Source organism: Streptomyces sp. NPDC048275, assembly GCF_040652275.1.
GTDB lineage: Bacteria > Actinomycetota > Actinomycetes > Streptomycetales > Streptomycetaceae > Streptomyces.
Genome location: NZ_JBEZLR010000007.1, coordinates 93,971 through 149,303 on the forward strand (window position 1 = coordinate 93,971; position 55,333 = coordinate 149,303).

Here is a 55,333-nt window from a genome sequence, read left to right on the forward strand (position 1 = left end):
GTGCGGCTGCTTCCGCGACGGCCTCGGCTTCGGGCTCGGCCTCAGCTGCGACCTCGGCTCCAGCCTCGGGCTCGTCCGTAACTTCGGGCTTCGGTTCGGGTGCGGGTGCCTCCGCGACAGCCTCGACTTCGGGCTCAGCCTCAGCCGCGATCTCAACCTCAACCTCGGGCTCGGGCTCGGGGACAATCTCCGGCTCGGCTGCAAGCTCCGGCTTCGGTTCGGGTGCGGGCGTCTCTGCGACGGCCTCGGCTTCGGGCTCGGTCGTAACCTCGGTCTCCGCCTCAGCCTCAGCCTTTACCTCGGTCTTGATATCCGGGGCCGCGGTCGGCTCTGGCTGGGTGGGCTTGGGGACCGTCACGTTGTCGAAGGCTGCTGACACCAGATCGTCCACTACGGACGGCTTGGGCGCGGCACTGGATGCCGTCGGCGTCGGCTCGGACGAAGGTGCGGGAATCTTCGGCTCGGGCTCCGCAGGAACCCGCTCGGCCTCAGGCTCCGCAGGAACCCGTGCAGGAGCCGGGTGGGTCTCCTGGGCCGGAATCGTCGTGGTCGAGGTCTCCGCGTCGGCGTCGCGCTCCTCGCGTGAGCGGCCGAACACGTTCCGCAGGAGAGTGAGAATGCCCATGTGCGCAACCCTTCGCATGAGTTGTAGCCCGTCAATCCCTGGCCAGGACGGACACGTAAGGTTAGCCGCCGCCGGTGGTGATCTTGGGCAGGGTCGAGTATCGACGGATCGTGGTGTCAAGGGCCCCACGGATTCGGCAGGTTCACCCCTCGTTCACCCGGCCGCCGCGTTCCTGCACACCGTCCCCCCTAGCGTCACGCTGACACCAAGGGCTTTTATGGGGAGAGTAAAGTGCGCAGACTCCTGCCGTTGATAGGAACGCCCAGTTCACACCCCGGTGGGCGGTCCGCCCTGACCTGCCGGTTCCGTTGTGGTAACGCCTGCTTCCACGAGGTGCCCAACACCAGCGACAACGAGTACGTCGGTGACGTCATCGCCGGCGCGCTGAGCCGCCGTTCGATGATGCGGGCCGCGGCCGTCGTGACCGTCGCCACCGCCGCGGGCACCGCCGTCGTCGGCACCGGCGCCCCGCAGGCCCAGGCGGCCACGGCGAGCGGCAGCGACACCGGGTACAAGACCCAGAAGGGTGCACGCGGGCTGCGCTTCACCCCCGTCGCCCCCAACACCACCGACGCCGTGGTGATACCCGACGGCTACCGCCAGAACGTCGTCATCCGCTGGGGCGAGCCCATCCTCCGCGGCGCCCCCGCCTTCGACCCGGAGAACCAGACGGCGAAGGCGCAGGCGGCGCAGTTCGGCTACAACAACGACTTCATCGCGCTGCTGCCGCTGCCCGGCGAGCGCGGCCGGCAGATCCTCGTCGCCAACCACGAGTACACCGACGAGGTCCTGATGTTCCGCGGGTACGACGCCGCGAACCCGACCCGTGAGCAGGTCGAGATCGCCTGGGCGGCGCACGGCCTGTCCGCCGTGGTCGTCGAGGAGGACCGGAAGACCGGCAAGCTCACCGCCGTCCCGCGCCACCAGCTCAACCGGCGCGTCACCGCCACCACCGAGTTCCGGATCACCGGCCCGGCAGCGGGGTCGGACCTCCTCAAGACCTCCGCCGACCCCACCGGCACCAAGGCCCTCGGCACCCTCAACAACTGTGCCGGCGGCACGACTCCGTGGGGCACGACCCTGCACGGCGAGGAGAACTTCAACCAGTACTTCGCCAACAGCAGCCGGGCGACGGACACGCGCTACGGAATCGGCACCGGCGCCAGCGAGCGCAAGTGGGAGCGTTTCGACAAGCGATTCGATGTCGCCCAGGAGCCGAACGAGGTCCACCGCTTCGGCTACGTCGTCGAGCTCGACCCGTACGACCCCAGCTCCGCGCCCCGCAAGCACACCGCGCTGGGCCGCTTCAAGCACGAGGGCGCGACCGTGCGGCTGACGCACGACGGCCGGCCGGTCATCTACACCGGCGACGACGAGCGCTTCGACTACTTCTACAAGTTCGTCGGCAGCAAGAAGATGAAGCGCGGGAGCGGGCGGGCCGTCCGCGAGCACAATCTCTCGCTGCTCGACGAAGGGACGCTGTACGTCGCGAAGCTGACCGGCGACTCCCCGGTGATCGAGATCGACGGCACCGGAAAGCTCCCGAACGACGGTGAGTTCGACGGCAGCGGTGAGTGGATCCCGCTGGCCACCGCGACCGCGAAGGGCGCCGTCTCGCACGTCGAGGGCATGACCGCCGACGAGGTGTTCGTCTTCACCCGGCTGGCCGGTGACAAGGTGGGCGCCACGAAGATGGACCGGCCCGAGGACATCGAGCCCTCCCCGGTGACCGGCAAGGTCTACGTCGCGCTGACCAACAACACCAACCGCGGTGTCGGCAGCAACGCCAAGGCGGACGAGGCCAACCCGCGCAACGCCAACAAGCACGGCCACATCCTGGAGCTCACCGAGCGCTGGAACCGGCCGGAGAGCACCAGGTTCGCCTGGTCGCTGTTCCTCGTCGCGGGCGACCCGACCGACCCGGCCACGTACTTCGCGGGTTTCCCGAAGGAAAAGGTCAGCCCCATCTCCTGCCCGGACAACGTGGCCTTCGACGACCACGGCAACCTGTGGATCTCCACCGACGGCAACCAGCTCGGCTCGCACGACGGACTGTTCGGCGTCGCGACCAAGGGCGACCGGCGCGGTGAGCTCAAACAGTTCCTGACCGTGCCGAACGGTGCCGAGACCTGCGGCCCGCTTGTCCAGGACCGGCGCGTACTCGTCTCTGTCCAGCACCCGGGCGAGATCTCCGGCGCGACGGTCGAGAAGCCGGCGAGCATCTGGCCCGACGGGGCCGGGAAGATCGTCCGCCCGGCGGTCGTCGCGGTGTGGCGCGCGGACGGCTGCGACATCGGCGTCTAGGGCCTGTCCGGCGGATCATGCCGCAGACGCGGGGTCTGGCACGCCCATCTGCGGCGTTGTCGTCGGTTGCCGACTCCCCCACTCTCGGCTTCGCTCGAGCGGGGGGACCCCCATCGCGTCGACGCCCTCCTCCGCCTTGCAGTTGGACGCACCAGACGCCGCTCATCAGCGCTTATAGGGCGCCGCCGATTTCCCGCGACTTGATCCGCCGGACAGGCCCTAGTCAGCTGGCTGGCACTGTGCGGGCTGTCCCTTCGTTCAGGGGGGCGGCCCGCACGTCGTTGTGCCGAGAACCTCAGTGCGGTGAGGTGATCGACCGGGCCGCCGCGACCTCCTGTCGGAGCGGCTCCAGCACGCTGCCCGCGGGCCCCGTGAGATCCGTACGGACCGCGAAGAGTACGTCCGTCTCGCGCAGCCCCTGCGACAACTCCCGTAGCTGAAACACGATGTGGGACACCTCGAGCGCCGACGGGGGCTGGGCTCCGTGCCGGACGCGCACCCCGGCCGCGGTCGTCGCGTCCACGATCCGCTCGACGGCGACGACGAGCGGCATCCAGGCGGCGGCGCGGCGTCCATTGGGCGGGGGTTCGCTGAGGGCGCGCTGGAACTCCGTACGGATGGCGGACAGGTCGCGGTAGAGGTGCCGCCGCTTCCGGGCGCGGGCGACGGGGTCGACGTCGTCGCCGAACGCGTACTCCACATAGCGGGCGGTGTCGGCGACCGCGTTCGCGAGCCGGTCGCCGACCCGGGTGTGCCAGCTCTCCGGCCACAGCAGATAACCGGCGACGATCGCGATCGCGCATCCCATGAGGGAGTCGACGAGCCGGGGCACCAGCAGGGCGGTGCCCTGGCGGTTGAGGACGTCGGAGAGGAGGAGGATCACGGGGGTGACGGCGGCGGTCTGGTGGCCGTATCCCCGTGGGGTGAGGACCGGGATGAGCGGGGCGAGGACGAACAGCACCGGCACGTCCCACCAGCCGAGCGGCACCAAGGCCAGGACCCCGGCCGCGACGACCAGCCCGGCGACCGTGCCCACCGCGCGCAACAGCGCCCGGGAGAAGACCGACCCGAAGTCGGGCTTCATGACGAAGGTGATGGTCAGGGCGACCCAGTACGAGCGCGGCACCGGCACGAGCGAGACCAGGGCCTGCGCGAGGCCGATGCACAGGGCGAGGCGCAGGCCGTAGCGCCAGGAGGCGGCGGACATGACGACGTTGCGCGCGGCGCGCGCGCCGCGGATGCGCAGGGCGGCGGGCCGGCCGAGCCGGTCGTCGAGGTTGCGTGGGTCCCTGGTTCCGGCGGACTGGTCGGTGACGACATCGGCGGCGTGCCGCAGGGCGTGATTGACGGCGCGCGAGGTCTCGTTGGTCGCGACCGGGAGCCGGAGCCCTATCGGCCCGGTGTAGCCGGTCTCGACGGCGTCGGCGAGATGGCGTACGGCGTCGGGGACCTCGGGGGGCATTGGTTCGCCGAACTGGTGGGCGGCCGGAGCGGCTTCGACGACGGGCGAGATGGCGTTCAGCTGGGCCAGCAGCCGTACGAGGTCGTGGCTGCGGCCGTGGTGGAAGGCGCGCCGGGCGAGGGCGAGGTCGTACGACTTGTTGAGGGACCGGGTGACGGCGATGCGCAGGTCGTCGTAGGCGTCGGTGCCGCTCGCGGCGAGCAGGTCCGCCACCGTCCGGTACGTCTGTGCGACGGCCGCCCGCTCCGGTACGCCCGAGCGCAGCGGCCACGCGAGCAGCGCCAGCGCGAGGACGAGGAGGCCGCCGCCGGACATCAGCAGGGGCGCCAGCCACCACGCGCCCGGCAGCGGCAGCCCGGCGCCGATGACGCAGTTGAGGAGCAGCAACAGCCCGGACACGGAGGCCACGGAGCCGATCGTCGAGATCATCCCGGAGATGAGCGCGACGCCGGTGAGCGCGCCGACGGCGACCCAGCCGTGGCCGTGGACGAGCGCGCCGATGGTGACGCCGATCGCGCCGAAGAGCTGGGGCACGGCGATGTTGAGGATGCGCATGCGATAGGCGTCCGCGGTGTCGCCGATGACGCCCGACAGGGCGCCCATGGAGGCGAGGGCGCCGTAGGCGGGGTTGCCCACCGCGAGGCCGATGGCGAGCGGCAGCGCCATCGCGATCGCGGCGCGGGCGGCGGCGGCCCAGGGGACGGGGGCCGGCTCCGGCCGGAGGTTCCTGGCCAGCCAGTCGGGAGGGCTGAGGCCGATGGGCAACTGGCGGGACATGGCCCCATTATGGTCGCACCGCGCGACCGCTACCGGGTTCATTTTCGCTGGTGGAGGACGACATCGACGACGAGCGCGCGATGGTCGCTGCCGGTGATGCCGAAGAAGGTGGCCTTGTCCGCGGAGAAGTCCTCGGAGACGAGGACGTGGTCGATCTGGGCGCCGAGGGTGGGAGTGGTCGGGGCGGGCCAGCTCGGGGTGCGCGGGGAGCCCGCCAGCCGGGAGGCGTCGCGCAGGCCGGTGTCGAGGATGCGGCGGAACGCGGCGTGGTCCTGGGAGGCGTTGAAGTCCCCGGCGAGGATGGTGGGGGTGTTCCTGTCCCCGGCGGCGTAGTCGCGCAGTTCGCCGAGTTCGTCGCGCCACACGTCGAGCTGTCCGGGCAGCGGGGGCATGGGATGCGCGAGCTGGAGCCGTACGGCATGCCCGTCGACGTCGGCCACGGCTCCCGGCATCCCCATCGTCCCGCGCACGCCGTCCGCTCTGGTGAGCGGGAACCGGCTGATGATCAAGGATCCGTCGGACCCGGCGCCCTCGACGGAGGCGCGGTAGGGATACGCGCCCCCTTGGAAGGTGTTCCGGAGTGCGGTGGAGCAGGTGGTCTCGCACTCCTGGACGAACACGATGTCGGGCCGCTGCCGTTCGACGGCGGCGATCAGTGACTCCGTTCCCGCCCCGAACTGCACGTTGGAGGTCATCACCCGCAGCTCGGCGAGGGAAGCCCCACTCGGCTGACCGGTCTTGCCGTACGGCTCGATGAACCAGGCGAGCGCCCCCAGCACCAGCACGCCCCACAGCATCCCGACCCGCCATCGCGCGAACAGCGCGAACACCAGGCCGAGTCCGGTCGGTGCGAGGAGCCAGGGCAGGAAGGCGAGCAGTTGCGGCACGGGGGTGATCCCGTCGGTGTCGGCGGCCCGGCATCCGACCACGACACTCACCCCGGCCAGCAGCAGTCCGGCCGCCCAGGCCCCGGCCGTCCGTCCGCGCGACCGCCGCCGCTCCCGCTCGTCCGGGCCCGCCCAGTCGGCTGCCGCAGTGTCCAAGTCCCGGCCTTCCGCTGGCTCGAGTGGGGTGGGGAATCCTTCCTCAAAGACGGGAGGGGCGGGGGGATGGTTGACGCGGACCGGGTTACGGCGTGATGGAGGTGCGGTCCGCCGTGGCCAGAGACCACATGACGAAGACCGCGAGGGCGATGGCGATGACGGACCAGACGGGGGCGTAGGGGAGGAACAAGAAGTACTCGATCATGAAGAGGGCGGTGAGGCCGATGCCCACGCCGCGTGCCCAGGCCGCGCCCTTCAGGATGCCCCAGCCGGTGACGGCCACCAGGACGCCGATGACGAGGTGGATCCAGCCCCAGGTGGTGAGGTTGAACTCGTAGATGTAGGTGCCGATGCGCTGGTAGACGTCGTTCGACGCGATCCCCGCGATGCCGTTGAGCACGCCCACCACGCCGATGACCATCATCAGGACGCCGGCGAAGACCGTGCCGCCCAGGGCCCAGGACGAGCCGCCGGGGGGCTGGGGGGTGGGGGTCACGGTGTGCTGAGCAGTCATGGGGGCCTCCTCGGGGCCGGGAGCTCACCCGCAGGTTCGCCCGGGGGAGGCGGGGCCGCACTCGGGGTGGGCCGAATGGGTCACCCGGTCGGCCGGGGGCTGTTCTCCACCCGGGTCAGGAACTCCGCCAGCGCCCCGTTGAACTCCTCCGCCCGCTCCAGGTTCGGCATGTGGGCCGCCGACTCGACCACGCGGAGCGTCGAGTCGGGCAGCGCCGCGTGCATCGCCTCCGCGTCGGAGACCGGGGTGTACTCGTCGTCGGCGCCCACGACGACGAGGGCCGGGACGGTGACCCGGGTCAGCAGGTCGCGGTAGTCGGGGCGTTCCGCCCGCCCCCGCAGGGCCGCCACCGCGCCTTCGGCCGGTGTGGCGGTCATCATGCGGTGCACGTGCGCCGCGACCTCCGCGTCCGCGTACGGCGCGACCATCTTGTGCAGCACCTCGTCGGCGTAGCCCCGCATCCCCTCGCGCAGCAGCCGGTCCGCCATGTCGGCGCGGGCCTTCCTGCCCTCCGGTGTCTCGGCCGCCGGGAACGTGTCGGCCAGCACCAGCCCCCGGATCCGCTGCGGGAACTGCCGGTGGCACTCCATCGCGATCTGCCCGCCCATGGAGAGCCCGGCCAGCACGAACTCGGTCACGCCCAGGTCGTCCAGGAGCGCCGCGATGTCCTCGGCGAAGGTGGCGAGCGGGGTGATGCCGGGGACCACCGGGGACGCGCCGTAGCCGCGCAGGTCCGGGGCGATGACGCGGCGGGTGGGGGAGAACGCGGTGATCTGCGGGGCCCACATGGTGTGGTCGAAGGGGTGGCCGTGGATCAGGACGAGAGGGAGCGCCGACGAGCCGACGCCCCCTTTGTCCTCGTACGCGAGGAAGGGTGCCATGGTCACGACCCTAGGTCCGGCCAACTCCTCGGTGCAATAAGATCTTTGCCCTCGGTGCAATGCGGGTGGGTTGAGGGGGCTGTCGCGTGGGTGATCAACGTGGAATGGGCGATCAGCGTCGCGTGGACGATCACCGCCGCGTGGACGACTACCGGCGCATCGCCGATCGGCTCGCCGACGACATCGCCGCAGGGCGGCTCAAGCCCGGCGAACGGCTGCCCCCGCAGCGGGCGTTCGCCCGGCGGCGCGGGATCGCCGGGTCGACGGCGGGGCGGGTGTACGGGGAACTGGTGCGGCGCGGGCTGGTGGTCGGCGAGGTCGGGCGCGGCACGTTCGTCCGCGCCGCCCCGGTGCCCTCGGGTCGTGCGCTCACCGAGCCGACGGCCGCCACCGCGATGGTCGACATGCAGCTCAACTACCCGTCCGTGACCGGCCAGTCGGAGCTGCTGGCCCCCGCCCTCGCCCCGCTGCTGCGCCCCGACGTCCTCGCGGAGTCCCTGCGCACGGCGCCCGCCACCGGTACGGCCCCCGCCCGCGAGGCCGCCGCCGCCCTCCTCGCCACCCCGGGCTGGCGCCCCGCCCCGTCCCGGCTGGCCTTCGCCGGCAACACCCGCCAGGCCATCGCGGCCGCGCTCGCCGCCCTTGTCCGTCCGGGAGGCCGCGTCGGTGTCGAGTCCTTGACGTATCCCCTGGTCAAGGAGATCGCGACGCGCCTGGGTCACACCCTGGTCCCGCTCGCCATGGACGAACAGGGCCTGTGCCCGGACGCCGTCGCCGCGGCCCATCGCTCGGCGCCGCTGTCCGCCGTGTACGTCCAGCCGACGCTGCACAATCCGACGTCGGTGACGATGGGGGACGCGCGCCGCCGCCAACTGGCGGCAGTGGCACGGGCCGTGGACCTTCCCCTCGTCGAGGACCGCGTCTGGTCCTTCCTTCATGGCGAACATGACGGACGTGACGGACGTGACGCACGTGAGGGCGGCCTCGACCCGCTCGCCGCGTACGCCCCCGAGCGCACCTACGTCGTCGACGGCCTCTCCAAGCGTGTCGCGCCCGGACTCACGCTCGGCTTCCTCGTCGCCCCGGAGGGCCGGGTCGACGGCGTGGCGGCGGCCCTGCGCTCCGGGGCGTGGACCGCGGGACGCTTCGCCCTGGAGGCCGCGGTCCGCTGGATCGCCGACGGCACGGTCGACCGCCTGGTCCGGGCCAAGCGCGCCGACGCGGCGCGGCGTCAGCGGCTCGTCGCCGAGCACCTCGCCGGGTTCCGCGTACGGGCCGATCCACGGGCGTACTGCGCCTGGTGGGAGCTGCCCGCACCCTGGCGGGCGGACATGTTCACGGCGGCAGCGGCGGTGCGGGGGATCGCGGTGACCCCGGGCTCGGCCTTCTCCGCCCAGGCGGCTCCGGACGCGGTCAGGCTCGGACTCGCGTCGGCTACTCCCCCGGAGCTTGTGCGGGCGCTGCGGACGCTCGCCGATGTCGCGCGTACGCGGCCGTGAGCAGGGCGGTCAGCGTCACCGCGACGCCGAGGGCGGCCAGGGCCCAGGAGACGAGGCGGAGGGTGTCCGTGAGGGCGTCGTAGACCGCGCCCACCGCCGCGGGGGACACGCCGGGCGGCAGTTCGGCGATCGTGAGCCGGCGGCCGACGGCGACCGCGACGCCGAGCAGCGCGGCGCCCAGCGCCGTGCCGAGCCCCGTCGCGAGGAGCGCCCGCCTGCGGCACACCGCGACGAGGACGCCGGTCACGGCGAGGGCGGCCGCCGCGGCCGGGAGCCAGAAACCGGCGACTTCGAACATGTGGAACCCCTTCCGGAGCTCGGCCAGATCATCGGCCCGCAACACCGTGATCTCGGTGTGCTCGACGGGGATACGGTTCGCCAACGGCACGTTCTCGGCGGTGAGGTGACTCTTCAGCAGCTCGGTGACGGGCGCGAGATCGATCGTCACGGCCCCCTCGCGGTCACTGCGCAGCGCCCGCATCACGGCGTCGTGCGCGGCCCGGTTCGCCGCCTCCCACGCCGTGCGGAACGCCGGTGTCCGGGTGAACGAGCGCACGGCGTCCCGCAGGAAGTGGTGCACCGGATCCTGGAGCGCCGGCCCCACGTGGACTTCGCGCAGGATCCCGTCGGTGACGGCGTCGGCGATCGCCTCCCGCACGTCCGCGTCGGCGGCGAGCGGCGCCATCGCGGCCTCGTACCGGCCGCTGTTCCCGATGTCGTACGTCGCCCAGGTCGAGAGCGCGCCGAGCGGCGCGAGCAGGCAGGCGAGGACGATGAGGGCGGCCGACAGGGTGCTCCGGACACGTGGGGACACCCCATCAGGCAAGGCCGCATGGACGGTGAGTGCGAGCGGTGTGCCTGCATATGGGCGCATATGACAAGCCGTACGAACAGGCCCGGCCGATCCGTACGAAGCCCGCGCGTCGATCCGCCCGGAGCCCAGTAACCGCACGGCCGACACCCTCTCCGGTGGAGGGCTCACCCGAACGGGTGTTACCTGGTCTGGGGAGAAGGAGGCCTACATGCGGACCAATCCGACCCTGCGGACCCTTGCCGCGGCCCTGCTCACCGGCGCGGTGGTGACCGCCGTGACGGCGGGCACCTCGACGGCGGCGGCCCCGCCCGCACACATCAGCGGCAACCCTGCGCACATCAGCGCCAACGGCGGCTCCAACAACCCCGTATGGGGCATCATCCGCTCCGGCGGAGTCCTGAACGTACGACAGCTGCCCACCGCGAACTCATCCGTGGTCTACCGGCTTTCGCCGGGCAGCCTGGACCTTGTCGAGTGCGCGGTACGCGGGGACAGCGTCTTCGGCATCTCGACCTGGTACTGGCTCGTCGGGGCGCGGGGCTGGGTCAGCGCCGCGTTCGTGGACACGTACGGGCGGGGCGTGCACGGTTGCTCGAATCTGGGCTTCGGCTTCTTCTAGGGCTCCTGGGAGTTGCTCCCAGGGGGTAGGTGAGTGAGGGATGGCACGGGGCCCCGGCAGCCTGCCGGGGCCCCGTGCGCCATGTGCCGCACATCTGCGTGACCGCACCCGCGTCACGGTTCTACCGCGTGTCCGGGTGTCCCTCCGCGTCCTCGTGCGTGTAGTAGCGGTAGAAGCTCACCGCGAACACGCCCGCCGCGACCGCCAGCGACATGAGCGTGGACCGCAGCACGGTCTCACCGGTCTGGTTGTAGAGGAAGCCGAAGGCGATGCCCGCGAAGGCGGCCCACAGCACCGCGTGCAGTTCGCGCTTCAGCAGCGTCGCCACCTTGCGGACGCCGATGTAGGCGGCGGCGGCCACGATCGCGACCACGAACCCGAACAGGATGTTCCAGCCCGTGATCGGTCCGGCGTCGCGGTTGATGGCCGCCGCCCAGTACCCGTAGATGAGCCCGCCGACGACGGGCACCGCCCACTTCGCGATGGCGTGGGTGCGCGCGTCGAAGATGTCGGGCGTTCCAGATGTGCCTGACGTGCCGGACATGCCTGATGTACCTACTGCGCCTGATGTGCCTCGTGCCCCTGACGCCGATGAGGCAGATGCCGCGTGAGCCATGGGAGCACTCCTCTCTCCTCGCCCCTGCCTTCCAGGGCACACCCCGCCCGAGCGGGTGGCAAGTCGGGATGCGGGGGCCCTGGCCACGTGTTTCGCTGAGTTTCATGAAGCTCGTACTCTTCGGCGCCACCGGCATGGTCGGCAGCCGTATCGCCACGGAGGCGTCGTCGCGCGGGCACCAGATCGTGGCCGTGAGCCGGTCCGGGCAGTCCCCGATCCCCGGGGTCACCGCGACCGCCGCGGACGCCTCCGACGCGGTGAAGGTGGCGGAGCTGTCGGCGGGCGCGGACGCGATGGCCTCGGCGTGTGTGCCACCCAGGGACGGTACGGACCCCACGGCGCCCTTCCTCGCGATCAACGAGGCATTGGTGGCGGGCGCCAGGGCGGCCGGAGTGGGCCGGCTCGTGGTCGTCGGCGGCGCGGGCAGCCTGGAGATCGCGCCCGGACAGGCGTTGCTCGACCAGCCCGGCTTCCCCGAGGCCTACCTTGCCGAGGCGCTCGCCCACCGCGAAGCCCTCTCCTTCTACCGCACCGTCCACGACGTCGACTGGACCTACGTCTCGCCCGCCGCGGAGATCGGCCCCGGCACCCGTACCGGCCGGTTCCGGCTGGGAGGTGACCAGCTGCTCACCGATGAGCACGGCAACAGCCGGATCACCGCCGAGGACTACGCGATCGCCTTCGTCGACGAGCTGGAGCAGGACGCGTACCCGCGCACCCGGATGTCGGTCGCGTACTGACGGCGCACACGGACAAGAGGACACATACGAGGAACGAGGCGGTGCGGCGAGGTGGACGGCCCGAGATCCACGCTCGAACCACCTCCCGCCGGGCGGGCGGACTTCGTCCAGCGGCAGACGCTGCTGCGCGTGCGTGGCCGCAGTGTCGCCTGGGTGCCGCCGCTGCTGCTGCTCGTCGCCATCGGGGTGCTCGACTGGAACACCTCCGACGACTTCCGGTTCATCTCCTGGATCGTGCTCGTGCCCGGTATCGCGGCGGCGATCTGCGGGGTGTGGGGCACGGTGGTGTTCGTGGTGCTCTCGGTGGCCACCTACATCATGGTGGACGCGTCCTGGGAGGAGCAGTCCCAGACGGGCGTGCCCGACTTCATCCTCGTCACCGTCGGCGGCATCCTCGCCGTGCTGGCCTGCGTGGTCCGCGTCCGCGGCGAGCGGCGCATGTTGCACATGCAGGACGTCGTCGATACCACCCGGCGCGTCGTCCTGCGCCCGCTGGCGCCGGGCTGGGGCGACCTCGACCACGCGGCCGTGTACCTCGCCGCGGACAGCGAGGCCCGCGTCGGCGGCGACTTCTACGACATCCAGCCCGGCCGGTACGGCACCCGCGTCCTGCTCGGTGACGTACAGGGCAAGGGGCTCGGCGCGGTGGAGGCGGCGGCCGCGCTGCTGGGCACGTTCCGCGAGGCGGCGTACCACGAGCCGCTGCTCAGCACAGTCGCCGACCGCCTGGAGGTACGGATGCTCCGGCAGGTCCGCTACCACGTCGCGCTCGGCGACGACGACGGCGACCGCTTCGCCACCGGGATCCTCGTCGGCTTTCCGGAAGCCGACGAGAACACCATCGAGATCGTCAACTTCGGCCATGAACCGCCGCTCGTGATCGCCCCCGACGGCGTGCGCTCGCTGCCGCCCGGGGACGGTCTCCCGCTCGGTCTGAGCGAGTTGGCGTACGGCCCGCCGCCCGTGCTCAGCGTCCGGCTGGCTCCCGGCGAGACCCTGCTCCTGGTCACCGACGGTGTCACCGAGGCCCGCGACGCCGGTGGTGAGTTCTTCCCCCTCCGCGACCGCGTCGCCCGCGCCCTGGCCGAGGACGCGCGCGCCGCGGAGCCCCAGTACCTCGTCCAGTTCGTCCGCGACGGCACACTGCGGCACTGCGGCGGCCGACTGGCCGACGACACCACGATCTTCGCCGTACGACGCCCCCGACAGCCGAAGAAGTGGGGGCAAGCCCAGCCATAGGCGGGCGTTTGCACTCCGCCGTCCCCCCTTTGCACGCGCAGCGGCTACGGTGCTGACGTAAGTGATCGATGGGGGAGGAAACGATGCCCGGAACCGTGCTGCTCCTCGCGGCCTCGCCGGTGGGCAAGGGGCGTCTGGTGGACGCGGCGTCCGTGCTCCCCGTGCTCGCGGCCGTGTCCCCCGCGGTGCTGTCCGGCACGGACACGGCGAACGTGGTGGAACTGGCCGACCCGCTGGAGCCGCAGGCGGTCCTGACCCGGCTGCGCGCGGCGGCGACGGCCCCCGGCCCGCTGACGATGTTCGTGACGGGCCAGCTCCAACTGGACCGCCGCCAGCGCCTGCCCCACCTCGCGCTGGCCCGCACCACCCCGGCGACCGTCCGCTACACGGGCTTCCCCTGGCACTGGATCACCGAGGAACTGCGGCTGCGCCCGCCGGGCAGCACCACGCTCATGGTCGACCTGCACGCCGACGCGGAGACCTGGGAGTACCTGGCGACGAGCACGACGAGCACGACGAGCGCCGGCAGCCTCACGGTGGGGACGGGCGTCAGCCTGTACGGCCGCGTCGCCCCGCCGCCGCGCCGGCGCACGGTGGCGTCACCGGCGTACATGAAGGCCGTCGCCACCATCCTGCGCAGCGGCCACCGGCCCGAACTGCCGTTGCTGCACCATCAGTCGGTGGTCCGTGCCGCCGCCGACGCCGAGGGCGGGCAGCCGGGGATCGTCCTTGCGAGCCAGGCGTGGGTGCCCGTGGTCCCGGACCCGCATGCCGCGATCACCGCCGCCGCGCAGGCGGGCCGCCACCACGAGGCCGCGACGCTGGCCGCGCGCTGGGAACAGGATGCGAGACGCACCTCGGGCGCCGCGTCCGAACAGGCCCTGCACTGGGCGGAGGTCCGGGCGGACCTGGCGATGCTCGCGGGGGACGCGGCGGGCAGCTGCCGGATCTGGCTGGTGGTGGCGACCACGCGCCTCGACGCGGGGCAGTCCCCCGACGACCCGGCCGTGGAGTCGGCCGTGGACCGGGCCCACCACCAGTGGGGCCGGATCGGCGACCCTGCGGGGGCCCGTGAACTCGGGCCCGCGCTGGCCGACTTGCGCCTGCGCGTTCCGGGACGCCGGCGAGGCGCGCTGGACCACGTCCAGCGGCACCTCAGCCGGCTTCAGGCGCAGGTGTGACACCCGTTCAACTGCGGTGTCAGCTGGTGAAGATGAAGTACTTCCAGGCGCCGTGCGTCGTCGAGTTCACGCTGTCGCCCGACGTGTTGTTGTAGTACGAGGAGCGCACCCGCATGCGGTAGCCCGTCTCGTGGGTGCCGTCGAGCCGCACCTTGGAGACGCCCGCGGAGTCCAGCTTGAAGTATTGGCTGCCGGCGTCGTACCAGGTGCCCTGGTAGTAGAGCTCCATCTGCAGTTGCTGCTGACGGTTCGGGTACGCCGTCATCGTCGTGGTGAACAGCGGGTCCTTGGACTTGTGGAAGTAGTGGTACGTCTGGCCGTACACCGACTTCTTCTTGTACTGGCCGCTGATCGCCGTGGACACCTTCACCCGGGCGCCGACGGTGACGCTCACGGTCTTCGGCTTGTAGCGGGAGTCGCCCGTGAACTTCGCCGTGATCTTGGCGTCGCGCTTGAGGTCGAGCCACACCGAGAGGTTCCCGGACGAGTTCACCTTGCCGGTCTTCACCAGCTTGTTGGGCTTGTCGCCGCCGTAGGGGTCGGCGTAGATCTGGACCGAGCGGTTCTTGTAGGTCGAGCCGAGGTGCGCCGTGAACTTCACGTCGGCGCCGTACGCGTACACCTTGCGGTTGTTGTTCAGCGTCAGGGAGGTCGAGGCGCGCGAGACGTCCACCGTCCAGGCGCCGGACGCGGAGGTGTGCGTGGCGTCGCCCGCGTACGAGACCTTGTACTTCACCTTGCCGCCCGCGGGCGGGGTGTCCTTGAAGGAGAACTTGCCGCCGGAGCCGAGGGGCTTGGTGCCGAGCGACTTGCCGTTCGGCGACTCCAGGTCGGTGCGGGTGACGGTGAGCGGGGTCCCGGCGGGCAGCGGCAGGGTCCCGGTGAGCGTGCCGCTGACGGTGAGGGACTTGGCGCGGGTCGCGCTCGCGGGCGCGGTGACCGTCAGCGTCGGCTTCGACTTGGTGGGGGCGTCCAGGACCCGCAGCGAGTACACGCCCTCGCTGTTGGACGACACCGCGAACAGACGGCCGGTGCCGCCCGGCTGCCAGGCCAGCGCGCCGGCGGCCAGCACGTCCGAACCGCTGTGCTCACCGGTGTTCGGGAAGTCGTACTGCCGGACCGGGGTGGTGGAGCCCGGCGTGAAGACGTGCACATCCGGGTCGTACCAGGAGTCGGAGCCCGCGGCGACGGTGCCGTCGGGCGCGACGGCGGCGGCGTTGGCGTAGTGCTCGGTGGGCAGGGAGCCGGCCGCCGAGAGGTCCGAGGTCTGCCAGACCCAGTCGCGGTCGTCCCCGTTGGCCGTGATGACCTTGCTGCCGTCCGGAGTGAACGCGAGGTCGTTGGTGTGACCGTGGTTGTGGTCGATGAACGCGGTCCGGGCCGCGGTGCCGGCGGCGACGTCGTACACCGCGAGCAGCGAGGAGGAGGACGGGTCTCCCGCGGCCAGCGCGTTCGGCGCGCCCGGCGTGGCGGCCAGGCGCGGGGCGTCCCGCCAGTCGGAGGCGGCGTCCTGGTCCAGGGTGATGACGGGCTCGGCGCCGGTCAGATCGAGGGAGCCGATGTTCCCGTTGTCCGTGGTGCCGTACCCGAACCAGATCTTGCCGCCCGCGGTGGCGAGGTACTCCGGCTCGGTGTCGGTGCCCGTCGGGTAGCGCGCGGACTCCGTCAGCGTCGCCGTGTCGATGGCGACGATCGAGTCGTCGTCGCGCGCGGCGGCGTAGAGGGTGCCCGAGTCGGCCGAGAGCGCCAGGCCGGTGACGCCCGGCAGGGACGTCACCTGCTTGACGACCGTCCCGCTGTAGTTGGTGACCACGATCTTGCCGTTGCGCGGGTCGCTGACGAAGACGTGCTGGTGGATGCCGTCCACCACGAGGTCGCCGGTCGCCATGACCGGCAGGATCTTGGTGGAGTCGGCGGCCGCGGTGGTGACCGTGCCGATGGCCAGGGCGGCGGAACTGAAGACGACCGCGAACGCCGTGGCGATGGGAAGAGTGCGCATACGCACGCTGATTCGAACCCCCCGGTACGAATGAAAATGTGGGCGCCACCGATGCGGGCCGTGTTCCGGTCGTGCGTGACCTGTGAGCCGCTTGTGGCGAATGAGCGAAGACTAAGTCATGCCACTGACAACAGGGGGCACAGGGGTCCCGGGAGCGCCGGGGGAGTGCTCCCCTCACCTCTGTCGAGAGCCTCCCCCGGGGGCGCCCGCGCTGCCATGATGGTGTGTCATGACTGCTGAGGGGGAGGGTGCGGCGCCCCGGGCCATCCGCGTGCGGCTGGACGGGACGGCGAGCGACAGTGACGTCGGCGCCCTGAAGAAGTGGCTGGAGCGGGAGAAACCGCTGGAGGAGCTGATCGCCGGCGGGGACCTCAGAATCGAGGAGCGCGCCGGGACCGATGAGCGCGGCACGCCCATGGGCGTCGGCATGGACATCGTGCTGGTGCTGGTCGGGGCGGCCGCGGAGGCGGTCTTCAAGGATCTGCTGGCGCGGGTGACGAGCGCCGTGGGGGCCTGGCGCGACAACCGCGGCTCCGTGGAGAGCGGCGATCCGCCCACCGCCCACGTCGATCCCGTGGACCCCGACGAGAGGTAGTCGGGTGGACCGCTTCGACCCGCGGGGGAAACCGAACCGGGCGTTGCTGGTCGGCGTGTCCGAGTACGAGTTCACGCGGCCGAAGCACCGCCATGGCGTCCCGGGCCCGCTGCCCGCCGTCACACACAACCTCTCCGTGCTGTTGCGCGCACTGGAACGGGGCGGAGTCGTCAGACCGAGCGAGATCACCGTCGCGCGGTCGCCGCGGCTCGGCGAGTTCCGCCAGTCGCTGCGGACGGCCGTCGACACCGCGGAGGGGTTGCTCCTGCTCTACTTCGCCGGACACGGCGCCGTGCCCAGCGCGGGCGACGAGCTGTGGCTCCAGATGCGCGACGCGGAGATCGTCCGGGGCGAGACAGCGGGGTTCGAGGGCGCCGCTCCGTTCACCAACGTGCTGAGGTTCCTCGCCAACAGCCGCGCGCAGCGGATCGTGGTCGTCCTCGACTGCTGCAACGCGGGCAACGCCGCCCGGGTGTGGGAGGCCGTGGAGCGGCCCGATGTCCGACGGCGCGTCTCCGTGCTGATGAGCGTGCAGGCCAACCACCGGATCGACGCGGGGCACGGCGACACGGCCACGCCGTTCACCGCGCGGCTCGCGGAACTGCTGACGGAGGGCATCGAGGGGCAGGACGACGAGATCCACTTCCTGGCCGTCTCGGAGGCGCTCAGGACGTACCTGTCCACCCACCACAGGACCGAACGCGGGGAGCCCTGGGAGCCGCAGAGCCGGACGGAGAATCCGGCGGTGGACGTGCTGTTGGGGGTACGGGAACGGGGGTCGGCCTCAAAGGAACCCGAGCCCGAGCCCGAACCTGAGTCCGGACGCGAACTCGGACTCGAACCCGGGTCCGGGTCCGGGTCTTCGACGGTGGTGGAGCCCGGGCTCCCGCCTTGGTGGAGGCGGCGCGTGCTCGCCCGCCTGGGGCCCAGCCGTCCCCGTACGACGCTGTCGGCGAATCCGCTGCCGGGGGGACCCTCCTCGGAAACCGTGAACACTTCGGCCCGAAGTGTTCACGGTTTCCGACACCCCTGGCGTGGGGGAGCCACCGCCGACCGGATCCGCCGCCGTACGGCGGGGCCCGCGGCCAGGGTCCCCCGGGCACTGTCCCGTATCCGGGCCGGCATCCGGTCCCGGACCTCGAACCCGACCGTCACCGTGGTCGTCGTCCTCAGCCTCCTCGCCGGCGTCGGCCTCGCCGGCTACTTCGTCCTCAGTGGCGCGCCGTCCGACCAGTCCTCCTGCGGCCCGCCCCTGGAACTGCGGCTGCTCACCGACCCGGACCTCGAGTCCACCGTTCGCAAGGCGGCCGACACCTATCTCACCTCGGCGGCGAACACCACCGGCGACGGCTGCCGACGCAGCGGGATCACGGTGTACAGCGCGGGTTCGGCGGCCGTGGTCGCGGGCCTGCGCGACCACTCCGACCCCTGGCAGCGGCCGGTCGGCGGCGACTCCGACCCGCAGCGCGACATCGGGCCCCAGCCCGACATCTGGATCCCGGCCACGTCCGCGACCGCGGAGCGGGCGCGCCCCTCCGGGGTCGCGCGGAGCTACGTGACGCTGGAGCCGGACGCGGAGCCGTTCGCGTACTCCCCGATGGTGCTCTCCGTGCCGCAGGACATCGCCGAGGCCGAGTCGGGGGACCGGACCGGCGACTCGCTCGTGGGCCTGCGGCAGAAGCTGACGGCGCGGGAGAAGACCGCCGACGTACGGCGCCCGGACCCGGCGAACACCGACTCCGCGCTGTTGGCCACGATCGGCCTGTACGGCACCGGCGAGGCCGACGTGGGCCGGGCCGAGGGGAGCGTGGCCCAGACCGGACCGCCCTCGCCGACGGCCGGGGACCTGCTCTGCACCCTGTCCGACAAGAGGGACGTGGACGCGCGTACGGCGGCCCTCGTACCGGAGTTCCTGATGGTGAGCGGTGTCGGCTGCGACGGTACGACGCGCGAGCCGCGGACGGCCGAGTACCCCGACGACGTGCCGGGCCTCACCCCCACCTTCGTCCGCGTCCGCTGGACCGACGGCGACCGCGACCAGGCGGCGCGCGACGACGCGGTGCGCAGGTTCCACGACTGGCTCACGGACGCGGAGAACCAGGGCGACGACAGTGGCGGTGGTGGCGGCAACGGCGGCAAGCCGCGCGGTGGTCTCGCCGTCTTCGGCGCGGACGGCTTCCGCGCCCCCTCCGGCTCCCGCGCCTTCCTCGCCGGCCGCGACGCGACCGGCGCGACCGGCGCCAACGGCGCGAACAACGTGAACGTCGCCGGGCTGATCGCCAACCCCGGCGCGCGCGCGAACCCCGCAACCGCAGGCGTGATGGACACGGCCCTGAACCAGTACCGGAACGCGAAGGGCCCCGGCCGGGTGCTCTTCCTGCTCGACAGCTCCGGCTCGATGGGCGACCTGTGGGAGGGGCCCGGCGGCGCCCCCGGCATCCTGAAACAGTCCCTCGACGGGCTCAGCGACCAGGACGAGTACGGCGTCTGGGCCGTCGCCTCCCCCGGCCGGAGCCCCTACGGCGAACTGCTGCCCTTCGGCCCCCACAAACGCCAGGACGCCGAGCGTGTCATCGACCGCAAGGCCGTGGTCCGGGACGCGGAAGCCGATCCGTACGGCGCGCTGAGGGCGGCACTGGACACCATGGACCGCAAGGGCAAGGACGACGACCGCCCCGAACTGATCGTCTTCCTGACGGATGACGAGGACAACAACCACCTGACCACGGACGGCAGGCTGGACGACCTGCTCGAGTCGGCCGGCGGCAAGGGCGTTCCGGTCGTCATGGCGGCTCTGGACAGCGGCGGCTGCGCCAAGGGCAGGCCGGACCGGCGGATCTCCGACGCGAGCGGCGGGCGCTGCCTGGACACCAAGGGCGACCTCGTGGCGGGTCTGCGGGACGAGGTCGCGCGCACGGGAACGGGGGACGAGTGAGGCGTAGCGGCAAGTTCCGCAGGTACGGGGGCCCGTTGGCGCTGGCTCTGCTGCTGACCGCCGGCGTCGGCTGCACCGGCGGCGGCCCGGAGCGGTCCGGCGCCGAGGCCACCCCCGGGACCTCCGGGGACATCGTCGTGGCCAGCGGGCGGGACGTGACCGGCAAGGGCGGCATCCGTCAGCAACTCATCGACGCGTGGAACGACCGGCAGAAGAAGGAGCACACCGGCTTCGAGGCCCGTCTGGTCGAACTCCCGGGCTCCGCCGACGCACAGCGCAGCCAGCTCCTCGGCGCACTCCAGTCCGGCAGCGCGGAGTACGACGTCGTCAACCTCGACGTGACATGGGTGCCGGAGTTCGCCGCCGCGGACCTGATCCGCGCGCTGCCGGACGGCCTGGTCGACGACGACGTCATCAAGTCGGTGGCAAGCACGGCCCGTTGGGACGACTCCGTGTACGCCGTGCCGTTCAACAGCGACGTCGGACTGCTCTACTACCGCCGGGACCACCTCGAGCAGGCGGACGTCCAGGACACCGACCTGAGCAAGGAGGGCGTCGGCTGGCAGCGGCTGCGGAACCTGACCGACACGATCGAGGAGCCGGGCAAGGAGCGGCCGACGGGGTACGAGAAGGGCTGGACCACGCAGCTCGGTCCGTACGAGGGCCGTACGGTCAACGGCATCGAGGCGTTCGCGGCCACCGCCGGGTACGGCGTCGGCCTCACCGACGCCGACGGCCACTACACCGCCACCGTGCAGCAGTTGACGGACGGCTTGGCGGAGCTGCGCGCCCGTACACAGGGCGCGTACACACTCGGGGACGCGATCCGCTCCAACGAGGCCGAGTCGCTCACCGACTTCGCGGACGGACGTACGGCGTTCCTGCGCCACTGGCCTTACGCGTACCGCACGCTGCACCAGTCCCTGACCGACAAGCAACTCGGCGTGGCTCCGCTGCCCGGCGGGGCGGTGCTCGGCGGGCAGAACCTGGCGGTGACCCAGTCGTCCCAGCACGCCGACAAGGCACAGGAGCTGATCCGGTTCCTCACCGGGAAGGAGAGCGAACGCTGTCTGCTCGACGCCGGGTTCGCGGCCACCCGGGTCTCCGCGTACACGGCCGACGACGTGACGTGCGGCTCGGCACGGACCCCGGACGCGGCCTCGTCCGCGTCCTCGCCCGCCCTGTCCCCTTCGGCCTCGCCGACCGGGGAGCGGGCCGACCCGATGCCGCGCGACGACCACGGCCGTCCCGCGTACGCCCGCACCATCCTGCTTCCCGCGCTGCAACGCGCCGTCCAGCGGCCCCGCACCCCGCTCTACGGCGCCTTCACCCAGACCTTCGCCACGGAACTGGGCAAGCTGTTCGGCGACGAAGGGTCGGGCGATACCGCCGCCCTGGCCAAGGACTTGGACAAGGCGCTCAGGAGAGTCCTGCCGGACTGACGAGGTACGCGAGCGCCCCCGACACCAGCGTCCGTACGCCCGGAGCGATCGTGGACGGATCGGGCGCGAAGTGCGGGCTGTGGTTGCTGGGCACGGCCGCGAACTTCTCCATGAGGTCGCTCCCCGGGGCCGCGTCCCACACGTCGGGCGGGGTACTGGTCACGAACCAGTAGGAGTACGGGGTGTCGTCCTCCGCGAGCAGCGGGAAGTCCTCGCTGCCCATCGCCGGGCCGGGGTCGAGGATCGTCCCGGCGCCGAAGACATCGCCGTGCACGGCGGCGACCCGGCGGTCGGTGTCCGGGTCGTTGACCGTCGCCGGGAAGCTGTTGCCGACGGTGACCTCGGGCTCGCGCGGGCAGCCCGCGGCCAGGCACTCGCCCGCCGCGATCCGCCGGATCGCCGCGATCATCCGCTCCCGCACCTCTTCCGACTGGGTACGGAGGTTGAGGGAGATCCGGGCCTCGGCCGGAATGATGTTGTGGCGGGTACCCGCCTCGATCCGCCCCACCGTCAGGACGGCGGAGTCCCGCGGCGCGATCTCCCGGCTGACGACGGTCTGCAGCCGGGTCACGAGGTAGGCGGCCGTCACCACGGGGTCGACGGTCGACTCCGGACGCGAACCGTGCCCGCCCCGCCCGTGCACGACGATGTCGATGTCGGTGGAGGCGGACATGATCAGACCCGGCCGATGGGCGTAGAACCCGACCGGACCGGGCGCGGCGTGCTGCGCGAGCAGCACATCCGGCGGAGGAAACCGCTGGTACAGATGGTCCTCGATCATCGCCGCCGCGCCCTCGCCGGTCTCCTCGGCGGGCTGTCCGACGACGATCAAGGTGCCGGACCAGGCGTCCCGGCCCGCCGCGAGCGCCGCGGCCGCGCCCGCCAGCCAGGTGACGTGCAGATCGTGCCCACAGGCATGCATCACGCCGGGCTTCTCGGAGGCGTACGCCAGTCCGGTCGCCTCGGTGACGGGGAGGGCGTCCATGTCGGCACGCAGCAGGACGACGGGCCCGTCCCCGTTGCGCAGGATTCCGACGACACCGGTGCCGCCGATGCCGGTGACCGTGTCGAGCCCCGCCGTCCGGAACCGGTCCGCGAGCGCGGCGGCCGTCCGGTGCTCGTGCAGCGACAGCTCGGGATGCCGGTGCAGGTCCCGGTAGAAGTCCTCCAGTGCCGGAACCGGCAGGTCGGCGGTGAGGTCCAGCGCGGTACGTGCGGCGGCAGAGGTCACGGGCTCAGGTTAAGACCGACCGGCATCCGAATGGAGCGGTCTACTCCGAGGTCGTCCCCGACGTGGAGGTGGCCTGCTGGACGTTCGGGACCGTGGGCTGTTCCGCCCGGGCCGGCACCGCGTTGGCTGCCAGGACCAGTGCGGCGACGGCGACGACGGCCGCACCGAACCCTCTGAAGTAGCGCGCGGAAATACGTCGGAGCATGGCGACCTCGCAACAACAGCGGCGTATTAAGCAGGCTTAATCCGTCGCTTAACGTAGAGGCTCCGGGTGTCAAAGGGCAAGTGGCGCAAGGGGAGTTGGATATTAGTCAAAACTTGCCTCAGCGTAAGTCGGGTTAATGGCATGCTTAATCCATGGCGGAGCGTGACGACCCGGAGATCATCGGGCGCAGGGTGCAGCAGTTGCGGACGGAACGCGGGCTGACACAGAAGCAGTTGGCGGAACCGGCGTACACGCCCGCCTACATCTCCACACTCGAGGCGGGCCGGGTGCGCGCCTCCGAGTCCGCGCTGCGGCACATCGCCGGGCAGCTCGGGGTGGCGTACGAGGAACTGGCGACCGGGCGTCCCGCCCACCTCGCCACCGATCTGCGGCTGCGCCTCACCGACGCGCAGCGCACGCTCGCCACCGGCGAGGCCGAGGTCGCCGCCGAGCAGTACGCCGCTCTCCTCGCGGAGGCGGACACGCACGGGCTCGTCGCCGAGCAGGCCGCCGCGCTGCTCGGGCTCGGGGAGTGCGCGTTGGAGACCGGCGACCTGGAGACCGCCCGGCAGCGGTTCGAGAGCTCGGAGCAGCGCCTCGGTGACGCCCCGCTGCCGAACCGTGTACCCGCCCTGCGCGGCCGCGCGGTCTCCCACTACCTCGCCGGAGAACTCCGTTACGCCTGCTATTTGTTCGAGTCCACCCTCGACGAACTGAACCGCACCGGGATGCACGACCCGGATGCCCTCCTGCTCCTCTACACCGGCGTCATCGCCCCCTACATGGACATGGGCGCGCATGCCCGTGCCGCCCAGGCCGCCGAGTTCGCCCTCGCCCTCGCCCCGCAGGTCGGTGACCCCGCGCTCGTCGCCCGCATGCATCGCTCCGTCGCCCGCACGATGATCGCCGAGGGCCGGATCGCCGAGGCCGACGCCTCCCTCGCCAAGGCCTCCGAGCTCTACCGCCAGCTCCAGATCCGTACCGAACTCGCCAACTGCCACTGGATGCGCGGCTATTTGTACGCGCAGAACGGCGAACTCGAGCGGGCGGAGAGTGAGTTGCGAGAGGCGCAGGCCATGCTCTCCGCCAAGCGGGCCGCCCTCTACACCAGCCAGGTCGCCGTCGAACTCGCCGACGTGCTGCACCGGCGCGGAAAGTCGGCCGAGGCCGGCGTACTCCTGCACGAGGTGCTCGGCGACCTCAGCCCCGAGCGCGGCGCCGTGCACTCCGCCGGCGCCCACCGCCTCCTCGGCATCATCGCCGAGGACGCCCGGGACACGGAGGCCGCCGAGGAGCACTACGTACGCGCGCTGAGCCTCCTGGAGCGCGCGGGCGCGGCCGGCGACCTCGCCGACCTGTGCCGCCTCCTCGGCGACCTGCTGCGCCGCACGGGGCGCGTCGAGGCCGCGCTCGACGCCTACCGCACCGGCCTGGGCCACCAGACGGCCCCAGGCACAACAACCCTGGGCCCGGCCCCGGCCCAGCCCCCGCTCTGACACCCGCCCGGTACGAGCGGCGCTGACCCGCGCGGGGTTACGGGGTCACGATCGCGAAAGCCTTGTCCGGCTCGGAGACGTACGAGAGCAGCCGGGCCAGGAGCGTGGTGTCGCCGTCCGTCTCGACGCCCGCGAGGCCCTTGCCCTCGAGCACCCCGAGCAGTTCCGGCCGGGTGAGGATCAGCGTCAGATCCGCGTGTGGCTTCGGCGTGTGGTGGACCGGCATGCTGCGGTGGGTGAGCGCGCCGTGGTGGAGGTTGACCCGGTGGCGGCACTGCTCGTCGATGACGACGAGGTCGAGGGTCAGGTGCTCGTGCCAGGCGCGCGGGCCGTCGATGCGGACGGCGAGCGAGTCGAGCAGCATGCTCACGGTCAGCGCGGACGTCATCTCGGAGCCCGAGGTGTCGTATTCGGTGTCGGCCGCGCCCTCGCGCAGCTCCAGGGCGGCCGTGAGGTAGAAGTTGCGCCAGGTCCCGTTCTCGGCGCCGTGCCCGAGCCGCTCGTAGACGCCGGCGAGGGTCTCCTTGGCGGCGGTGTTCGACGGGTCCGCGAAGACCAGGTGGTTGAGCAGGGTGGCGGCGAAACGGAGGTCGCCGCCGTCGACGTACGCGCGGGCCTTGACCAGGGCCTCCACCGGTCCGCCCGCCAACTCCACGTACCGGCGGGCGAGTTCGGTCGGCGGGTGTTCCCAGAGGTGGGCGGGATTGCCGTCGTACCACCCCATGTACCGCTGGTAGACGGCCTTGACGTTGTGGCTGACGGAGCCGTAGTAGCCGCGCGCGTGCCAGGACTTCTCCAGGGCGGGCGGCAGCCGCAGCTCCTCGGCGATCTCGGGGCCGGTCAGGCCGTTGTTGAGCAGGCGGAGGGTCTGGTCGTGCAGGTAGGCGTACAAGTCGCGTTGCTCGCCGAGGAACTGGCGTACGTTCTCGCGTCCCCAGGTCGGCCAGTGGTGGGACGCGAACGCGACGTCGTACGCGTCGCCGAAGACGTCGATCGTCTCGTCGAGGTAGCGCGCCCAGACACGGGCGTCGCGCACCGGGGCGCCGCGCAGAGTGAGCAGGTTGTGCAGGGTGTGGCTGGCGTTCTCGGCCACGCACAGGGCGCGCTGCTCGGTGAGCAGGAAGTTCATCTCGGCGGGCGCCTCGGTGCCCGGCGTGAGCTGGAAGACGAACAGCACGCCGTCGACGGTCTCCTGCTGCCCGGTGTGGGTGACGTCCATGGTCGGTGGGACGAGCCCGATGGAGCCGGTGGAGGTGATGGTGCCGAGCCCGGTACCGATCTGGCCGCGCGGGTCCTTGGGGAGCCGCGCCCCGTGCATGAACGTGGCCCGCCGCAGCATCGCGTTGCCGGCGAAGACGTTCTCACTGACCGCGTGCTCCAGAAAACCCTCGGGTGCCAGCACCGGCACCCCGCCCTCGCTCCCGTGCGGCAGCACCCCGCGGGCGCCGCCGAAGTGGTCGACGTGCGAGTGCGTGTAGACGAGCCCGGTCACGGGCCGCGGCCCGCGGTGCTCGCGGTAGAGCCCGAGCGCGGCCGCCGCGCACTCGGCCGAGATCAGCGGGTCGATCACGACCACACCCCGCTTGCCCTCCACCAGGGTCATGTTCGAGAGATCGAGCCCGCGCACCTGGTACACGCCCTCGGTGACCTCGTACAACCCCTGCCGCGCACACAACCGCGCCTGCCGCCACAGACTCGGATGCGCGGTCGCGGGACAGTCCTCCGCGAGGAATCCGTACGCGTCCACGTCCTGGACGACCCGCCCTTCGGCGTCGGTGATCATCCCCGGAACCAGGGCCGCGATGAACCCGCGGTCCGCGTTCTCGAAGTCGGTCAGGTCCTCGAAGGGCAGCTCTTCACTCGACGGGACATCCATGAGGCCAGCTTGTGCGGCGGGCGGGGGACGGAGCCAGCGGGGTGGGCCGTTCGAGGTGCCGAGGAGCGGCGGTGACGAACCGCCACCAATGCTCCGATCCGGGCGCTAGGGTTCCCTCGATGCGCAGGGTGTGGTGCGCGTCACGCATCGCTACGAGAAGTCCACCTGGACCGCCGCACACCGAAAACCCGGCAACCTGCGCAGGCAGCAGCCGCGGGGTGAGGTGGCCGGGTCCGGTTACTTCGCGAGGTGCAGGTACTTCACGGAACGCAGATGCTTCACGGCGAGAGCGAGGTGCAGGTCAGAGCCGGTCCATGCGGGTGTAGGGGCTGAGGATGCGGGCCTGGCGGGAGCCGAAGTCGACGAGCATGGCGATGCCCTCTTCGACACCGATGATCGTGCCCAGGCCGAACTGGTCGTGGGAGACGCGGTCTCCGAGGGCGAATTCCTTGGCCACGGGGACGACCGGGGCGGCGAAGGGGCTGGTGGGCAGGTGGCGCCGGGGCGCGGAGGGTTTCGTCATCGTGTAGCCAGTATGGGCTTTGTTTGGCCGGAAGGAAGCCCCGGAAGAGGTTCCGTGGTCTCGGGCACACCCGCCGAGACGCCGACGATCTTGGACCGGACGCCCTCCGGGACGAGGGCGGAGAGGCCTTCGGCCGAGGTGGGGAGGGGGGGCCGGGAGGGCAGGCTTCCTGCCTTGGGCCGGGTGTTCCGCGAACAGAGCCACGGTGAGGCTGAGGTTCTCCTCGTAGCGGGTCTGCCAATGGGTGCGTAGGCCCGCGGTGCCGGTGTGGGCGGCCACGGGGCTGTCGACCTGCCCGCGCATGAGTTCGGTGATCGTGTCCGCACCTGGGCGCGTCATGGCGGTACGGGTCTCGGGGTGGGCCGCGTGGACGGTGCGGCCGGCCCGGGCGATCTTCGCGACCGTGTAAGGCTTCGCGTACGTGCGGTGCGCCGCCGCCGGCGTACGCGCGCACGAGCCTCGGCGAGTCGGCCGTGGGCGCCACCCCGTCGAGCGACCAGGGCCGGTCGACGCCGACCGTGTCGGCCGGGTAGGCGTCGAGCGTGGCGAAGGCCGCGGCGGGCCGCTCGGTGTGGTCCTTCGCCCCTGGGGCGGCTCGGTGGGGTCAGTCCTGCTCGGTGGTGGTGGGGGCTTCCGTGGGTGGTTTGCCCGCGAGGATGTCCTGGAGGCGTTGGGTGCCGATCTGGACGGCCTGCTGGGTGGAATCCTCCGCGGCGCCGCCGAGGCCGCCGTTGGTGAGGGAGACGGCCCGGTCGCCGACCCGGACGGCGGCGAAGTCCAGCGTCAGCGTCCATCCCTCGCCGCTGTCCTCGTCGTCGCTGTCGACCGCACTGCTCATCGTCATCCGCAGGCCCTCACGGGCATCGCCCACCCCGGGCAGCTTCGCCGGTACGACCGTCACGTACGCCTGGCCGCCTCTGACGTCGGTGGACATGAACTCCCCGCACGTCGAGGGCAGTGTCCTCAGCCAGGCCAGCTTCGCGTCCACGTCCCCCGGTCCGGCGTACGCGGCGACCTGGTAGCGCATCTGCGCCTCGCCGTCGCTCTCGTCGAGGCCGACAACGGCCCGGGGCCCCTTCGGTTCGCCCAGCAGATCCTCGGCGTACAGGCCGTCGAGCAGCCGCTGACAGTCGGGGTCGTCCGTGCGGCTCTTGAGGACACCGTCCCGCCAGGTCGCCCCGCCCCGTGTCTCCGACCACGGTCCGCCCAGTTCGGCCTGGGTGATCAGCGCTGCCGTGGCCTGCGCGTCGGTGAGCGAGGGGGTGGCGGTGGGGGAGGCGATGACCGCGGGGGACGCGGAGGCCTGGGCGTTCACGTTCCCGGAACCCTCGTAGCCCGCGCACGCGGTCGCCGACCACAGCACGCCCGCGGTCAAGGCGCAGGCGAGCAGACGGGAGCGGGAGGGCGGGGTCGGAGCGGAGGCGGGGCGGCGAGTCGGGCGGTTCACGGCGGAGGCCTCCTGTGGGCGGACGCGATGTGTCCTCCCACGCCACCACCGGGTCCGGCGCACCACCAGCGCACCGGGCCGTCCGAGTGAGCGACCGCGCGCCCCCCGCAGGAACGGCCCGGCATCGCGTCGCAGAGACGGATGCGGGACGCCCGATCGCTGTCGGCTGCTCCAGGCGGGTGTGTTTGCCGCTGCCGGGCCGTCCGCGACGGTCGCTGCCGGGCGGGGCCCGGCGGATGTCCTGCGTCGCCTCCGGGAGGTGGGCGATTGCCGGTCCCAGCGGGCGTGTTGGTCGCTTTCGGTGGGGGTGGTCGCCCGCACGGCCTGTACGGATGCTGTTGCTGATGGGTGTGGATATCTGTTGTGGCCGTAGTAGAAAACATCCCGGTCGGGTGGGCATTTCTTTATTCCCCGGCGTGGGGTGAGATAGTGCGCCCCCCTTCGTGAGCCGCAGCGTGCTAGTGTCGATATCAGTTGCAGTTGTGGTTCCCAAAGTCTTGGAGCGCACTTTCCGGTCCGTACCGGTTGGTTCGCTTCTGAATTATCCGGCGCTTTTTTCCGGATGGGGCAATCATCGCGACAACGCGAGTCCACACAGTGTGGACTCACGAGCTTTGCCCCGAAGGAGATTTGACATGGCTACTGGCACCGTGAAGTGGTTCAACGCGGAAAAGGGCTTCGGCTTCATCGAGCAGGACGGCGGCGGCGCCGACGTCTTCGCCCACTACTCGAACATCGCCACCCAGGGCTTCCGTGAGCTCCAGGAAGGCCAGAAGGTGACCTTCGACGTCACGCAGGGCCAGAAGGGCCCGCAGGCGGAGAACATCGTCCCCGCCTAGTCCGGGACCCGCTGACGCCTGACTTCTGAGTCGGCCGACGCTTACAGGTGGCCGGGACCTGCACCATGAGGTGCGGTTCCCGGCCACCTGCTTTTTTTATGTTCCGCCCGGATTGATTCATTGAATTTCCGGCGAATTTTGTCTGCCGTGCCCGCTTCCGGTTCGCCGTGCCCACTTTCCGGTGCCGGGAAACTTCACCCCGCGGAGTCACCATGCGTTGCGTGATCGCACGTTTTCCCTTCGACCTCATCAAGAGCGAGGTCGAGCAGTCGATGTCGGGCGTTCAGCCCGAGCCCGTCACCAGCGGGTCCGTGGTCATCGGCCCGCACACCTACCCCGTCAAGCAGGTCGGCGAGGTCATCACCAAGCAGGACCGCCGCGACTTCACCGAGGTCGAGGTGGCCCGCGCTCTCACCCGCCTGGGCTTCGTCTGCCGCCAGGCCGCCGTGCCCACCCGCTCCGCCGTCCCGAGCTGGGCCGAACCGGCGTAGTCCGGCCGGGACACCACGTTCGGCTCAGCGGGACCGCACCGACACGCCCGGCGGGTCATACCGCCAGCACCGCGCGGACCGTCTTGCCGCCGATGCCGGTGCTGACGACCTCCAGGCGGTGGGCGAGATGCTGCACCATCGCGAGGCCGCGGCCGCTCTCCGACTCGGTGTCCACCGGGCCCACCCGGGGACGGCCCGGGCTGTCGTCGTGGACCTCGACGGTCACCTCGCCGTGGCCCACCTGCAGCCGCAGCCGACAGCCGGTGCGGCCGTGCCGGACGGCGTTGGCGACGAGCTCCGACGCGATCAGCGTGGCGTCATCGACCTGGTCGGCGGTCGGCGACGCCATCCGCGGCCGCGGCCGGGTGAGGAAGGCCGACGTCAACTTGCGGGCCCTGCCGGCGGAAACAGCCGTGCGCGGCAGTGTGTACTCCACACGGGCGGTCGGCCTGACGGCGCGCTGCTGCGCACGCATGACAACCTCACTTCCCCTCCCAGGACAACCGGTCCCCGGCGGCCGGACCCCCCGCCGGCCGAGACCCGCGCGAACTGTGCGCGGCCGGTCCTGCACCCGGGTGATGCCCCCGCCGGACGATCGGCAACCGGGCAGGAAGGTCACAAACCCGCCAAGGGCGTAAGGGGCGCTTGGCGCATCATCTTCCGTTCACCGGATTCCGCCGAGTCCATCCACGTGGGCTGGAACACCATGAACTCCCTTCTCCCGCCCAGTGATTACGGCAAGGACCGCTACCTCCGGTTCGCGAAGACCGACACCGAGGAGATCGAGATCCGCCGTCTCGACGGGATGATGGACAAGGCGTTGGCCGGCATCGCCGACCTCGCGACGCTGCGGCTGTACGAGGGCAGCCCCCGGATGAGCGAGTCGATCGCCACGTACGAGGGCAGCGGGTTCGAGATCACCGGCATGTACCCGGTGACGCGCGAGGCGACCACGGCGCGGGTGGTCGAGTTCGACTGCGTGATGGTGCGGGCCTCGGCCGTTCCCGACACCGACAGCGAGTAGGTCTGCGTAGTTCTATGCCGGATACGCGTGTGTTTGGGCGGCCTTCACCGTTGCCCAGACCGGAGCCCCTGTGCGCAGGTCGAGTTCGGCCGCGGCGACGTTCGTCAGGTCGGCGGCCAGCGGGAGTTCACCGGTGAGGTCCGCGCGGATCTGGTCGCCGTGGGTCTCCAGCCCGGCGATCTCGCACCGCCACAGGTTGCGCGCGCTGGAGCCGGTGGGCCGGGTGCGGTGGAGGGTGACGGCGCTCGGCGGGAACGCCACGAACGCCGGACCGGTCAGATCCTCGGTCGTGGTGATCGCCGGGCCCGCGTCCAGGCGTACGGTGTGGCCCTCGGCCTCGCCCCGGTAGAGGTTGAGGCCGACCAACTGGGCGATGTAGTCGGTGCGCGGGTGGCGGGCGATGTCCGACGGTGTCCCGTCCTGGACGACCCGGCCGTCCTCCACGACGACCAGCCGGTCGGCCAGCACCATCGCGTCCAGCGGGTCATGGGTGACCAGTACGGCCACGGCCTCGAAGTCGGCCAGATGGCGCCGGAGCCCGGCGCGCACGTCGAGCCGGGTGCGCGCGTCGAGTGCGGCGAGCGGCTCGTCCAGCAGGAGCAGCCGGGGGTGGGTGGCCAGCGCGCGGGCGAGGGCGATGCGCTGGGCCTGCCCGCCGGACAGCCGACGCGGTTTCGCGCCGGCGTGGTCGGCCAGGCCCATCCGGTCCAGCCACGCGGCGGCCAGCGCCCGTGCCTCCGTCTTGGGCATGCCCTGGCAGCGGGGCCCGAACGCCACGTTGTCCAACGCGGAGAGGTGCGGGAAGAGCAGATAGTCCTGGAAGACGACGCCGACCGGGCGCGCCTCGGGCGGCGTACCGTCCAAGTCGGCGCCGTCCAAGCGGAGATGCCCGCCGGGAGACAGGGGGGTGAGACCGGCCAGGGCGCGCAGCGCGGTGGTCTTTCCGGCGCCGTTCGGTCCGAGGAGCGCGACGACTTCGCCGGGGGCGGCGGTCAGCGCCACGTCGAGGTGGAAGGCGCCGCGGTGGACGACCAGCCGGGCGTCGAGGCCCGCGCCGGATGCCTTGGATGTGAGGGGGGTGTCGGGGGTGAGGGGTACGTCCGTCATGGCGCCGCCGTCATCCAGCGGTCCCGCAACCCCACCAGGACCGCGATCGACACGGCGAGCAGCACCAGGCTCAGCGCGATCGCGGCGTCCGGGTCGCTCTGCAGGGCCAGATACACGGCCAGCGGCATGGTCTGCGTACGGCCGGGGAAGTTGCCCGCGAACGTGATGGTCGCCCCGAACTCGCCCAGCGCACGCGCCCACGCCAGCACGGAACCCGCGGCGATCCCGGGCGCGATGAGCGGCAGTGTGACCCGGCGGAACGCGGTGAACCGGGACGCGCCCAGCGTCGCGGCAGCCTCCTCGTAGCGTGGGTCGGCCGCCCGCAGCGTGCCCTCCACGCTGATGACCAGGAACGGCATCGCCACGAACGCCTCCGCGACCACCACCCCCGCCGTGGTGAACGGCAGCGTGATCCCGAACCATGCGTCCAGCCACTGCCCGACGACGCCGTTGCGGCCGAGCGCCAGCAGCAGCGCCACGCCGCCCACCACCGGGGGCAGTACGAGCGGCAGGGTCACCAGGGCCCGTACGACGCCCCGTCCGGGGAAGTCGACGCGGGCCAGCAGCCAGGCCAGCGGCACGCCCAGCACCAGGCTCACCGCGGTCGCCGCCGTGGCGCAGAGCAGGGACAGCTGGAGCGCCTGCCAGACCTCCGCGCTGGTCAGCTGCTCCGGCAGACTGCGCCAGGGGGCTCGTACGAGCAGGGCGAGCAGGGGGAGCAGCAGAAACGCCAGGGCGACGAGGGCGGGCAGGAGCAGGGGCAGCGGGACGCCGCCGGTGCGGCGGCTCCTGACGCGCCCGCGCCGCGGCCCACCCTTCAGGGTGTCGGCCGCGGCGTCGGACTCGTCGATGCGGGTCACGGCTGAAGGAACCCGGCGGCGGTCAGTACCTTCTGGCCCTCGGCGGACTTGACCAGCTCGATGAAGGCCTTCGCGGCGTCCGCGTTGCGGGCGTCCTTGAGCTGGGCGATCGGGTAGTCGTTGATGGCCTCGGACGACTCGGGGAACTCCACGCCCTCCACCTTGTCACCCGCCGCCTTCACATCGGTCTGGTAGACGACCGCCGCGTCGGCCTCCTTCAACTCCACCTTCGTCAGGGCGCTCTTGACGTCCTGCTCGTACGACACGGGTGTGAGCTTGAGGTCGCCGGCCTCCAGCGCCGTCTGCGCGGCGGCGCCGCACGGCACCGTCTTGTCGCAGAGTACGACCTTGATGCCGGACTTGGTGAGGTCCTTCAGGGAGGAGATCTTGTCGGGGTTGCCGGGCAGGGTGGCGATCTCCAGCTGGTTGCGGACGAAGGTGGCCGGGGTGCCGGTCGTGTTCTTCTCGTCCGTCACGAGCGCCATCGTCTTGGGGCTCGCGGCGGCGAACACATCGGCCGGGGCACCTCCGTTGATGCTGGCGGCGAGGGTGTCGCTGCCGCCGAAGCTGAAGGTCACCTTCGTGTCCGGGTGGGCCTTCTCGAACTCCTTGCCCAGCGTGGTGAAGCTCTCCTTGAGCGAGGCGGCGGCGAAGACGGTCACCGTGCCCGACACCTGCTGCGAGGAGGACGCCGAGGAGTCCGAACCGGCCGAGGCGTCCGATGTGGCGGACGAGTCGGAGTCGGAGGACGAGCAGGCGCTCAGGGCCAGCAGCGCGGCGGCACCGGCGCCGGCCACCCGCAGGGTCCGGCCGGTGCGGCGGGTCCGGCGCGCGGATCGGGTCATCACGGATCTCTCCCTCTGAGGCCTTCTGAAGTCTTCTGAAGCTCTGGGCATGCATACGTCAGCTCCAGGCATGCATACGTCGATCATACTGACGCAGATACCAGCCGGAAGTCTTCTGTGGCATCGCCTGAGCTGCACGATCGGCCCCGGGATGTATGCATGTGCGTTTGTACGGGGGCGCGGTCCGGGTACGGTCATCCGGGAGGTGCACCGGGTCCGGGTCGCCTTCGAGTGCGCCACCAAAGGCGTACAGCACCACCGTTTCGAGGGCCCGCTGCTGCACGACGTGCTCCACGACGCCGGCCCTGGGTTCGACCCCGCGCGCCGCAAGGACCGGCTGCGCTTCCTCATCGCGGTGTCCGGAGCGGACGGCCACCACGCGCTGCTCACGTGGGCCGAGATCGACCCGGACTTCGCCCATGCCCCGGTCTCCTCGCGGTCGGCATCGACGACACCCCGCTGGACCGGGAGGGCCCCCAGCTCGTCCTGCCCCAGGACCGCTGCGGCGCCCGGCACATCAGCGGCATCGACGCCATCCGTGTGGACGGCCGTTACGTGGCGTGGGCGTAAGCCGTGGCGGGAGGTCCTTGGACCGAGCGGCAAGGGGAGGGCGGTCTTACGTGCGGTCGATGTGGACGTTGGTGGACTTGACGCGGGCGGTGGCCTCCACGCCGACCTCGAGGCCGAGTTCCTCGACGGCCTCCCGGGTCAGCAGGGAGACCAGCCGGTGCGGGCCGGCCTGGATCTCGACCTGGGCGGCCACGTCGCCGAGTTTCACGGCGGTGACAATGCCGGGGAACGCGTTGCGGACGGAGGTGTAGGAGGTGTCCTCCTCGCCGCTGGTCTTCGCGAGTTCGACCGAGAAGGCGGCGAGATCCCGCCCGTCGATCAGCCGCCGCCCGCTCTCGTCGCGGTGGGTGGCCACCCGTCCGGCGTCCGCCCACCGTCGCGCGGTGTCCGGGCTGACGCCCAGCAGACGGGCTGCCTGGCCGATTGTGTAGGACTGCATAGGCGTCAAGATAGGCCACGAAACGAGGAGGGCCGCTGTGCCGGGCGATCGCGGGCGAGAGCACCCCTTCAACCCCTCGTAACCTGCGGATACTAGGGTGTCGAAGCGAATCGAACGCGAATTGGGTCGAAGAGAGTCGGCGAGGGACGCGCGGTGTCTGACGAGGGGCGACTGGTTGCCGGGCGTTACCGGCTGATCGAACAGATCGGCCGTGGGGGCATGGGCACGGTGTGGCATGCCGAGGACGAGGTGCTCAGCCGGCGGATCGCGCTCAAGCGGCTGCACACCCAGTGGCACCTCACCGACGACGAACTCGCCGTCCTCCACGAACGCACCCGCCGGGAGGCACGCAGCGCCGCCCGCATCACCCATCCCAACGTGGTCGTCGTCCACGACGTGGTGGACGACGAGGGGCTGCCCTGCATCGTCATGGAGTACGTGCCCTCCACCACCCTCGGCGCACAACTCGGGGGCGGTGCCGTGCTCCCGCCCGCCGAGGCGGCCCGCGTCGGCCTCGGCATGATCGCCGCGCTGCGGGCCGCGCACGCCGCCGGGGTGCTGCACCGCGACGTCAAGCCGGGCAATGTCCTGCTCGGCGCCGACGGCCGCGTCGTTCTCACCGACTTCGGCATCGCGATGACGACCGGTACGTCGACGCTGACGAAGACCGGCGAGTTCATCGGCTCGATCGACTACATCGCACCCGAGCAGATGAAGGGCCAAAAACCCGGTCCCGCCACGGATCTCTGGGCGCTCGGAGCGACCCTCTACCAGTGCGTCGAGGGGCGACCCCCGTTCCGTAAGGACACGGCTGTGGAGACGGCGTACGCCATCGCCGTCGACCCGCTCGAACCCATGAAGCAGGCCGGGCCGCTGGAACCGCTCATCGAGGGGCTGTTGGCCAAGGAGCCGGAGGAGAGGCCGTCGGCGGGGGAGGTGGAGCGGGTGCTGAGGGGAGTGGCGTCGGGGACGCCGGTACCGGCGATACCGGGGCGATCGGCAACAACATCAGCAACATCGGAAACACCGGTGACACCGGTAACACTCCTCGCTCCGGACCTGACGGGCGGCGGTGACGGCGGCGGTGGGCGCGGTCGCTCCCGTGGGCGGCGTGCGCTAGTCGCGGGCGCGCTGGTCGTGACGGTGGTGGCGGGAGCCGCGGCCGGCGGGCTCTACCTCGTGCAGGGCGACAACGGCGGGACACAGGGGCAGGACACCGCGACGGCTTCCGCGACGGCGTCCGCGACGGCTTCCGCGACGGCGTCCGTGACGGCGTCCGCGTCGGCGTCCGCGTCGGCGTCCGCACCTCCGCCCGTCCCCGCGGGCTTCCACCTGGTCCAGGAGAAGGAGCTGGGCGTCTCGTTCCCCGTCCCGGACGGCTGGACGCGCGGTGACAATGCGACGGCCGAACAGGTCACGTACGCCGACGAGTCCGGCCTGGTGGGCCTCACGATCGGCATGGTCGAGCCCGCGGGCCCGAACCCCGAGTCGCACTTCAAGAACGTCGAGGAAAACACCAAGATCAACTACCCCTCGTACCGGAAGAAGCGCATGGAGCGCACCACCTTCCAGGGAAAGCCCGCGGCCATCTGGGAGTTCACCTTCGAGGGACGGGTCCGGGCGTTCCGCGCCATCGACCTGGGTTTCGGCGAGGAGGGCGGCAGGGAGTACGACATCTACCTCTCGGCCCCGGAGACCGAGTGGGACCTCTACCGCCCGGTCTTCGACAACGTCAAGGCGGGCTTCCGGGTCGGCTGACGGACGGCGGTGACGGACCGCGCTCCGGGCGGGGCCTGTCAGGCCTTGCCGTCCGTCAACTCGCTGGCGTCGAGCGGCAGTCGCAGGCTGACGCGGCGTCGTACGGAGGCGAGTTCGCGGTGCAGCGGCGACGGCGGGACCGCCAGCACCGGGCAGACGGCGTGCGCGACGCAGTACCGGGCGACGGACGGGACCAGCGCGCGGCGCAACCTGCCGCGGACCCCGGCCCCGATCACCAGCAGGTCGCCGGCCCGGTCGGCGGTCCTGACCAGGGCGCGGCCCGGCCTGTCCCACACCACCAGCCCCTGGCACGGCACCCCGGGCCCGGCGTCGCCGAAGGCCGTGTCGAGAGCCGTGCGCAGCCGTTCGTCCGCCATCCGCCGGAATTCCGTCATCGGCGGCGCGAGCATCGAGCTCGGGTGGGCCAGTGCGCCGCGGGGCGGTTCCCAGGCGCCCACGGCCAGCAGCCCGGCACCGGTCCGACGCGCCTCGGCCGCACCCCGGTGCAGCGCCGCCACGCTCCCCGGCGAACCGCTCACTCCGACCACGACGCGCCACCGCTCGCCCTCGTCCATCGCTCGCTCACCCCTCGGCGTACGTCCACACAGGCATCCGCGTTCTCATCGAACGCCCAACGAGGGCGGTGAATCGCGGTGTTGGCGTTCACCTGACGGCAGGCCGACCCTTCATGACACTTCGACACACTTCTCTGACGCCGGGCCGAACGGAGCGGTCACCCGCGAGCGGCCGGCCATGCTGAAGGATGTGGCCTGTGATCTCACCCTTTCCTCCGGACGCCGACCACCGCAGCGCCACGCTCGACATCCCGGAGACCTGGCTGCTCCCGGCCCCGGACGCCGTCCGCACGGCGGTAGAGGCGCAGTTCGGACTGCTGGACCAGGAAGAACAGGCCAGGGCGGAGCGTTTCAAGCGGGCCCGGGACCGCGGTACCTACGTGGTGGCCCACGTCGGGCTGCGCCGCCTGCTGGGCGCCCACTTGGGGGTGTCCCCCGCCGCGGTGGTCCTCGGCCGTGAGTCGTGCCCCCGGTGCGGCGGGCCGCACGGGCGACCCTCGGTGTCCGCCTCGCCGCCGGTCCATTTCTCCCTCTCGCACGCGGGTGACCTGGCGCTGGTCTCCCTGGCGCGGCAGCCGGTGGGGGTCGACGTGGAGGAGGCGCGGAACATCCGCGCCTCCGTCGACGACATCGTGCCCCAGTTCCATCCCGCCGAACGGTCTCTGCTCGTGCGGATGGCTCGAGAGGCCCGAGAGGAAGCGCTCCTGAGTGCCTGGGTGCGCAAGGAGGCCTACCTCAAGGGACTGGGGATCGGCCTCGCCGCCGATCTGGCCGACGTCCACACGGGCTTGGGCGACCCATACGGTTCCCCGGGGCTCACCCCCGGCTGGTCCTTGGCGACGGTCGCCGTGCCCCAGGGCTACGCGGCCGCCGTCGCCCTGCGCCAGGCAGCCGATCCCACGACCACCTTGCCCGACCGCGTGGTCCCGCGGGTGCTCGACGTGGCCGGCGCGTGAGGGAGCGGGCGGTGTCGTCGGGTGTCCGGTTCCTCACCGTCGCGGGCGTAGCCCCCAAGGGCAACGGCATCGGGATTCCGATAGCGGAAATCGGATGATCTATTGGTAGTCCGATGACGCGCGGACCTACTGTCGAGACATCGCCTCAGATGGCGGCTGTAAGCGCGGGCCGTGAGGATGTAGTCAGGCAGGGCCCGGCGATCACGCTCGCCCGACACCACCGATTGCCCAGCGTTCCTGATTCTCGGAAGGCCCCCATGACCACGCAGAACGCGATCAACTGGCCCGAGCGCTACCTCCCGGGCACCGGCGACAACTTCGTCTCCAACGAGGTGATCGTCCGGGGCCTGGCCGCCGCCGACGTCTGGCGCTACCTCGTCGACACCTCGACGTGGGAGTCGTACTACGACAACGTCGCCGACATCAGCTTCCCGGACGGCGACGGCCCCGAGCTGAAGGACGACCTCCACTTCCGGTTCGGTACGTTCGGCTTCCCGCCCCTGGACGCGCACGTCGTCGAGCTGTCGGCGCCCGCCGCGGGCAGGCCGGGCCGGCTGTCCTGGACCGCCGAGCAGGGCGGCAAGCCCGAGGAGCAGCTCAATGTGCTGCACGCCTGGCTGGTGGAGGACCTGCCCGGCAGCCGGGTCCGCATCCTCACCCAGGAGACCCAGATCGGCGAACCGGCCGCGGCCCTCGCCACCGAGCGTCCCAACCCGATGCTCAACGGCCACCAGGCCTGGCTCGACGGCCTCGTCCACGCCGCGTCCGGGAAGACCGGAGCCTGAGCACAGCGCCGGCCGGCGCACCGCCGTATCACCGCACCGCCACACAGGAAGTTGACGTCATGACCGACAAGCCCACCGTGAGCGTCCTCGGCACCGGGATCATGGGCGCCGCGATGGCCCGCAACCTCGCCCGCGCCGGACACACCGTCCGCGCCTGGAACCGCAGCCGCGACAAGGCCGAACCGCTGGCCGCCGATGGCGCGCACATCGCCGACACCCCCGCCGAGGCCGTGCGGGGCGCCGACGTCGTCCTGACCATGCTGTACGACGGTCCCGCCGCTCTGGACGTGATGCGCCAGGCCGCGCCCGCGCTGCGCCCCGGCATCGCCTGGGTGCAGTCGACCACCGCGGGCATCGAGGCCATCGGCGAGCTGGCCGACTTCGCCCGCGAGCACGACCTCGTCTTCTACGACGCCCCGGTGCTCGGCACCCGCCAGCCCGCAGAGGCCGGACAGCTGCTCGTCCTGGCCGCCGGACCGAGCGAAGGACGCGACGTGGTGACGCCGGTCTTCGACGCCGTCGGCGGGCGCACGGTGTGGACGGGTGAGGACGGCGCGGCGGGCACCGCGACCCGCCTCAAGCTCGTGGCCAACAGCTGGGTCATCGCCGCCACCAACGCGGCCGGCGAGGCCCTGGCCCTGTCCAAGGCGCTCGATGTGGACCCGCAGAGCTTCTTCGCCGCCATCGACGGTGGCCCGCTCGACATGGGTTACCTGCGCGTCAAGTCCGCGATGATCCTGAACGACCAGCTCACCCCGGCACAGTTCGCGGTGGCCACCGCCGCCAAGGACGCCCGCCTGATCGTCGAGGCCGGCGAGCGGCACGGCGTCCGCCTCGACGGCGCCGCGGCGAGCGCCGAGCGCCTGGCCCGTGCCGCCGCCCAGGGCCACGCCGACGAGGACATGGCCGCCGCCTACTTCGCCAGCTTCGACGAAACGTCCTCAGCCTGAGGATTCCCCTCGATCCAGCGGCTCGGTCGAAAGGTGCCCCTCATGCGTGCTCTGGTGCTCGACCGCCCCGGTGCTCCCGACACCCTGCGTCTCGCCGAGCTGCCGGTTCCCGAACCGGGGCCGGGGCAGGTACGGGTGAAGGTCGAGGCGTGCGGGCTGAACCCGGTGGACTACCAGGTCGCCGCGGCCGGCCATGCCGACTGGACCTGGCCGCATGTGCTCGGCCTCGATGTGGCCGGCACCGTCGACGCCGTGGGCGAGGGCGCGAGCCGTGACCTGCTGGGCGTGCGCGTCGCCTGCCACGGTGATCTGCGCCGTGCGGGCGGTTTCGCCGAGTACTCCCTCGCCGACGTCGTCGCTCTGGCCCCGGTGCCGGACGCGCTCGACGCGGCCTCGGCGGCGGCCCTGCCCTGCGCCGGGATGACCGCGTACCAAGCGGTGGTACGCCGGCTGCACGTCACCGGGGAGCACACGGTCCTGGTCACCGGTGGCGCGGGCGGGGTGGGCGGCTACGCCGTGCAGCTCGCCGCACAGGCCGGGGCCCGGGTGATCGCCACCACGTCCGCGGTCAACGCCGAGCACGTCCGCGAGCTCGGGGCGGACGAGGTCGTCGACTACCGCACCGAGGACGTCCCGGCCCGGGTGCGGGCCCTGACGGGGGGACGGGGGGTGGACGCGGTGGTGGACACCGTCGGCTCCGGCTCCGCCACCGGCAACCTGGCCCTGCTGGTGCACGGCGGTGGACTCGCCGCCGTCGCGGGGCGACCCGACCTGACCGCGGTGGCCCCGTTCACGACCGCGCCCTCCGTGCACGAGATCGCGCTGGGGGCCGCGTACAGCCACGGTGACAAACGCGCCCGCGCGGATCTCTCCGTCATGTTGTTCGAGCTGTTCGGGCTGGCCGTGGACGGCCGCCTCGATCCACGGCTGGCCCGGACCCTCACGCTCGACGAGGTCCCGGCCGGGCTGGCCGAACTGGCCGCCCGGCACCTGCGGGGCAAACTCGTGCTGACCTTCCGCTGACCTACGCCTCGGTCACGGTGCCCGGCCGAAGGGGGTCGTGGGGGCCCACCGCCGCCTGTCCGATGCAGATGCGCGTGCCACACCCCGCGTCTCCGCCGTGATCGACCGGCCAGGTCCTAAGACCGACCGGCAAGGGGAGGGCGGCGTCGCGGGGTCCGGCACGCACATCTGCCGCGTTGTCGTCGGTCGCGATGGCTCCGCCATCACTCCCTCCTCCGCCTTGCAGCCGCACGCACCAGACCCCGCTCCTTCTCCCACCCTCCCATTGCCGGTCGGTCCAAGGCGTGCCCGAGGTCTTCGGCACGTCGAATTCCGCCTCAGCAGGCAACCCGGACACCCTTTTCACCGGTCTCACAGGGTGCTCACAGATCTGACCCCCGGGCGCGTGGGGTGCGTCCGTACTGCCGGTCGGCCGTGGGTTGTCCAGTCCGATGCCACTTGACCATGGCACTCGCAGACGAGGAACCGATGACCAGTCAGCAAGACCGCAATCGCTTGAAGCGCTCGGCGCTCGCCGCAGGAGCCGCGCTCACCGTCGTCGTCGCCGGCGCCGGCGCCGCTCCCGGGGCGGCCCCGGCGAGCAAGGCCGGGACGCCGAAGCTCAAGCTGGTGGCCGCGTCGAACTCCGTGACGCTCGACCGCTGGGAGGGGAGCTCAGGGGTCTACCTGGACCTGGGTACGTACGTCACGGTCGACAAGGCGCCGCTGGAGTTCAAGGTCACCCGGAAGTCGTACAAGGACCCTGTCGTCGCCCAGCAGATCTTCCGCGACGGCAAGAGCACACGGGCGAAGAAACTGCCCACCGGGCTGGTGAAGGACTTCTCCGGTCTGCCCGGCTTCCTGGAGGTGTCGATCAAGAACGCGGCCGGAGAGGTGGTGTCGAGAAACAAGGGGTCCTTCTGCCCCAACAATGCCTCCGGGCGGCTGCGTCCGGACGCCCCGGCGACCTCGCACTATCCGGAGAGCTGCTCCACCAACCCGTTCACGCTGGGTTCGGTGTGGGGCGTCGAGAAGGGCTGGGCGTCCAACTCCAGCACGGTCGACTACGACAAGCCGGTGGACCTGCCGGCGGGCGAGTACACGGCCCAGGTCGCGGTGGCCAAGAAGTACCGCGTCCTGTTCGGCATCCCCGACGACCGGCCGACCATCAAGGTGACGGTACGTGAGGAGTCCAGCGACGGCGGTGGAGTGGGAATGGCCTCGCGGGCCGGCGCCCATCACACCGGCGGGCACGGCGCGCACTCCGCCGCCTCCGCCGACTCCGCTCACCACTACGGTCCCCGTGGCGCCGACGCGCCCACGCCGCCCGCCCTGTCGCACGCGCTCGAAGACCGCGGTTTGGCACACCACTTGGGTGACGGACGCGGCCACACCGACGGCTCGCGCGTCGCGCCCGCCCTCAAGCCCCTGGCCAAGCGGCCCACCGGCCGGGCGGGCGTCCCGGCGAACGTGCCCAAGCCGGACCTGCGTTCGCTGCCGGCGTGGGACATCGCCATCAGCGACGGCGAGGACGGGGACGTACCGGGCAAGGACTACCTCGCCTTCAGCGCCAACGTCTGGAACGCGGGCCCGGCGCCCCTGGTCGTGGACGGCTTCCGCAGCCCCGGCAAGGACCTGATGGACGCGTACCAGTACTTCTACGACGCCAACGGCAAGCAGGTCGGGTACACGCCCACCGGCACCATGGAGTGGGACCCGCGGGTCGGCCACGAGCACTGGCACTTCACGGACTTCGCCAGCTACCGCCTGCTGAGCGCGGACAAGACGAAGGAGGTGCGCAGCGGCAAGGAGGCGTTCTGCCTGGCCAACACCGACGCCATCGACTACACGGTGAAGAACGCCAACTGGCACCCGTACAACACCGATCTGTCGACCGCCTGCGGTCAGCAGAACTCGATCTCCGTCCGTGAGGTCCTCGACGTCGGCTCCGGTGACACCTACACCCAGTACCGTCCCGGCCAGTCCTTCGACATCTCCGACCTGCCGAACGGCACGTACTACATCCAGGTGATCGCCAACCCCGAGAAGCGGCTCAAGGAAACCAACCTGAAGAACAATGTCGCGCTGCGCAAGGTGGTCCTGGGCGGTGCGCCGGGCGCCCGCACCGTGACGGTGCCGCCGCACGACCTGATCAACACCCCGTAAACGCCGGCGCAGTCCTGTTGGGCGGCAGCGACGTTGCCGCCCAACGGGGCGACGGTATGAGCAGCCGTACGATCGCCCTCGCCTGCTTCCCGGACGACAGGCCATGCCGGTGAACACCCAGATCTTCCGCCTCGGCGGCTGAGGGCACGCTCAGCTGGATCCGGAGCCGGAACGCGAAATGTCGGACGCTTCCTTCGCGGCGCGGCGGTACTCGGCGTTGATGCGCTGTGCTTCCTCGAGCTGGTCCTCGAGGATGACGATGCGGCAAGCGGCCTCGATGGGGGTCCCCTTGTCGACGAGCTCGCGGGCGCGAGCGGCGATCCGCAGCTGGTAGCGGGAGTACCGGCGGTGTCCGCCCTCCGAGCGAAGCGGGGTGATCAGACGGGCCTCGCCGATGGCTCGGAGGAAGCCCGGCGTGGTGCCGAGCATTTCGGCGGCCCGGCCCATCGTGTAGGCGGGGTAGTCGTCGTCGTCCAGACGACCACTGAGCGGGATATCTGCTGTCATGTCACCTCGTTGAGCCACGCGTCGAGGGGCCCCGGCGCCGTACGGCACCAGGGCCCCAAAGGAAATTGAACACCATCTGCCGGCCCTACTGCTGGGCCGACCTTCTGTTTCCGCTAACCGGCCCAGGGAGAAGGGCGGGTGTGCGGGGATCGTGACTGCCTGACCGGGGACCACCGTCCGTTCCGGGGTCTTGCGGTACCCGGGCCGAACCCTCTCGGACCGGGCGATCCTGATGGCGTCTGCTTCTCCGTTCTTCGTCTTGATCCATTACTTGCGGCTCTACAGCCTGTTACCCGCCAGTTCGTGTCTGCCGGGTCTGGTTTGTCTGCGTCTACGAGAGAAACGTTAATCACGGCGCCGACCAATGTCTACTCTGGCCAGCATAGATTTTGGTGGTGTCGGGGCGTAGGCATTCTGTGTCCCGCAGTAGCGGGGCGGGGTCCGGGCGGGCCGCTGAGGGGTACTTTCTGCGCAAAGGGCCGCTGGTCAGGGCTGGACGGGCATGCTCCAGCAGTTGGAGGTGGCCTGCTTGCCGGACAGGCGATCGGTCAGCCAGGAGACGGCGTCGCCCTGGTCGGTGAGCAGTGGGGCGAAGTGGTTGAGCAGGGGGCTGACGACGTTGGGCAGTACAACCGCCTTGTAGGTGACGTCGGCGCCCTTGCGGCACCAGTCGACGGCGAGGGTGCGGGCCTGAGCGTGCGGGACGAGGTTGTCGCTGACGCCCGTCGCCAGGCGGACGGGGCCGGACGGCTTCAGTGTGCCGATGCGCTGGCTGTTCAGGAACGTCTGGAGTGCGGGGGTGGCGGCGATGATGTCGCTGATGGACCGTCCGTCGGTCGTCCACTTGGTGCTCTTGGCGTAGCCGTAGCCGAACAGGGCGTCGCCGACGCACATGGTCGACAGGTCGGCGAGGGCCGCCTTGCCCGCGGTGTTCAGATGCGCCTCGGCGATGGGCTTCAGGGACGGGTCGGACTGGAGGAAGCCGTTGAGCGACCAGCCCAGCGCGCCGGCCAGTTCGCTGCCGTCGATTGCCTTGGTGACGGAGGTCAGGTCGGCGGGCGGCGCCCCGGCGTAGGTCCCGGCGAGGGTGACGTCGGGCGCGTAGGAGGACTGGAGTTCGGCGGCGGCGGCGGTCGCTCCGCCGCCCTGGCTGTAGCCGAAGAGGCCCACCCGGGAGCCGGCGGTGACCGAGGCCCCGCTGACCGAGCGGGCGGCGCGGACGGCGTCCAGCACGGCGTGTGCCTCGTCGACACGGTTGACGTAGGTGTGCAGCCGGTCGGTCGTGCCGAGGCCGGCGTAGTCGGTGACGACCACGGCGGCGCCGGTCGCCAGGAGGCGGTAGATCGCGATGTCCTCGTAACCGACGGACACGGTCTGGCCGTTGAGCGTCAGCGGGTTCTCGAGGCCGAGGGACGCGGCGCACTGGTCGCCCTGTCCCATGGTGCCGGGGGCCACCGCGACCAGGGGCCGCGGGCCGTCGCCCCTCCAGGCGGCGGTCGGTTCGATGTAGGCGCCGGTGACCGCGACCGGTTGGCCGCTGGAGTCGGTGGACTTGTACATCAGCCGGGTCGCCCGGCCCGGCAGCGGCCCGTCGAGGCCGGGCAGGCTGACGGCCAGCGGGAGGGGCTCGGTGCGGACGAGGGCGCCGTCGGCGGTGGGCAGGGTGGCGGGCGGGTCGTAGAACGCGGGGATGGTGACGCCCCGAGACACGACGGTGTCCGCCGCCGTGGCGGTGGTGTCCGAGAGGGCCTGGGTGCCGAGGCAGGCGGCAGCGGTGACTGCTGCGGCCAGGAAGCGTCTGCGTACGGGCATGGCGAACCTCCTGTGAAGCGGCTGGCAGGAAGCGGCCTCCGTGTCGGGCCTCGTTCCGGTCGGCTCGGCCACAGAGGTGCTGAGCTACGGCGGCACGGTGTCGCACACGCGTCCCACGGGTTTGCCCGCGCCGCTTGGAAGTGGTTCGCGAGGACCTTACCCACCGGTAAGTTACTCGTGGTACCAGCCGGTAGGTTACGGTTCGGTAACTTGACTGACTGTCGAATACGGGAGGGGCGTGGCCGCGCGGCTGCCGCCGCGAGCTGCTGATCATCGTGGGGGCCCGTCCGGTCCGAGGCGGTGGTGGCGCGGCGCGGGCGCGGGCCTGTGTGGCGGCCCCTTGAGGCGGAGGGCCTGCCGCCGGTGTGGGGCGACGCCGGCGGCAGGGGCGTGGGCGGTCCGCTCGTGGTCAGCCGTTTCCGGTTCCGCCGTCGGAGGTGTCGTCGTCGAAGGTCACGATGACCTTCTCCGCCGCGCCCGGCGTCATGGTGAGCTCGAACGCCCGCTCCACCTCGGAGAACGGCACGCGGTGGCTGATCAGCTTGGCGAAACGCTCCTGGTTCGCCACGAGTTCGGAGGTGACCCCGAAGATCTCGGTGGGGTAGCCCTGGGAGGCGATGAGCGTGAGCTCGCTGCGCAGCATCCCGCCGAGGTCGATGGCGTCGGACTTCTTCTGTACGGCGACCATGACCAGCTTCGCGCCCCACTTCGCCGACGCGATCGTGGCGTCGAAGACGGCGGGGCGCCGGCCGCGTCGATGTAGATGTCGGTGCCGGCGCGGGGCTGGCCGAGGGCGTTGGCGGCCGGGCCGTGCAGTTCCGTCAGACGGGCGGTCACGTCCTCCTTGGAGGAGTCGATGACGGCGTCCGCGCCGACGGCGAGGGCGGTCTCCAGGCGCCCGGGGATGACGTCGGCGACGACCACGTGCTCGACGCCGCGCACGAGAACTTCGTGGACCATCTGATCCGTACCGACGCCGACTTCGCGTACTGGCCGCTCGTCGGCTGGCACGAGGGCCGCAAGGGCAACGGCTGGGCCCTGCTGCACTGGGACGCCGCGGGCAACCGCATGGGTCTGTACGACGGTGACGACTGGCGAGCCGCCGCCTGGACCCGGCTCATCGAGGCCCCCGCCCGCAGCGGCCACATCGCCGACGTGGCGGACTGGTCGATGCTCAGCCCCGACCACGCCGACTTCGTCGCCTCGCGGCGGATGCGGGCCCTGCCCGACTGGGACTCCGGCGCCCGCAAGGCCGTGTGCCCCGACGGGCAGCGCCTTCTCGGCCTCGGTCACACCGGCAACCGGGGCCTGTGCTCCGACGTGTCCACCTCATTGGATGCGGTGGGCGGCCACGAGGTGGTCGTCGACGAGCGGCACGTCACGACGGGCAACGACTGGGCATCCGGCTACACCAAACTCCAGTGCCCCGCCGGCCGCTTCCTGACCGGCTACAGCGTCCGCGGCTCCGCCGTCTCCGCCGCCCTGTGCGCCGCCGCACCGGCCGGCGAACTCGGCACGAGCGGCCGTACCGTCTGGTTCGACCGGAGCGACAACCGGGGCTCCGCCCCCAAGGGCGGCGACTTCGCGCAGGGCCACTACAAGGGCCAGTGCGCGGACGACGAGTACGCGGCCGGGATCGCGTACACCGGCCGGGTGGGCTCGGCACGGACCCCGGACGCGCTGTACTGCCGGAAATTGGGCTGACCAGGTCTTCTCCACCTGCGAATCCGGTCACTGTCGAGCGGACGCCATCCCGCGCGATACCGGTCGACTGGGAACGTCGAGCCGGATCCGTTGACCCGCGGCGGTCACGGTCACGCCGAAGCGCTCCCGGCCCGGCCGGTCGTGTTCGACATACAGCTCATGTGCGGCCTCCACCGCGTCCCACAGCAGGCGCAGCCCGGCCTGTCGTACGGCGCGGTCCTCGGCGCGTGACGCGGTGTCGGGCGCGACCAGGGACAGCATGAAGCGGAACGCCTCGTCCTCGGAGGCGACGGCCAGGTCCAGGCCGGTGACTCGGCCGTTTGTCGCGTCCGGCCTGCCCGGGTGTGCCGGGGTGCCGGTGGTGCCGGCATCGCGTACGGCCATGAACTCGCCTCCGGCCGCGGGCCCCGGCCCGACTTTGCCATCTCTTTACAACCTGCCCTGTCGCTGTCTCGTCTCTCCGCTCGACCCGTCACCCGGGCTGCCGACTACCGGGCGGGCCGGGCGAAACTGACGAAAGAGAGCGATTCAATGCGCCGAACTGTCCTCAGTGTCATGGCACTCGCGGGCGCCGCCGTACTGGCGAGCGCGGTGCCCGCGTTCGCCGACGGGGCGACTCCCGCCCCCTCGGTTCCCGCAGCCGCCTCCCCGAGCGTCGGCACCGAACCGACCCGGGCCCCGTCCGCCCTCCCTCCGTCGGCGGTCCCGACCACGGACGCGAACACCGACCCGACCCGGGCGCCTTCCCCGGGCCAGGTCTCCGTTGTGCCGAGCGGCGCGCCCGACACCGGGGTGGCGGCGGCGTCCTCGGACTCCGGGTGGGAGGGCGGGCTGATCGGCGGCGCCGCTGCCGCGGTGCTCGTCGCGGGCGGCGGGGCCTTCTATGTCGTACGCCGCCGGGCGACCGGGGCATGACGGCGCTCTCCAGGCGCGCGTTCGTCACGGGGGTGGGGGCGGGGGGCGCGCTGCTGGTGGGCTGCGGCGCCGGCCACGGGACCACGGGACCACGTTCCCCCGGTACACCACAGACCTCGTCGAAGTCCTCGAAGTCACCGCAGGGGCAAGGGCGTTCCGTCCCCATCAGGTTGCGGATCCCGGCCATCGAGGTCGACACCCCGGTCATACGACTGGGGCTGGCGTCGGACGGCAGTGTGCAGGTGCCCCCGGTCACGGCGCACGACCGTGCGGGCTGGTACCGGCACTCGCCGACCCCGGGGCAGGTCGGCCCGTCGGTCATCCTCGGCCATGTCACGGTCGGCGCCTACGGGGACGGGGTCTTCCATGACCTCGGGCGGCTGCGGCGGGGCGACCGGATCGTGGCGCGCCTGGAGAACGGCACGGCGACGGTGTTCGCCGTCAGCAGCGTACGGACGGTCGCCAAGGCGGACTTTCCGGCGGACGAGGTCTACGGAGACGTGGACCGCCCGGAGTTGCGGCTGATCACGTGCGGCGGTGCCCGTACGGACGACGGGTACGCCGACAACGTGATCGTCTTCGCGGCACTGGATTCCACGCCCCCCTGAAGGAACGTACGCCGCTGCCGGCGCATCCTCCCCCACGAGTGCCATCACGGTCATGGAGAGCCTTGAAACGGTCACGCGAGAGGGCGGCGTCCGAACTGTTCGCCGCCCTCTACCCGCGCCTCGCGGGCTGGTGCCGCCGTCTCGTCGACGACGACGAGACGGCCCACGAGATCGCCTCGGAGGCCTTCACCCGGCTCTGGGCCCGCTGGACGAACGTGGAGGAGCCCCGCGGCTTCCTCTACGTCACCGCGGCCAACCTCGTCCGGGACCACTGGCGCAAACTGGAGCGCGAGCGCAGAGCGATGCACCGCGCGACCGCGGAGGCCGCTGTCCGCCCCCATCCCGAACAGGCGGACCCCTCGGTCCGCCTGCTGGTGCAGTCCCTCCCGGAACGACTCCGTGTCCCGATCCTCCTCCACTACTACGCTGACATGCCGATCCGGGAGGTGTCCTTGCTGACCGGACGCAAGGAAGGAACCGTCAAGGCCGACCTCCACGCGGCCCGAGAACTGCTCCGCGCCCACCTGAGGAGAAGCCTTGACCACACGCTTTGACGACGGGGGACCGGACTTCGACCCTGCCGACCCCGACGACCCCTTGGCGGTGATCCTGCGCCCCGCCTCCGACCACCTCGGCCCACCCATGGGCCGCTACGAGACGATCCGCCGCGCGGCGTCCCGCCGCCGCCTGCTCCGCGCCGCGACCGGGGCGGCCTTGACCTGTGCGGTCGCGGCCCTCGTAGCGCTACCACTCCACTTCGCGGCACCGGACTCACCGTCGTCCCCGACGGTCCCGCTGGCTCCACCACCCGCGACCAGCAGTCGCACGACGCCCCCCGGCCCGCCGAGCTCCCCCGCTCCCGCCGGCCAGATCCCCACCCAAGATCCCACGACGGCTCCCAGCACCCCGGCCGTCCCCCACCGAACCCCGTCCGCGATCCCATCGACAAGCCCGTCATCGGCAACCACTCCGCGGGCGGTTGCTCCGTCATCAACGCGGGCCGACGGATGACTCGGCTCAGACGACCGGCTCGCCGATGCCCAGCAAGTTTCCCTCGCTGTCACGGAACCAGGCTCCGCGCTCACCCCGCGCGCCCTTGCTCGGGTAGTTCCCGTCGATCTCGGCGATCCCGTCCCTGGTTCGCAACCCAGGCACATCGACCTCGTCGAACACCACGCCGCGCCGCTTGAGCTCCGACACGACGGTCTCGATGTCGTCGACCTCGAAGGCCATCTGCGTGAAGGTGCCGGACGAGGCTCCCGTCGATCGGAACAGCGCGAACTCCGCGCCTTCGCACCGATACAGCAACCCACCGGGCCGTTCGTCAACGGGGTGCAGGCCAAGTCGCTCGGCGTAGAAACGCCGCGCCCGGTCCAGGTCCTGAGCCGGAAGCCTGGTCGCCACGCGTGACCCGGCCAGAAGGTTCCTGTCGTCTGCGTTCATCCCCACACTGTGCCGTGAGAAGTAGCCGCAGGGGCGGAGGCACCCGGCGCGTGCCACGGCGGTGCCCTCGTCGTCGCATGGCTCCCTGCGGTGCGTCTGGAACTCCCTTCGTTCCGAACCCCGTTGACATCTCCCCTCGCGGGCCTCCATCATCATTCCACTAATCAAGTAGTGGAATGGTGGTGGTGATCTTGGAGTTCCGCATCGACAGGCGGAGCGGGGTCCCCGCCTTTCAGCAGATCGTCCAGCAGACCAAGCAGGCCCTGCGGTTGGGCGTGCTGGTGCCGGGGGACCGGCTGCCGACCGCCAAAGAGGTCTCCGAGATCAGCGCGGTCAACCCGAACACCACGCTCAAGGCGTACCGGGAACTGGAACGCGAGGGCCTGGTCGAACCACGACCGGGCCAGGGCACTTTCGTGCGCCGCTCGCTGGCCCGCCCGCAGACGGGCACCGACTCGCCGTTGTACGGGGAGCTGGTGGCGTGGATGTCGAAGGCAGGCGAGGCAGGCCTGGAGCAGGAGGACGTGGCCGCGCTGGTCGCGTCGGCCATGGAGAAGCAGTACGGCGAAATGACGACGAGTGCGAGGAGCACAGGTGAGTGACGGTATGCGCGCCGGGGAATCGGCGCTGGAGGCGCGCGGCGTGGGCATGCGGTACCGGCGGGGCTGGGCCCTGCGGGACTGCTCCTTCCGGCTTCCGGCGGGCCGGATCTGCGGGCTGGTCGGCCCCAACGGGGCGGGCAAGACCACGCTGTTGGGCATCGCGGCCCATGTGCTGGAGCCGACGGAGGGCTCGCTCAGCGTTTTCGGCGCGGCCCCGGGCTCGGTGGAGAACGGCCGGCGCACCGCGTTCCTCGCCCAGGAGAAGCCCCTGTACCGCCGTTTCACCGTGGCGGAAACCCTGCGCCTGGGACGGGAGTTGAACCCCGACTGGGACCAGCGGGCCGCCGAGGGCATCGTCCGCGCGGGAAATGTGCCCCTGGACGCGAAGATCGGCACTCTCTCCGGGGGCCAGCGCACCCGCGTCGCCTTCGCCCTCGCCTTCGGCAAGCGCCCCGAGCTGCTGCTGCTCGACGAGCCGATGTCGGACCTCGATCCGGTGGTGCGCCACGAACTCATGGGCACCCTCATGGCCGAGGCCGCCGAGCACGGCACCACCGTGCTGATGTCCACCCACGTCCTCGCCGAGCTGGAGAACGTCTGCGACTACCTCGTCGTCATCGCCGACGGCGGTGTGCGTCTCGCCGGTGACGTGGACGAACTGCTGGCCGTGCACACCATGGTCACGGGTGTCAGGGACAGCGACGCGCTGCCCGCTGACCTCGCGCACCACACGGTCGTCGAATCACGTACCAGCGGACGGCAGTTCACCGCCCTCATACGCCCCCAGGGGCCGGTCGTCGGCCCCTGGGACACCGACGTCCCGAACATGGAGGAACTCCTGCTCGCGCATCTGCGCTCGGCCGAGGCGCCACCCCTGATCACCCCCACCGCCCAGGTCCCGGACCAGGCGCACGGCTCGCGGGCGGTGGCGGCATGAGCGACACCCTCACCGGCACTCCGGCCACGACCGCGCCCACGACGGACTCCACCCGGCGCCCCCGGCTCCGCGGAACGACCTGGCTGGTCTGGCGTCAGCACCGGGCCGCGTTCTGGACCGTCCTCGGCGCCACCGTGCTGTGCCTGGCATGGATCGTCTACCAGCGCACACAGATGGTGGACTTCCTCCACGGCTACGGCTGGCCCGACAAGAGCATCGATGACCTGGCCGGAAGCAATGAGTTCGGACAGTACGCCAACGCGTTCCAGTCCGTCTCCCTCGGCCTGACCGTGATTCCCATCCTGCTCGGTGTCTTCGTCGGCGCTCCGCTGCTCGCGGGCGACCTGGAGACCGGCACCGCCAAGCTGGTCGCCGCTCAGTCCACGAGCCGCGCCCGCTGGCTGGCCACCAAACTGGGGCTGACCGCGCTGGTGGTCACGGTCAGCACGGTGGTGCTGTCGGCCGCGTACGGCTGGTGGTGGAACCCGGTCAAGTACCAGAACACCGTCGGGGACTGGACCTCCGGCTCCGCCTTCGACATCACGGGACCCGTGCCCGTCGCCCTCACCCTCTTCACCGTCGTGGGCGGGGTGGCGATCGGCGTGGTGCTGCGCCGCACGCTGGCGGCCATGGTGGTCACGTTCGGTTTCGCCGTCGTCGTTCAACTCGTCTGGGGATACTTCCGGTTGTCGCTCGGCGACGTGGTCACGATCACGACGAGCAAGGGCGTCACCGCCGACAACTCGTTTCCCACGCTGCCCGATGGGGCCTACCAGATCGACGAGTCGTACCTCACCGGCAGCGGAGACCTCCTCGGCTGGAGCACCTGCGTGGACGCGCAGTCGGAACAGGCGCGCGAACTCTGCCTGAAGAAGGCCGATGTGGTGGGCTGGTCGGTGGACTATCTGCCGATCTCGCAGATGACCGGCATGCAGTGGTTCGGCTCGGCGATCCTGCTGGCCCTGACCGCCGGCGTCACCGCGGCTCTCTTCTTCTGGGGCCGCAAGCGGCTCGTCTGACACCCGTCGGCCGCCTCGCCCTCCGGCCTACCGCACCACCAGGTGATGACGCCGAGCGTCAGTCGTCCTCGTCGTCGCTCTCCCCGTCCTTCCCCCCGTGCTTCCCGTCCTCCTTGTGCGGCTCCTCCTGCCGTTCGCGACGGTCGCTCGCCTCCGCCTTCGGGCTCGGGGAGGCGGTCGGGTTCGTCGCCAGGGGTGACGTGGAGGCGGGAGCGCTGGTGCCGGGCGACGGTTCGGATTCCGGGCCCTCCGCCGTGGTGGTGTCGGGGGAGAACCACAGCATGCCCAGGAGCACCGCGGCCACGAAGAGCACCGCCGCGGCGGCCGTGGCCACCACGCGCGGTCGGCGGGCGAGGAGGGGGCGCAGCCCGGTTCGCTCCGGACGCCGTGCCCGGGAGCGGCCGGCGGCGTGGCCCGAGGTGGAGGGCAGCGCGTACGTGGTCGGGGCGCCGACTTCGCCGACCTGGCGTGGTCCCGGCCCGGGGCGCTGACCCGCCACCGGACCCTGGCCCGCCGCCGGACGCCGGCCCGCGACGGCGGACGGTCCCGTGCCCGGGCCGGCCGTCCCCCGGGACACCGTCGGCGGCCGGGAAGCCGGCGTCGCGTCGGGCAGCGGCTCGGGGCGCCCCTGCCAGGCGCCGCCGGCGAACCAGTCGGCTGCCTGCTGGGCGGGGGGCCGGTGCTCGGGCTTCTTGGCGAGCAGGCCGAGCAGGTAGTTCTCGAAGGCGGGCGGGAGCCCGGCGACGCCCAGCTCGCGGGGCGGTACGGGCGCGGCGTCGAGGTGCTGGTGCAGGATGGCGACGGCGGTGTCGGCCCGGAACGGCGGGTGGCCGGTGAGAAGTTGGTAGAGCACGCAGCCCAGGGCGTACATATCGGAGGCCGGGCCCGCCGGCTGTCCCAGGGCACGCTCGGGGGCGAGGTAGAGGCTCGTACCGACGATCTGCCCGGTGGCGGTCAGGGCGGCGCCGGGGTCGTCGAGGAAGCGGGCGATGCCGAAGTCGCCGATCTTCAGGGTGCCGTCGGCGTCCAGCAGCAGGTTGGCGGGCTTGATGTCCCGGTGGACGATGCCCTGCCGGTGCGCGGCGGCGAGCCCGGCGGCGGTCTCGGCGGCGATACGGGCCACGCGTTCGGCGGGCAGCGTGCCGGACTGGGACAGCACGCTCGCGAGGCTGGGGCCGTCGACGAGTTCCATCACCAGGAAGAGCCGGTTCTCGTGCTGACCGAAGTCCAGGACGCCGACCACGTTCGGGTGGTTGAGCCGGCCGGCGGTCTGCGCCTCCAGCCGGAAGCGGGAGGTGGCGGTGGGGTCGGAGTCCTGGGGCAGCAGGAGCTTGACCGCCACCGGTCTCGCGAGGGTCTCGTCGTACCCCTGCCAGACCTCGCCCATCCCGCCGCGTCCGATCGACGCGCTCAGCCGGTAGCGGCCCGCTATCAGCACCTGTCCTCATCCCCATGCCGTGAGACGTCGTGAACGCCGCAGGCCGTAACTCACCACGTGGGAACGGGTGATGGTGGGATGCCGCAGCCGACCCAGCATACTGGCGGCCGGGTCAGCCGGTTTCCGTGCCGCCGGTCCGTTCGGCCTGTTCCGGGCGGCGTGGCGGCAGCGCGACCGCCGGGTCCGGCGCCACCTCGACGTGGCGCTCGGCCGCGCTGCGGCGGGCTTCCGCGACGGCCGAGCGCACCGGTGTTGCGGACCGGCGCCCGTCTGCGCCGCCGGGTGTTGCGGACCGGGTGCCGGTCCGTGCAGGGGCGACAGGGCCAGAGTGCGCTGTCACCTTTCCCGTGTTTCCCGTTCCACCAGTTCCTTGAAGTGATCGAGGTCGCTGCGCACGATGCGTTCGATCGCGCTCGCCTGGGCGAAACCCTTCTGTCCGCCGAAAGCCTCCCTGACAGCACCCGGGTCGTACTCGAGCCGGGCCTGGATCCGGGTGTGTTCCGCGTCGATGGGCAGGACGGAGAAGGAGCCCGCAAGGTCGGGACCGCTCAGGGCCTGCCATGCCATCGTGCGCCCTTGGTCACGGTCGGTGATCTCGGCCTCGAGCTCCTGCGTTCGGCCTCCCGTCTCGATGTCCAGGAGCGTCCGGTTTCCGGTCCTCGAACGAGCCTCACGTACTCCTTCGACGAACCGCGGATAGTTCTCCACGCGGTGGAGGCTGTCCCAGGCCTGATCGACCGGGACGCTGATGTCGACATGCTCTTCGAGAGTGCTCATGATTCACCCCAAACCTCGCTCACGGTTTACCGGGTCATGAATCCAGTGTGCGCGTTGCAGCTCAGGTGCACCTCGGTTGCACCTCAAATGATCAGCACGATGGCAGCGCCGATGCCGCCGAGGAAGAGTGCGAGGGCCGCTTCCAGCCAGCCGCCCTTCCCCCAGCGGAACGGCCGGTCAAGGGCGAGTTGCCCGGGGCCGGTGGCCGCGATGGTGAGTGCGGCGACGGCGATGGACACGTTGTACTCCACACCGCCGTCGGTCGCCCACAGACCGTGCTCGGCGGTGACGGTGACCATGGCGTTGATCATCACGCCGATCACGGCGGCGGCCGCCAGGGGGGTGAACAGCCCGACCGCCAGCCCCAGCCCTCCGAGGAACTCGGATGCGCCGCCGATGACGGCGAAGAGCGTTCCGGGGTGGTAGCCCAGGGCGGCGAAACCGTCGGCGGTGGCGGACAGACCGGCGCCGCCGAAGATCCCGAAGAGCTTCTGGGCGCCATGGGCCGCCATGAGCAGGCCGAAGGTGAGCCTGAGGAGGAGCAGACCGCAGTCGCCGGCGGAGAGGGCCGGCCGTGCCGTGGGCTCGGGCGAGGCGCGCCACTGAGCAGCGGTGATTTTCATCGGGAGCTCTCTTCTTGCATGAGGCTCCCCGGGCGGTTGCCGGACCACCCAAGGAACCGGCACATCGGTGGGGACCGTCACCAAGGCGCTCTCGGCGCATCCCGCGTCGACAGGCCAAAAACCGCCGACCGGACCGCAGGCGGCATCGCTCAACCGCAGGGGTCCGGGCGCCTGCGCGCCCGGACCCGTCGCTCACGCCGCGAGGGCGTGACCGGGATGCAGCACCACCTTGGTATAGCCCTCGATCCGCTGGTCGAACTTCTCGTACGCCTGCGGCGCCTGGTCCAGCGGCAGCTCGTGGGAGACCACGAAGCTGGGCTTGGCGCGCCCGGCGATGATCAGGTCACGTAGCTGGCGGTTGTACCGCTTGACGTTGCACTGACCGGTGCCCATCTGCTGGCCCTTCTCGAACATCTTGCCGATGGAGACCAGTAGTTGGCCGTGCTTGGCGTGCTCGTCGGGTCCGCCGGGGTCGGAGGGGACGTACAGACCTGGTATGCCGAGCATGCCGGTCGGCC

The 55,333-nt window shown here is 71.5% G+C and carries 54 protein-coding genes and 3 pseudogenes (1 of these 57 only partly in view); 27 read left to right on the plus strand and 30 right to left on the minus strand.

Translation table 11 applies throughout. The features are described 5' to 3' along the window. Positions 1-625 (minus strand): annotated as a pseudogene (locus tag AB0D57_RS07010) (Toxic cation resistance protein); the annotation flags it as partial. Positions 626-856: 231 nt separating this feature from the next. On the opposite strand from AB0D57_RS07010, the gene AB0D57_RS07015 reads away from it, so the two are divergent. Further along, the gene (locus AB0D57_RS07015; protein ID WP_362067917.1) at positions 857-2,929 is read left to right on the plus strand and encodes a PhoX family protein; all 2,073 of its coding nucleotides are present in this window, start codon (positions 857-859) and stop codon (positions 2,927-2,929) included. Positions 2,930-3,224: 295 nt separating this feature from the next. Here the strand turns inward: AB0D57_RS07015 and AB0D57_RS07020 are convergent, their stop codons facing one another. The 4 genes from AB0D57_RS07020 to AB0D57_RS07035 form a co-directional block, all read right to left on the minus strand. Next, positions 3,225-5,168, minus strand: coding sequence for an FUSC family protein (locus AB0D57_RS07020; RefSeq protein WP_362067920.1), 1,944 nt, complete (start codon positions 5,166-5,168; stop codon positions 3,225-3,227). Between the two features lie 38 nt (positions 5,169-5,206). Then, on the minus strand, positions 5,207-6,211 hold the full coding sequence (locus AB0D57_RS07025; RefSeq protein WP_362067923.1) for an endonuclease/exonuclease/phosphatase family protein: 1,005 nt from the start codon (positions 6,209-6,211) through the stop codon (positions 5,207-5,209). A gap of 85 nt (positions 6,212-6,296) precedes the next feature. Beyond that, positions 6,297-6,725, minus strand: a complete 429-nt coding sequence (locus AB0D57_RS07030; RefSeq protein WP_362067926.1) for a hypothetical protein — start codon at positions 6,723-6,725, stop codon at positions 6,297-6,299. An 80-nt stretch (positions 6,726-6,805) separates the two neighbouring features. Continuing rightward, positions 6,806-7,606 carry an alpha/beta hydrolase gene (locus AB0D57_RS07035; RefSeq protein ID WP_362067929.1) on the minus strand — a complete coding sequence of 267 codons (801 nt, stop codon included), beginning with the start codon at positions 7,604-7,606 and terminating at the stop codon, positions 6,806-6,808. A gap of 140 nt (positions 7,607-7,746) precedes the next feature. On the opposite strand from AB0D57_RS07035, the gene AB0D57_RS07040 reads away from it, so the two are divergent. After that, positions 7,747-9,105 (plus strand): PLP-dependent aminotransferase family protein, encoded by a 1,359-nt coding sequence (locus tag AB0D57_RS07040; RefSeq protein WP_362068131.1) that lies wholly within the window; start codon positions 7,747-7,749, stop codon positions 9,103-9,105. On the opposite strand, the gene AB0D57_RS07045 is transcribed toward AB0D57_RS07040, so the two are convergent. Next, a complete protein-coding gene (locus AB0D57_RS07045) occupies positions 9,041-9,919 on the minus strand; it encodes a hypothetical protein (RefSeq protein ID WP_362067932.1) in 879 nt (292 codons plus the stop codon). The genes AB0D57_RS07040 and AB0D57_RS07045 overlap by 65 nt on opposite strands. A gap of 208 nt (positions 9,920-10,127) precedes the next feature. On the opposite strand from AB0D57_RS07045, the gene AB0D57_RS07050 reads away from it, so the two are divergent. Then, a complete protein-coding gene (locus tag AB0D57_RS07050) occupies positions 10,128-10,538 on the plus strand; it encodes an SH3 domain-containing protein (RefSeq protein ID WP_362067935.1) in 411 nt (136 codons plus the stop codon). Between the two features lie 121 nt (positions 10,539-10,659). Here AB0D57_RS07050 and AB0D57_RS07055 read toward each other — a convergent pair whose 3' ends face one another. Then, positions 10,660-11,082: a hypothetical protein gene (locus tag AB0D57_RS07055; RefSeq protein ID WP_362067938.1), complete on the minus strand. Its 423-nt coding sequence runs from the start codon at positions 11,080-11,082 to the stop codon at positions 10,660-10,662. A gap of 176 nt (positions 11,083-11,258) precedes the next feature. Here AB0D57_RS07055 and AB0D57_RS07060 point away from each other — a divergent pair, with 176 nt between their 5' ends. The 3 genes from AB0D57_RS07060 to AB0D57_RS07070 all read left to right on the plus strand — a co-directional run bounded on the left by AB0D57_RS07060 (position 11,259) and on the right by AB0D57_RS07070 (position 14,314). Then, positions 11,259-11,894, plus strand: a complete 636-nt coding sequence (locus AB0D57_RS07060; RefSeq protein ID WP_362067941.1) for an NAD(P)H-binding protein — start codon at positions 11,259-11,261, stop codon at positions 11,892-11,894. 51 nt (positions 11,895-11,945) lie between these two features. After that, entirely contained in the window at positions 11,946-13,133 is a 1,188-nt protein-coding gene (locus AB0D57_RS07065) for a PP2C family protein-serine/threonine phosphatase (RefSeq protein WP_362067944.1), read from the plus strand. Between the two features lie 83 nt (positions 13,134-13,216). Further along, positions 13,217-14,314 carry a hypothetical protein gene (locus tag AB0D57_RS07070; protein ID WP_362067947.1) on the plus strand — a complete coding sequence of 366 codons (1,098 nt, stop codon included), beginning with the start codon at positions 13,217-13,219 and terminating at the stop codon, positions 14,312-14,314. 19 nt (positions 14,315-14,333) lie between these two features. Here the strand turns inward: AB0D57_RS07070 and AB0D57_RS07075 are convergent, their stop codons facing one another. After that, on the minus strand, positions 14,334-16,319 hold the full coding sequence (locus AB0D57_RS07075; protein ID WP_362067950.1) for an Ig-like domain repeat protein: 1,986 nt from the start codon (positions 16,317-16,319) through the stop codon (positions 14,334-14,336). Between the two features lie 223 nt (positions 16,320-16,542). Here AB0D57_RS07075 and AB0D57_RS07080 point away from each other — a divergent pair, with 223 nt between their 5' ends. From AB0D57_RS07080 to AB0D57_RS07090, 3 genes are read left to right on the plus strand one after another with little or no spacing between them, the layout of a single operon-like run. Then, positions 16,543-16,908 (plus strand): hypothetical protein, encoded by a 366-nt coding sequence (locus AB0D57_RS07080; protein WP_362067953.1) that lies wholly within the window; start codon positions 16,543-16,545, stop codon positions 16,906-16,908. A 4-nt stretch (positions 16,909-16,912) separates the two neighbouring features. Then, positions 16,913-19,843: a caspase family protein gene (locus AB0D57_RS07085; protein ID WP_362067956.1), complete on the plus strand. Its 2,931-nt coding sequence runs from the start codon at positions 16,913-16,915 to the stop codon at positions 19,841-19,843. Positions 19,844-19,878: 35 nt separating this feature from the next. Beyond that, positions 19,879-21,285, plus strand: coding sequence for an extracellular solute-binding protein (locus AB0D57_RS07090; protein WP_362067959.1), 1,407 nt, complete (start codon positions 19,879-19,881; stop codon positions 21,283-21,285). Here the strand turns inward: AB0D57_RS07090 and AB0D57_RS07095 are convergent. Both AB0D57_RS07095 and AB0D57_RS07100 read right to left on the minus strand, forming a co-directional pair. After that, positions 21,263-22,516 carry an amidohydrolase gene (locus tag AB0D57_RS07095; RefSeq protein ID WP_362067962.1) on the minus strand — a complete coding sequence of 418 codons (1,254 nt, stop codon included), beginning with the start codon at positions 22,514-22,516 and terminating at the stop codon, positions 21,263-21,265. The two genes, AB0D57_RS07090 and AB0D57_RS07095, sit on opposite strands and share 23 nt — an antisense overlap. Positions 22,517-22,556: 40 nt before the next feature. Next, on the minus strand, positions 22,557-22,721 hold the full coding sequence (locus AB0D57_RS07100) for a hypothetical protein (RefSeq protein WP_362067965.1): 165 nt from the start codon (positions 22,719-22,721) through the stop codon (positions 22,557-22,559). Positions 22,722-22,873: 152 nt separating this feature from the next. Between AB0D57_RS07100 and AB0D57_RS07105 the strand changes: the two genes are divergently transcribed. Next, on the plus strand, positions 22,874-24,217 hold the full coding sequence (locus AB0D57_RS07105; RefSeq protein WP_362067968.1) for a helix-turn-helix domain-containing protein: 1,344 nt from the start codon (positions 22,874-22,876) through the stop codon (positions 24,215-24,217). Positions 24,218-24,254: 37 nt separating this feature from the next. Here AB0D57_RS07105 and AB0D57_RS07110 read toward each other — a convergent pair whose 3' ends face one another. From AB0D57_RS07110 to AB0D57_RS07120, 3 genes are all read right to left on the minus strand, one after another. Beyond that, on the minus strand, positions 24,255-26,093 hold the full coding sequence (locus tag AB0D57_RS07110; protein WP_362067971.1) for an alkyl sulfatase dimerization domain-containing protein: 1,839 nt from the start codon (positions 26,091-26,093) through the stop codon (positions 24,255-24,257). Positions 26,094-26,394: 301 nt separating this feature from the next. Continuing rightward, the gene (locus AB0D57_RS07115) at positions 26,395-26,616 is read right to left on the minus strand and encodes a hypothetical protein (protein ID WP_362067974.1); all 222 of its coding nucleotides are present in this window, start codon (positions 26,614-26,616) and stop codon (positions 26,395-26,397) included. Positions 26,617-27,220: 604 nt separating this feature from the next. Then, positions 27,221-28,063 carry a hypothetical protein gene (locus tag AB0D57_RS07120; protein WP_362067977.1) on the minus strand — a complete coding sequence of 281 codons (843 nt, stop codon included), beginning with the start codon at positions 28,061-28,063 and terminating at the stop codon, positions 27,221-27,223. Positions 28,064-28,698: 635 nt separating this feature from the next. Here AB0D57_RS07120 and AB0D57_RS07125 point away from each other — a divergent pair. Both AB0D57_RS07125 and AB0D57_RS07130 read left to right on the plus strand, forming a co-directional pair. Continuing rightward, positions 28,699-28,902, plus strand: a complete 204-nt coding sequence (locus tag AB0D57_RS07125) for a cold-shock protein (RefSeq protein ID WP_010986199.1) — start codon at positions 28,699-28,701, stop codon at positions 28,900-28,902. Positions 28,903-29,114: 212 nt separating this feature from the next. After that, the gene (locus AB0D57_RS07130; protein ID WP_362067980.1) at positions 29,115-29,393 is read left to right on the plus strand and encodes an SCO5918 family protein; all 279 of its coding nucleotides are present in this window, start codon (positions 29,115-29,117) and stop codon (positions 29,391-29,393) included. 55 nt (positions 29,394-29,448) lie between these two features. Here AB0D57_RS07130 and AB0D57_RS07135 read toward each other — a convergent pair whose 3' ends face one another. Further along, positions 29,449-29,868 (minus strand): ATP-binding protein, encoded by a 420-nt coding sequence (locus tag AB0D57_RS07135; RefSeq protein WP_362067983.1) that lies wholly within the window; start codon positions 29,866-29,868, stop codon positions 29,449-29,451. A gap of 231 nt (positions 29,869-30,099) precedes the next feature. Here AB0D57_RS07135 and AB0D57_RS07140 point away from each other — a divergent pair, with 231 nt between their 5' ends. Then, entirely contained in the window at positions 30,100-30,417 is a 318-nt protein-coding gene (locus AB0D57_RS07140; RefSeq protein ID WP_362067986.1) for a hypothetical protein, read from the plus strand. 12 nt (positions 30,418-30,429) lie between these two features. Here AB0D57_RS07140 and AB0D57_RS07145 read toward each other — a convergent pair whose 3' ends face one another. The 3 genes from AB0D57_RS07145 to modA are packed head-to-tail and all read right to left on the minus strand — an operon-like array spanning position 30,430 to position 33,229. Then, positions 30,430-31,524: an ABC transporter ATP-binding protein gene (locus tag AB0D57_RS07145; RefSeq protein WP_362067989.1), complete on the minus strand. Its 1,095-nt coding sequence runs from the start codon at positions 31,522-31,524 to the stop codon at positions 30,430-30,432. Continuing rightward, the gene (locus tag AB0D57_RS07150) at positions 31,521-32,384 is read right to left on the minus strand and encodes an ABC transporter permease (protein ID WP_362067992.1); all 864 of its coding nucleotides are present in this window, start codon (positions 32,382-32,384) and stop codon (positions 31,521-31,523) included. The genes AB0D57_RS07145 and AB0D57_RS07150 overlap by 4 nt, the downstream gene beginning before the upstream one ends. After that, positions 32,381-33,229 carry a molybdate ABC transporter substrate-binding protein gene (gene modA, locus AB0D57_RS07155; RefSeq protein ID WP_362067995.1) on the minus strand — a complete coding sequence of 283 codons (849 nt, stop codon included), beginning with the start codon at positions 33,227-33,229 and terminating at the stop codon, positions 32,381-32,383. Before modA ends, AB0D57_RS07150 begins: the two co-directional genes overlap by 4 nt. Before the next feature lie 151 nt (positions 33,230-33,380). Between modA and AB0D57_RS07160 the strand changes: the two are divergent. Beyond that, positions 33,381-33,799, plus strand: a pseudogene (locus AB0D57_RS07160) (hypothetical protein). A gap of 46 nt (positions 33,800-33,845) precedes the next feature. On the opposite strand, the gene AB0D57_RS07165 reads toward AB0D57_RS07160, so the two are convergent. Beyond that, positions 33,846-34,238 (minus strand): helix-turn-helix transcriptional regulator, encoded by a 393-nt coding sequence (locus AB0D57_RS07165; RefSeq protein WP_362067998.1) that lies wholly within the window; start codon positions 34,236-34,238, stop codon positions 33,846-33,848. Positions 34,239-34,391: 153 nt separating this feature from the next. On the opposite strand from AB0D57_RS07165, the gene AB0D57_RS07170 reads away from it, so the two are divergent. Continuing rightward, on the plus strand, positions 34,392-35,996 hold the full coding sequence (locus AB0D57_RS07170; protein WP_362068001.1) for a serine/threonine-protein kinase: 1,605 nt from the start codon (positions 34,392-34,394) through the stop codon (positions 35,994-35,996). Positions 35,997-36,034: 38 nt separating this feature from the next. On the opposite strand, the gene AB0D57_RS07175 is transcribed toward AB0D57_RS07170, so the two are convergent. Continuing rightward, positions 36,035-36,571, minus strand: a complete 537-nt coding sequence (locus AB0D57_RS07175; RefSeq protein WP_362068004.1) for a universal stress protein — start codon at positions 36,569-36,571, stop codon at positions 36,035-36,037. 197 nt (positions 36,572-36,768) lie between these two features. On the opposite strand from AB0D57_RS07175, the gene AB0D57_RS07180 reads away from it, so the two are divergent. The 5 genes from AB0D57_RS07180 (at position 36,769) to AB0D57_RS07200 (ending at position 42,430) form a co-directional block, all read left to right on the plus strand. Then, complete coding sequence (locus AB0D57_RS07180) at positions 36,769-37,527, plus strand: 4'-phosphopantetheinyl transferase superfamily protein (RefSeq protein WP_362068007.1); 759 nt, start codon at positions 36,769-36,771, stop codon at positions 37,525-37,527. Between the two features lie 257 nt (positions 37,528-37,784). Beyond that, the gene (locus AB0D57_RS07185; RefSeq protein WP_362068010.1) at positions 37,785-38,312 is read left to right on the plus strand and encodes an SRPBCC domain-containing protein; all 528 of its coding nucleotides are present in this window, start codon (positions 37,785-37,787) and stop codon (positions 38,310-38,312) included. A 59-nt stretch (positions 38,313-38,371) separates the two neighbouring features. Further along, positions 38,372-39,262: an NAD(P)-dependent oxidoreductase gene (locus tag AB0D57_RS07190; RefSeq protein WP_362068013.1), complete on the plus strand. Its 891-nt coding sequence runs from the start codon at positions 38,372-38,374 to the stop codon at positions 39,260-39,262. Between the two features lie 42 nt (positions 39,263-39,304). Further along, entirely contained in the window at positions 39,305-40,285 is a 981-nt protein-coding gene (locus AB0D57_RS07195) for a zinc-binding dehydrogenase (protein ID WP_362068016.1), read from the plus strand. 468 nt (positions 40,286-40,753) lie between these two features. Beyond that, positions 40,754-42,430, plus strand: coding sequence for a lysyl oxidase family protein (locus tag AB0D57_RS07200; protein WP_362068019.1), 1,677 nt, complete (start codon positions 40,754-40,756; stop codon positions 42,428-42,430). 150 nt (positions 42,431-42,580) lie between these two features. On the opposite strand, the gene AB0D57_RS07205 is transcribed toward AB0D57_RS07200, so the two are convergent. The 3 genes from AB0D57_RS07205 to AB0D57_RS07215 form a co-directional block, all read right to left on the minus strand. After that, on the minus strand, positions 42,581-42,937 hold the full coding sequence (locus AB0D57_RS07205) for a MerR family transcriptional regulator (protein ID WP_362068022.1): 357 nt from the start codon (positions 42,935-42,937) through the stop codon (positions 42,581-42,583). 486 nt (positions 42,938-43,423) lie between these two features. Beyond that, on the minus strand, positions 43,424-44,749 hold the full coding sequence (locus AB0D57_RS07210; protein ID WP_362068025.1) for a lipase family protein: 1,326 nt from the start codon (positions 44,747-44,749) through the stop codon (positions 43,424-43,426). A 409-nt stretch (positions 44,750-45,158) separates the two neighbouring features. Next, positions 45,159-45,437, minus strand: a complete 279-nt coding sequence (locus tag AB0D57_RS07215; protein WP_362068027.1) for a hypothetical protein — start codon at positions 45,435-45,437, stop codon at positions 45,159-45,161. Between the two features lie 254 nt (positions 45,438-45,691). Here AB0D57_RS07215 and AB0D57_RS07220 point away from each other — a divergent pair. Next, positions 45,692-46,453, plus strand: a pseudogene (locus AB0D57_RS07220) (glycoside hydrolase); the annotation flags it as partial. Positions 46,454-46,480: 27 nt separating this feature from the next. Here AB0D57_RS07220 and AB0D57_RS07225 read toward each other — a convergent pair. After that, positions 46,481-46,837: a hypothetical protein gene (locus AB0D57_RS07225; RefSeq protein ID WP_362068030.1), complete on the minus strand. Its 357-nt coding sequence runs from the start codon at positions 46,835-46,837 to the stop codon at positions 46,481-46,483. A 147-nt stretch (positions 46,838-46,984) separates the two neighbouring features. Here AB0D57_RS07225 and AB0D57_RS07230 point away from each other — a divergent pair, with 147 nt between their 5' ends. From AB0D57_RS07230 to AB0D57_RS07240, 3 genes are all read left to right on the plus strand, one after another. Beyond that, positions 46,985-47,368, plus strand: a complete 384-nt coding sequence (locus AB0D57_RS07230) for a sortase-dependent protein (RefSeq protein ID WP_362068033.1) — start codon at positions 46,985-46,987, stop codon at positions 47,366-47,368. After that, positions 47,365-47,976: a class F sortase gene (locus AB0D57_RS07235; RefSeq protein WP_362068036.1), complete on the plus strand. Its 612-nt coding sequence runs from the start codon at positions 47,365-47,367 to the stop codon at positions 47,974-47,976. The genes AB0D57_RS07230 and AB0D57_RS07235 overlap by 4 nt, the downstream gene beginning before the upstream one ends. Positions 47,977-48,038: 62 nt before the next feature. After that, a complete protein-coding gene (locus AB0D57_RS07240) occupies positions 48,039-48,530 on the plus strand; it encodes an RNA polymerase sigma factor (RefSeq protein WP_362068039.1) in 492 nt (163 codons plus the stop codon). A gap of 96 nt (positions 48,531-48,626) precedes the next feature. On the opposite strand, the gene AB0D57_RS07245 is transcribed toward AB0D57_RS07240, so the two are convergent. Further along, positions 48,627-48,866, minus strand: coding sequence for a hypothetical protein (locus tag AB0D57_RS07245; protein WP_362068042.1), 240 nt, complete (start codon positions 48,864-48,866; stop codon positions 48,627-48,629). Positions 48,867-48,993: 127 nt separating this feature from the next. Beyond that, entirely contained in the window at positions 48,994-49,419 is a 426-nt protein-coding gene (locus AB0D57_RS07250) for a VOC family protein (protein WP_362068045.1), read from the minus strand. A 176-nt stretch (positions 49,420-49,595) separates the two neighbouring features. Here AB0D57_RS07250 and AB0D57_RS07255 point away from each other — a divergent pair, with 176 nt between their 5' ends. Genes AB0D57_RS07255 through AB0D57_RS07265 form a run of 3 tightly spaced genes read left to right on the plus strand, consistent with a single transcriptional unit; the run spans position 49,596 to position 51,977 of the window. After that, the gene (locus AB0D57_RS07255) at positions 49,596-50,021 is read left to right on the plus strand and encodes a GntR family transcriptional regulator (protein WP_362068048.1); all 426 of its coding nucleotides are present in this window, start codon (positions 49,596-49,598) and stop codon (positions 50,019-50,021) included. A 4-nt stretch (positions 50,022-50,025) separates the two neighbouring features. Further along, complete coding sequence (locus AB0D57_RS07260; RefSeq protein WP_362068134.1) at positions 50,026-50,958, plus strand: ABC transporter ATP-binding protein; 933 nt, start codon at positions 50,026-50,028, stop codon at positions 50,956-50,958. Beyond that, positions 50,955-51,977 (plus strand): ABC transporter, encoded by a 1,023-nt coding sequence (locus AB0D57_RS07265; protein ID WP_362068051.1) that lies wholly within the window; start codon positions 50,955-50,957, stop codon positions 51,975-51,977. The genes AB0D57_RS07260 and AB0D57_RS07265 overlap by 4 nt, the downstream gene beginning before the upstream one ends. A gap of 58 nt (positions 51,978-52,035) precedes the next feature. Here the strand turns inward: AB0D57_RS07265 and AB0D57_RS07270 are convergent, their stop codons facing one another. The 5 genes from AB0D57_RS07270 to AB0D57_RS07290 all read right to left on the minus strand — a co-directional run. Beyond that, positions 52,036-53,415, minus strand: coding sequence for a protein kinase (locus tag AB0D57_RS07270; protein ID WP_362068054.1), 1,380 nt, complete (start codon positions 53,413-53,415; stop codon positions 52,036-52,038). A gap of 112 nt (positions 53,416-53,527) precedes the next feature. Continuing rightward, positions 53,528-53,755, minus strand: a complete 228-nt coding sequence (locus AB0D57_RS07275) for a hypothetical protein (RefSeq protein WP_362068058.1) — start codon at positions 53,753-53,755, stop codon at positions 53,528-53,530. Beyond that, on the minus strand, positions 53,752-54,192 hold the full coding sequence (locus tag AB0D57_RS07280; protein WP_362068062.1) for an SRPBCC family protein: 441 nt from the start codon (positions 54,190-54,192) through the stop codon (positions 53,752-53,754). Before AB0D57_RS07280 ends, AB0D57_RS07275 begins: the two co-directional genes overlap by 4 nt. A gap of 83 nt (positions 54,193-54,275) precedes the next feature. After that, the gene (locus AB0D57_RS07285; RefSeq protein ID WP_362068064.1) at positions 54,276-54,815 is read right to left on the minus strand and encodes a DoxX family protein; all 540 of its coding nucleotides are present in this window, start codon (positions 54,813-54,815) and stop codon (positions 54,276-54,278) included. 192 nt (positions 54,816-55,007) lie between these two features. Continuing rightward, positions 55,008-55,333 carry the 3' end of a glutathione-independent formaldehyde dehydrogenase gene (locus AB0D57_RS07290; RefSeq protein ID WP_362068067.1) on the minus strand. The gene runs 826 nt beyond the window's last position, so 326 of the gene's 1,152 nt are visible here — the last part of the coding sequence; the start codon falls outside the window, past its right edge; the stop codon is at positions 55,008-55,010.

Excerpts from the sequence above, each read along its gene's own strand:
- AB0D57_RS07235 (WP_362068036.1), top strand. The coding sequence starts at position 47,365 with ATGACGGCGCTCTCCAGGCGCGCGTTCGTCACGGGGGTGGGGGCGGGG.
- AB0D57_RS07190 (WP_362068013.1), top strand. The coding sequence starts at position 38,372 with ATGACCGACAAGCCCACCGTGAGCGTCCTCGGCACCGGGATCATGGGC.
- AB0D57_RS07265 (WP_362068051.1), top strand. The coding sequence starts at position 50,955 with ATGAGCGACACCCTCACCGGCACTCCGGCCACGACCGCGCCCACGACG.
- AB0D57_RS07035 (WP_362067929.1), bottom strand. The coding sequence starts at position 7,606 with ATGGCACCCTTCCTCGCGTACGAGGACAAAGGGGGCGTCGGCTCGTCG.
- AB0D57_RS07165 (WP_362067998.1), bottom strand. The coding sequence starts at position 34,238 with ATGCAGTCCTACACAATCGGCCAGGCAGCCCGTCTGCTGGGCGTCAGC.
- AB0D57_RS07285 (WP_362068064.1), bottom strand. The coding sequence starts at position 54,815 with ATGAAAATCACCGCTGCTCAGTGGCGCGCCTCGCCCGAGCCCACGGCA.
- AB0D57_RS07230 (WP_362068033.1), top strand. The coding sequence starts at position 46,985 with ATGCGCCGAACTGTCCTCAGTGTCATGGCACTCGCGGGCGCCGCCGTA.
- AB0D57_RS07260 (WP_362068134.1), top strand. The coding sequence starts at position 50,026 with ATGCGCGCCGGGGAATCGGCGCTGGAGGCGCGCGGCGTGGGCATGCGG.
- AB0D57_RS07195 (WP_362068016.1), top strand. The coding sequence starts at position 39,305 with ATGCGTGCTCTGGTGCTCGACCGCCCCGGTGCTCCCGACACCCTGCGT.
- AB0D57_RS07100 (WP_362067965.1), bottom strand. The coding sequence starts at position 22,721 with ATGCTCCGACGTATTTCCGCGCGCTACTTCAGAGGGTTCGGTGCGGCC.
- AB0D57_RS07055 (WP_362067938.1), bottom strand. The coding sequence starts at position 11,082 with ATGTCCGGCACGTCAGGCACATCTGGAACGCCCGACATCTTCGACGCG.
- AB0D57_RS07135 (WP_362067983.1), bottom strand. The coding sequence starts at position 29,868 with ATGCGTGCGCAGCAGCGCGCCGTCAGGCCGACCGCCCGTGTGGAGTAC.
- AB0D57_RS07200 (WP_362068019.1), top strand. The coding sequence starts at position 40,754 with ATGACCAGTCAGCAAGACCGCAATCGCTTGAAGCGCTCGGCGCTCGCC.
- AB0D57_RS07030 (WP_362067926.1), bottom strand. The coding sequence starts at position 6,725 with ATGACTGCTCAGCACACCGTGACCCCCACCCCCCAGCCCCCCGGCGGC.
- AB0D57_RS07215 (WP_362068027.1), bottom strand. The coding sequence starts at position 45,437 with ATGGTCGCCGTACAGAAGAAGTCCGACGCCATCGACCTCGGCGGGATG.
- AB0D57_RS07080 (WP_362067953.1), top strand. The coding sequence starts at position 16,543 with ATGACTGCTGAGGGGGAGGGTGCGGCGCCCCGGGCCATCCGCGTGCGG.
- AB0D57_RS07020 (WP_362067920.1), bottom strand. The coding sequence starts at position 5,168 with ATGTCCCGCCAGTTGCCCATCGGCCTCAGCCCTCCCGACTGGCTGGCC.
- modA (WP_362067995.1), bottom strand. The coding sequence starts at position 33,229 with ATGACCCGATCCGCGCGCCGGACCCGCCGCACCGGCCGGACCCTGCGG.
- AB0D57_RS07280 (WP_362068062.1), bottom strand. The coding sequence starts at position 54,192 with ATGAGCACTCTCGAAGAGCATGTCGACATCAGCGTCCCGGTCGATCAG.
- AB0D57_RS07060 (WP_362067941.1), top strand. The coding sequence starts at position 11,259 with ATGAAGCTCGTACTCTTCGGCGCCACCGGCATGGTCGGCAGCCGTATC.
- AB0D57_RS07225 (WP_362068030.1), bottom strand. The coding sequence starts at position 46,837 with ATGGCCGTACGCGATGCCGGCACCACCGGCACCCCGGCACACCCGGGC.
- AB0D57_RS07205 (WP_362068022.1), bottom strand. The coding sequence starts at position 42,937 with ATGACAGCAGATATCCCGCTCAGTGGTCGTCTGGACGACGACGACTAC.
- AB0D57_RS07255 (WP_362068048.1), top strand. The coding sequence starts at position 49,596 with ATGGTGGTGGTGATCTTGGAGTTCCGCATCGACAGGCGGAGCGGGGTC.
- AB0D57_RS07210 (WP_362068025.1), bottom strand. The coding sequence starts at position 44,749 with ATGCCCGTACGCAGACGCTTCCTGGCCGCAGCAGTCACCGCTGCCGCC.
- AB0D57_RS07110 (WP_362067971.1), bottom strand. The coding sequence starts at position 26,093 with ATGGATGTCCCGTCGAGTGAAGAGCTGCCCTTCGAGGACCTGACCGAC.
- AB0D57_RS07115 (WP_362067974.1), bottom strand. The coding sequence starts at position 26,616 with ATGACGAAACCCTCCGCGCCCCGGCGCCACCTGCCCACCAGCCCCTTC.
- AB0D57_RS07250 (WP_362068045.1), bottom strand. The coding sequence starts at position 49,419 with ATGAACGCAGACGACAGGAACCTTCTGGCCGGGTCACGCGTGGCGACC.
- AB0D57_RS07070 (WP_362067947.1), top strand. The coding sequence starts at position 13,217 with ATGCCCGGAACCGTGCTGCTCCTCGCGGCCTCGCCGGTGGGCAAGGGG.
- AB0D57_RS07050 (WP_362067935.1), top strand. The coding sequence starts at position 10,128 with ATGCGGACCAATCCGACCCTGCGGACCCTTGCCGCGGCCCTGCTCACC.
- AB0D57_RS07185 (WP_362068010.1), top strand. The coding sequence starts at position 37,785 with ATGACCACGCAGAACGCGATCAACTGGCCCGAGCGCTACCTCCCGGGC.
- AB0D57_RS07105 (WP_362067968.1), top strand. The coding sequence starts at position 22,874 with ATGGCGGAGCGTGACGACCCGGAGATCATCGGGCGCAGGGTGCAGCAG.
- AB0D57_RS07145 (WP_362067989.1), bottom strand. The coding sequence starts at position 31,524 with ATGACGGACGTACCCCTCACCCCCGACACCCCCCTCACATCCAAGGCA.
- AB0D57_RS07140 (WP_362067986.1), top strand. The coding sequence starts at position 30,100 with ATGAACTCCCTTCTCCCGCCCAGTGATTACGGCAAGGACCGCTACCTC.
- AB0D57_RS07125 (WP_010986199.1), top strand. The coding sequence starts at position 28,699 with ATGGCTACTGGCACCGTGAAGTGGTTCAACGCGGAAAAGGGCTTCGGC.
- AB0D57_RS07130 (WP_362067980.1), top strand. The coding sequence starts at position 29,115 with ATGCGTTGCGTGATCGCACGTTTTCCCTTCGACCTCATCAAGAGCGAG.
- AB0D57_RS07175 (WP_362068004.1), bottom strand. The coding sequence starts at position 36,571 with ATGGACGAGGGCGAGCGGTGGCGCGTCGTGGTCGGAGTGAGCGGTTCG.